This window comes from Bacillus cereus group sp. BfR-BA-01349, from assembly GCF_022663795.1.
Lineage (GTDB): Bacteria > Bacillota > Bacilli > Bacillales > Bacillaceae_G > Bacillus_A > Bacillus_A cereus.
In genome coordinates, this window is the sequence record NZ_JAKUGE010000037.1 from 1 (window position 1) to 50,124 (window position 50,124).

Genomic DNA, 50,124 nt, shown 5'->3' on the forward strand with positions numbered 1-50,124 from the left:
ATGGATAAGTTGGTTGATGATAGGCTTTTGTGAGACCTGAGCCTACAACTTTGCTAGAGTTGAATCTCTAAATGCCCGTATGGGCGCACATACATATCAAAATCAAAATAGTAAAGGGCAAAAAGTTACAGATCAGAATATAATGAATCGTTATACTTCTAACTTCCGTGGTACTTCTAGCGCTTCGCCTATAATTGCTGGGGCTGCTGTATCAATTCAAGGGATTGCTAAAGAACATTTAGGTAAGGCATATACACCAAAAGAATTGAGGGCAATTTTAAGTAATCCTAATACAGGCACAAAGTCTAATAATCCATCATCTGATAAAATAGGGGTTTTACCAGATTTAAAAGCGATTTTGTCTAACCTTGGATTTCATAGTGATTTGACTACCAATGATCCTATGGTATTTCCAGATAACGTAGAAAAAAATGAAGGGAAAGAAAATTCAACTTTCGTATTTCCAGGTGAAGAAACAAAAAGAACAGGTGATAAAAATTCAACTGTAACCTTCCCAGAAGAAGATTTAAAACAGGAGGAAAAAGAAGAGGGATTAATTGTTTTTCCTGATTAATAAAAAAATACTACCTTCCATTTGGAGGTAGTATTTTTTATTTCTTGTCATTAACAAGCAGGCATGAAATTTGTATTTGTTTATCTTTCATAAAGAACTTAACCACAAAGTCGAATGTTTGACTGTTAATTAACTTTTTCGTCTCAATCAATTACATGAATTAATCTAGAAATGCTTGCTGCAATGCTTTCAGTCCATCGCTGTATATACTATGAAACAGATTTATTGCCTCTTCATCACTAACCTCAACAGGAGTGAACGTACCAGACCACTCTACTAATGATGTGTTACTTTCAGTACCTTTTTTCACCCGGATTGTAGATAAATAATTAGTGACCGGGAACGGTGCATTCATGATTGAATACGTGTAGTAGCGTTCCTTATCATTGAATACTTCTAAGCGTTCTATAATTGTATCACCATCTGGATTAGCTAGATGACGTACACGACCGCCTTCAGTTAATTTACTACTAGGTATATAAGGTAACCAGTCTGGAAGGGAGTTGAAACCTCCTATTAATTGCCATACTTGTTCAGGTGATCCGAAAATTTCCATAGATATAGTAGTATATGCCATGTTCATTACGCTCCTTTTCATCCCGGTATTTACGGGTAAATAATCAGTAGAGAATAAATCGCCCCACTGATTAAAGTTTCACTTTATAGGTCCATAACTTATAGTGAGAATGAATTTTATCGTGGATTTTTTATTTAATATATAATTATAAATTTAAAACTATATACTTTTAATGATTAAATTATATAATAAATATAGAAACGAAAATTTATGAGCAAGGAAGTTGAAAAATATGACATTAACAATGGGCTTTATTGGATTTGGAAAGTCAGCTAACCGCTATCACTTACCTTATGTAAACACACGTAATAATATAAGAATAAAAACGATTTTTGTACGTCAAATAAATGAGAAATTAGCGGATCCATATAAGGAAAAAGGTGTTTACTTCACTACTGATTTGGACGAATTGTTGAATGACAAGGAAATTCAAGTGGTGACGATCTGTACGCCAGCACATACGCATTATGAATTAGCAAAAAAAGTTATACTAGCTGGAAAATCAGTTATCGTTGAAAAACCATTTTGCGATACAGTGGAACATGCGAAAGAATTATTAGCTTTAGGACGAGAAAAAGGTGTAGTAGTTATGCCTTATCAAAACCGCCGTTTTGATGGTGATTTTTTAGATGTGAAGCAAGTAATTGAACAAGGATTCCTTGGTGATATTATTGAGATTGAATCACATATTGATTATTTCCGTCCTGGTTCAATCACTCATGAAGCTCCAAAAGAAGAAGGTTCATTTTACAGTTTAGGTATTCATACGATGGACCGTATGATTTCATTATTCGGCCGTCCAGATACGGTGACATACGATATTCGTAATAATGAAATGGAAGGTGCGGTTGATAATTATTTCGATGTTGGTTTACATTACGGAAATCAGTTGAAGATTAAGCTGAAAACGAACCATGTCGTAGCAAAAGATTATCCACGCTTTATCGTTCATGGAACAAATGGATCATTTATTAAATATGGTGAAGATCAGCAGGAAAATGATTTGAAAGCGGGGATTATGCCTGAGAGTGCAGGGTTTGGTGAAGATTCACCGATGTACTATGGAGTTGCTAAATATCGTAATGCAAATGGTGACTGGATTGAAAAACAAATTAAAACGCCGCTTGGTGATTACGGTCGTTTCTATGATGCCGCGTATGAAACAATTATAAATGGTGCACCAAAACTTGTGAAAGACGAAGAAGCGGTAACGAATATTGAAATCTTAGAAAATGGATTTGCTGCCCCATCACCTTCAGTTTACAAACTTGAGGCTTTACATTTGAATGAATAGAAGAGAGTTTGCAGTATAAAGGAGGTATGAAAATGGCAAGCGGATCAACACAAGTAAAATACCTCGGCATTTATCAAAAGATTAAACAGCAAATTTTAGACGGTGAATATAAAATCAACGAAAAAATTCCGAGTAGCCCCGTCCTTGCTGAAGAATTTGGTGTTTCAGCCCTTACTATTAAGAAAGCGCTGGATCTATTAGTTAGAGATGGCTACATCATCCGCCGGCGCGGAAGCGGAACAGTGGTGCAAGATTGGCGTCAACAGGAAAAGGCACGAATGATTCAAACTTTAACGGGTACGAAAGCTGTATACGGCAGTGAGGTAGAAAGTAAAATTATCGAGTTTGCGATTGTTGGGGCTGATGAAGTAGTTGCTGAGAAATTGGGAGTTTCAATCGGTGATTTCGTCTATAAAATCATTCGCCTCCGCATCATTCACAGCATTCCGACGATTATGGAGCATACATGGATGCCAATTTCGGTTATCCCAGGTGTTGAGGCTTCTGTTTTAGAGGATTCGATATACTCACATATTCAAAATAAACTTGGTCTTGAAGTAGGGACATCTGTTGTCAGGGTTAAAGGAATTCGCCCAGATGATAGGGAAAAGCAGTTTATGAACTTAACAAATCAGGATTTCCTAATGCGAGTTGAACAAGTAGCTTATTTAACGGATGGACGAACTTTTGAATATTCTTATGCAGATCATCTACCCGAAACCTTTGAGTTTGAAACAGTCATTACTGCAAAAAATTATAAAGAGATATAAAAATCGGTTGAGGCAAGTATTGTCTCAACTGCTCCTATTATACGTTAATAGAATGAATCCAAGACTTAACATTTGATTTATAGAACTGTAAAGTTTAAAATTACAGTATAGTTTTTAGAAGTGAGTTGTTATCGTCTGTAAAATGTAGATAAATTAAATATTCTCGAATAAATAATATTGCTTGTATTTGATTCTAAACTGTAATTTTTTTTAATACATTTCAATAACCGATGTTTAAAATGTACGTTTCATAACATTAAAGGAGTGAGTTAAATATGGTAATTCTATATACAACAGCAAGCTGTGCCTCATGCCGAAAAGCGAAAGCATGGCTTGAAGAGCATCAAATTGATTATATTGAAAAAAACATCGTATCAAATTCTATGACAGTTGATGAGCTTAAATCGATTCTTCGTTTAACTGAAGAGGGGGCTACTGAAATTATTTCAACTAGATCGAAAACTTTTCAGGACTTAAATATAAATATTGAGGAGCTCTCGCTCAATGAATTTTATACATTAATAATTGAGCATCCACTAATGTTACGTCGCCCAATTATGCTGGACGAGAAAAGATTGCAGATTGGTTTTAATGAGGAAGAAATTCGTAAATTTTTACCACGTAGCGTTCGAACGTTTTTGAACATTGAATTGCAAAAATTGGCCAATTAATAAGTAGTATTTTTAGAAAAAGTTTTTTGAAAGGAGGAAGCAGAAGATGATTGAAGTATGTGTTACAGTTAATTATAATGATAGAAATTATCAAACAAATGTTATTGTGAGTAAAGATACGATTTGGACAAAAATTAAACAGTTGGCAGAAGAACAAGTGAAGAAACAGTGGAGTGTTTAATTTTATTTTCAACTTAAAAAGCTAAATGAAGTTATCAGATATAGGTGGGACCGGATAGAATATAAGAGAATTAATTTTTTATGGCAAGAAGTATTCTATATGTTTTAACGTTCTAACCTATCTGTAATATTTATGGCTACAGTTAATATATGAGAAACAATATTTTTGATCGTAGGAGGAAAATCATGAACAGCGACTTTACCTTGGCCATACACAGTTTAACTTATTTAGCTTTACAGCCAGATCGGATGTCAACAAGTAATGCTATTTCAGAAAGTGCAGGTGTACATCCAGTACGCATTCGCAAAGTACTAAGTTTGTTAAAAAAACATAAGTTTATACAATCGAAAGAGGGGACTGGTGGCGGTTTTATTTTCGCTCGCGATTTAGATGAAATTAATCTTTGGCATATTTATCAGATAACCTCTGAAGGTGCTTTGCAGCCGAAGTGTCCAGAATCAAACAATCAGTGTGTTGTAGGTTCGAACATGCGAAAAGTTCTTTTCGCTATTTTCTTAGGTGCTGAAGAGCATCTAGGTGAATACTTAAAGAATTATACAATGAAAGAAGTTGTTGACCTTATCAATCAAGAGCGTTAAGCGGCTTAATTATTATATAGCCGTGAGTTCTTAACACTTAAATGTAATGAAAAATATTACAGTATAATTGTTTTTATATCTTTTTTATCGTCACAAAAAATATTTATAGGAAGGTGAAACGGTATGATGTCAAATAATAATCAGGTTTTAAAAGTAGGAGATTGGGTTCGTGGAATATCAAATGAAGGTGAATTAATAGTTGGTTATATTGTATCACTTGATGATGTAGAGGATATAGTTACAGTTAGTATTGTGAAACGTGACGGCCAGTACACAATAAACGAAGCGATTTTACTCTTTAGTAAACACGTTAACAAACTCCCTGAATCAAAGGTAATAAATAAGGAACAAATCCTTTATCTTATAGATCTTGCATTATTAACAGGGGATGAAGAATGGTTTATCGAGCTTTCTTCAAAATTAAACTCGATAAAAGAGCTAGTTAATGAGGGATTTTAAAATTTAAACTTTTGAGGGTGCACACAATCCGCCTTATGGAGAGGACACAATTACTTTTCGCATAAAAGGAAATGATGTAAAAACGATTCATTACAAACATAGAGATATCCCTGAAGAAGAGCCGAACAAACTACAATTAAGATGATATTGAAGTGATTTGTTTGTGTATTCCTGATAACGATAATTATGTAAATGAGCTGTCCATATGGGGCAGCTTTTTTGCTTTTTGCTCAGTGTAGCTTTTTAAATTGTATATGAATTCAATATTAATAATATATATCCTAAAATTTGGTTTTTGTATTTTGGGGTTTTTTTCTTTTTACCTACATTAATTATTTATTAGAATATCTTTTATGTTTAAAATAAGATTTTTTGATAAAAGGGGATATAAGTATCTTTATAATAAGTCACCTAGAAAAACAATGTATTATTGTATTTTTTTAATAACTAATTCAGCTTTAAGCGATAAAAACAATGGCTACATGCTAACTGTAAAATATTATCCATATAAAATTATTCCTCTTTAATATTTCTGAAAATATAAAAATATTAATTTTATAAATATACACGTTATAATGAGGGCGTCGAGAGAAATTTTATTATCTCTGGAGAAAATATAAAAAATGCGATTATTAGTAAGAAAGGTGTGTGATTAGAGGCGAAATGTATGTAATGTGCTTCAGTGGCTTGTGTAAGCAATATCATCAGTGCTACCGAAGTTATGAAGGTAATGTATAGAATTGAGAAAGAAATGCCTCGCAAATGAAGAGAGGCCGGTTTAGCTAAAATTACTGTTAAAAGTAAAAAAGAGAAACCATTAAAGTAATACACTGTTATTAGAAATGTTGCAACGTATTTATGAAGTCTATTCTATATTGTTCTCTTAAGGGGTATTTATATAAAGAGCGGATATTACGAGTAAACTTTTTTGTGAACGCTAACAATTATATTAGGACGCTAATTAGTGAATGTTTCAATTTGGATTCATTATGATGAAGGACATACAATGTGGGGCAACTTGTAAGGAATTCATTTTCCAGAAAGGGAATATTTGTTAGATGCAAAGAGAGATGCAGGAATAGATACAAGGGGGAGTTATTATATGAACGGGAATACTGCAAAGAAAATAGAAGTTCAAGCTGAAAATACCGCACGAAAAAATGAGCAATATGCAGATCCGAAAAAGTGGCATAAGCAGGATACTACATGGGCACTGAGTCTATTTGGAACTGCAATTGGAGCAGGGGTGCTCTTTTTACCGATTAATGCAGGTTCAGGTGGTTTATTATCTTTACTACTAATTACATTACTTGCATATCCAGTTATGTACTACTCACATAGGGCGCTTGCTAAAATGATATACGCTTCTAATTCTGCTGATGAGGGGATCACAGGTACAATTAGAGAGTATTTCGGAAATAAAGCGAGTATCATTTTTAACATCGTATATTTCGGTTCAATTTATACAATCGTACTAATGTATTCGGTTGCGCTTACAAATACTGCAAGTAGTTTTATCGTGCATCAATTGCACATGCCAGAACCTCCAAGGGCTATTTTATCACTTGTATTAGTTCTTGGTCTTATCGCTATACTAAATTTTGGTCAAGATATTACTGTAAAGGTAATGAGTATGTTAGTGTATCCTTTCATAGTTTCTCTACTTTTTATTGCAATATCTTTAATTCCACAGTGGAATACGTCAATGCTTAGTTTTTCAGCTGTTTCAACTGCTTCAACAGGAACAGGCTATTTTGGGACGATATTGATGATTCTACCAATCATCGTATTCTCATTTAATCATTCACCTATGATTTCATCATTTGTTGTGAAACAGAGAGCTACGTATGGAATCGAAGCCACTGATGCTAAATGTGCGCAAATACAAAAGGTTTGTTATATTATGACATTCGCTGTTGTTATGTTCTTCGTTTGGAGTAGCGCATTGAGCTTGACTCCAGATGATATAAAAATGGCAAAAGAACAAAACTTATCAATTCTTTCATATCTTGCTAATGAGCTTAATTCGCCTGTAATCACTATTGCAGCTCCAATTATTGCTTTTGTGGCTATTACAAAGTCTTTCCTTGGCCATTATATAGGAGCATTTGAAGTAATGCGTGACATGATTATTAAGTTCGGTAAATCACGTGGAAAAGATATTGAAGAAAAAACAATTAAGACAGTAATCCTTACTTTTGTTGTATTATCATGCTGGTTTGTTGCTTATACAAATCCAAGTATTCTTGGACTTATTGATTCTCTAAGCGGTCCATTAGTTGCTGCTATCTTATGTCTATTACCGATGTATGCGATTCAAAAAGTTCCAGTACTAGCTAAATACAAAGGGAAAATGAGTAACGTATTTGTTATTATTGTAGGTGTACTTACTGTCTTAGCAAGTATTAAGTCATTATTCTAATTCACTATTATTCGTATTAGTGTAAAAATAGTTAATACGAATAACTTTTTGGACAAACTTCTCACCTTGGAGAGTTTGTCCTTTTTTAGTCATTTTATCAACTTGCCGACAAACAGCCACCTTCCAGGCAGAAGGTGGCTTGTTTCGGTATTAATTTATTTTAACTATTCACGTCTGAATGGCCTTTTTGGAGCAATTAGCTCTAAATTAGTACCAGCTGAATCGGAGAAGTAGGCAACTCCTGTACCAAATCCAGATTTTAAGTCGTCTTCTTGAAAGATAATTGGTTCGTCATCTGGGTGCTATCCTATGCCCATCAAGCTAACAAAATGGATTGCCTCTGAAACAAAAAATGATTTTTATTACTATAAAAAACGTAAAGTATCTGTTTTTAGAAAAAATTAATTTTTATAAATTGATGGAGGTATAACTCAATTCTTTTATATATGTAGTTAAATATGATTGTCAGAATGAACTTAAAGTAATTATGATTTCTAGAAATGCGAACTGATGTCTTGAATTGGTTTAAAGTTGCTGGAACAAAATAAAACCAATTGAGCAAAAAAACTTGCAAAAATAAAAAGAGAGATGTATATTAATTGATGTATCAATAATTGATATATCAATTAATGTTTTAACAAGAAAGAAAAGGAACATTTTATGAAGGAAATGTTCGTAAATATCAGTGGAGAAGAGCGCAAAATACTTATTCATGTTCTATTACAGATGCAAAAAAATGTAGAGAATATTAAAGAATAGAGAGTGTAGGGGGCAGAATAGTGTGGAAATAATCGCAGCTATTTTAGTCGGGATCGTAGCATTAGAACATTTGTTTATCATGATCCTTGAAATGTTTTTTATTGATTCAAAAGTAGCGAAACGTGCTTTCAAATTACCGAAGCATTTAGAAGGAGATCGAAACGTAGCCATTATGTTTGCAAACCAAGGTTTATATAATGGATTTTTAGCGGCTGGTCTCATTTGGGGACTTGTACTTGGGCTCAATCCAATTGGTTATATGGTCCAATTATTTTTCGTGATTTGTGTGGTGATAGCAGCTATTTTCGGAGGTTTCACATCTAATAAATCAATTATTGTGAAACAAGGACTTCCAGCTGTTTTAGCATTGGTTGCCCTTTTATGTATAATATAGAATCAAAGTTTTTCAATAAAAGAACTCATTTTTGAAAAGAATACGCTATTCTTTCTTTAGAATTATAGGAAAGGATGGCGTTTTTGTATGTCTATTTCTATATGTAGTGAATTATAACTATTCTCTCAAGGGACTCAACTGCTTTTCAGCTTTTGGATATATTTTCATCCATCTTTGTTTCCTCCTATTGTTGGATAGTGTAATAATTGATAAAAATTTTGATGAAATTGGATTATAACGATTGATCAAAAAAGTTAGTGATTAAAAATATTATTCTTTAGTACATACATTTTTAAGATGTTAAATATATTTCATAATAGTCTCTGTAAGATAGGGATAAGTAGAATAGTACTTTTTATAACTTTGAATGTCATTCATAATAGCACCAGTAAGAAGAAAACAGGCTTTACGGTACTACTAGTTACCAAAGATGTTACAATAGTTTATTTAGAATCAGATTGATTGAAAGGTTGTACTATATGGCCTAATAATTTCGAAAAAATGTCGGTGTGGCATAAAACAATTATGGAGGTTAAAGATATGAGTACTTCAAATTTGAATGAAATAAGTAAACAAATTTTAAAAGAGGAGGAAACACTTCAATTTTCCTCTTTTACAAATGAAGATGCCTTGCAACTAGGTTTATTTATCGTTGAAACAGCAAAGCGAGAGAGGAAATTGATTGCTGTTGATATAACGAAAAATGGTGTGCAATTATTTCATTTCAAGATGACAGGGACAAATGAGGAAAATACGAAATGGATTGAGCGTAAAAAACGAGTCGTTTCCCTGCATGATCGTAGCTCGTATTATATGCAGATACAAAGTGAAATAACTGGGGTCTCCTATAATGAAAAATATCTTTTAGATACTTCAGAATACGCTGCGTTTGGTGGATGTTTTCCTATCAGAATAAAAAACGTAGGGGTTATTGGAATGATAACAGTTTCAGGATTACCACCAGAAGAAGATCACAAATTGGTAATAAGGGCAGTTAAAAATCATTTGAAGCAATAGTAAAAGTAAATGTGATGGTTAAGTAAAAGCCAAGAATGAACATATTATTGTTCGTTTTTGGCTTTTTATTATTTTTTCTTATAGTCGGCTAAGAGGGTTCTTTTACAGGTAGTACTTAATTGTGCAATGTTCTTTAAATTGCATCGTTTTGTTCGAGTGAGCGAAATTGCTGTAATTGAAGATGCTCTAAATTAATGTGAAATTTGGTGATTAAAGTAGCTACATTTCATCTTTGTGTAAATATGAAACAAGCAGGATACATGAATAGAGAATGGGTAAAATAGTACCGAATGATGATTAGATTTTATGAATGATGTTATAAGGCTTTTTTTAGGAAAACTGAAGGAAGCAGTGTGTTTAGATTTAGAATGACTGGCAATGGGTGCTAGGAAGTTCAATGATTCAAAAATGAACTCATTTAAACGCATATTATCTTCGAGATGTATCATTTTGAAGAATATTAAAACATAGGAGGAACGGAATTATGACAAAAGATTTCTATACCGCACTGAAAGAAAGACGTACTTACTATGGGATTAATAAAGAGGTACAAGTATCGGATGAAAAAATTAAAGAAATCGTGGAGTTTGCTGTGAAATATACTCCATCCGCTTTCAATTCTCAAACTGCACGATTAGTTGTATTATTTGGTGAAGCTCATGATAAATTATGGGATATTACCACTGAAACATTAAGAAAAGTAGTTGGAGATGGAGATTTTTCAGGAACGCAACAAAAAATGGATTCTTTTAAAGCTGGTTATGGAACAGTATTATTCTTTGAAGATGAGGCTATCGTTAAATCGCTTCAAGAAAAATTTGCTGCATATGCTGAAAACTTCCCAATTTGGTCACACCAAGCATCAGGTATGCACCAATTAGTCGTGTGGACAGGTTTAGAAGCAGAGGGATTAGGGGCATCATTACAACATTATAATCCGTTAATTGACGATGAGGTAAAACAAGAATGGAATGTCCCTGCTAATTGGAAACTAATTGCACAAATGCCATTTGGTAATCCAACAGCTGCACCAGGTGAAAAAGAATTCCAACCACTTGAAGAGCGTGTGAAATTTCATAAGTAATATTCAAATGTAATAAAATGGAAATTTAATCAGTGGTGGTCTTACTGTCCGCAAATAGCAGGGGAAGCTAACTGTATTGTAAAAATAAAACTGTTTATTAATAAAAAAGCTTATTCGTTTTTTTTATTAATCGAGTATGTATGAATAAAAGATTTTAAAACACTATTTTAATCTGTAAGGGAACAAGGTGATCGTTTTGATCACCTTGCTTTATTTCTTACATTTTATTTATTAAAAAACGCTAGCTTTTCATAAATGCTTGAAAAATTAGCGTTTTAATAATAGGTATCTGTAATTTGATTACTTAAAACTATATACGAAAAAGCTTTTATGTTATTCCTCAAGTTCTATCCATTCCTGTGACCATTCTTCTATTCCGCGAATAATAGCTTCTAAAGCAAATCCTTTTTGAGTTAAAGAATATTCTATACGAACTGGTGTCTCAGGAAAGACTTTACGTTCGACAATTCCTTCTAGTTCTAATTCTTTCAATCTTTCTGAAAGTAATCTTCCGCTAACAGGAAGAGAAGATTCAAGTGTACAAAAGCGCTGAGATCCAGAAAAAAGTTGGTAAATAATTAGTGCTGTCCATCGTTGACTAAAAAATTTCATTCCTTTTTCAAAGCGAGGGCATAATGTAGAATCATTCATTTTCCTTCACCTCCTAAAATAAATTATATAACATCTTACTATTAGTAACAAATGTTTTTACAATTAATTACTTGGCGTAAATTGATTACGAATGCATACTCACTTACATAAAGTAACTAAGTTGTTTTATGTAACTAAAACTCTTTTCTTTAAATGGCCAAAGTTGTAATGATACATATTGCATATAAGCTGAGAGAAAAAAGAATAGCATCTGTAAAAACACTTACGTTGTGTAAGTTAAACAATAAAAAATATAACAATGGAAGAGAATTTTAGAGATTCTCTATACTAGGAGGTACCTAATGGTTACAACAGATACAATTCATATGTTAGAAGATAAAATTCAATTTATACATCAAGATGGAAAGGATATTTATTTAGTAGGCCCTATCAAATTGCCAATTAATTTATATGGGGAGACTAAAGTTTTTCAATGGTATTCTTGGTTACAATGTAGTGAGGTTACAAATAGTGTAGAAGGAATTATCGAAAAACTCTCATCTATTAATTTAGCTGATATGCAGCAATCTAGTGTACTTGTATATGGTGATTTTGAGAATTCTGAAGATGCCCTAATTCGTATGCATAGTATTTGTCACACCGGTGATATCTTTGGTAGTAAACGTTGTGACTGTGGATTCCAATTAAAGCAGTCTTTACAAATGATTACAGAACATGGTTCAGGTGCTTTATTTTACTTAGCGAATCATGAAGGAAGAGGAATTGGCTTGTTTAGTAAAGCTATGACGTACCTCTTGCAAGAAAATGGGTTAGATACAGTAGAAGCTAATCTGAACCTAGGTTTTGAAGATGATGTTCGAAACTATGATGATACAATTGAAGTATTAAAAGCGCTACGCTCAAAACCTGTAAAACTTATTACAAATAATCCGAAAAAATTAGAAGTGTTACAAAAAGCTGGATTAAATGTTACGAGTCGTGAACCGTTATGGGGTGATGTCTCAGAGTTTAATGAGAAATATTTGCAAACGAAGATTCAGCGTTCTGGACATTTTGAAGGGGGACACTTACATGCTTGAGCATGAATTGTATATGAAGCTAGCACTAGAAAATGCCAAGGCTATGAAGGGACAAACGACTCCAAATCCATTGGTTGGATCTGTAATTGTAAATGATAATCGAATTGTAGGGGTCGGAGCACATATGAAGGCCGGAGAACCACATGCCGAAATACATGCGATACGTATGGCTGGAGAACAGGCACGTGGTGGTACAATTTATGTAACTCTTGAACCTTGTTCTCATCATGGTAGAACAGGGCCTTGTGCTGAAGCAATTGTACAAGCAGGAATTAAGAAGGTAGTAGTTGCTACACTTGATCCAAACCCGCTTGTTTCTGGACGTGGAATTAAAACTCTACAAGATGCAGGTATTGAAGTACTTGTAGGAGTGTGTGAAGAAGAATCTAAAAAAATGAATGAAGTCTTTAATAAATATATTTTGACAAAGCGCCCATTTGTAACGATTAAATCAGGAGTTACATTAGATGGGAAAATCGCTACGTCTTTATCGGATAGTAAGTGGATTACATCTACAGAAGCAAGACAAGAAGTACACCAAATACGAAACGAAAATGCGGCTATTTTAGTAGGAGCGAATACTGTTCAAAAGGATAATCCATCATTGACAACGCGTATTCCAAATGGCCGAAATCCAATTCGAGTAATATTGGACTCGACGTTACGCATACCGATGGAAGCTAACGTTGTTACAGATAGAGAAGCTCCTACCTGGATATTTACAACAAGTAATCATGCAGAGGAAAAAAAGAAAGCATTAGAAAATGCAGGAGTTAAAGTATTTGTTACTAGCGGAGAAAAGCATATAAACTTACATGAAATGCTTGATGTTTTAGGACAAAAAGGAGTTTCCTCCCTGCTTATTGAAGGTGGTGGAGAAGTAAATGCTTCGTTTATTGAAAATAAACTAATGGATAAAATTATTTTATATTTCGCACCTAAAATTATTGGAGGTAGATTGGCGCCTAGTTTTGTAGAGGGGACTGGTATTACTAAAATGAAAGATGCAATTGAATTTAAGGATATATCATTTACCCAGATTGGAAAAGATTATAGATTTATTGGCTATCCAGCATATCGGAAAGATGAGAAATAAGGGGAATAAAAACTACTTATATGTTCCGGTAAATGGATTGCAGAAAGGAGTGATGAAGAGTGAAGTTTGGATTTGATATCGATGATACATTAATTGATTTAAGGCAGCATGCTTTTCATTTATATAATAAGAAATTAAACAAAAAAGTAGGGTTGGATGTATTCCATTCTTTAAAAACAATTGAAATTCATGAAGCATTTGGCATGACTTCGGAGGAAGGCGGTCATATGTGGAATAGTTTGCTGGATGAGATTTATTATACTTCTTGTTCACCGTTTCCGTATGCTGTAGAGACATTGCAAGAATTAGAAAGACAGGGACATGAAATTTACTATATAACGGCGCGACCTAAAGAGCATGGAGAGCAAACAAAAAAATGGTTAATAGAAAAAGGATTTCCGGTACATGAAGATCGCTTTTTCTATGGAATGAAGGATGAAGAAAAAATACACTTCATACAAGAAATAAAATTAAACTATTTCTTTGATGATAAGCCGGCTGTTTTAGAAACGTTAATAGGAAAACCGATAAATGTATATGCAAAAACTACTTCTTACAATCAATATCTCAATATCCCGCGTATTACAAATTGGATGGAGTTAGGAGATATTATAAAGAAAGATATGTGAGGATTTAAATGGAAAATCAAATAGAGCCAAGAGCATATTGAGTATTACAATTTTAGAGGAAAGACATACGTATTATGTCTTTCCTTATTTTTTAATACTATCGTTTTTATTAGTGTGATGTGCTAGGAGTACTTCTAATAGAGGGGAAATAGAAAAATGAGCAATAAGAAAAATATTTTTAAGCTAGTCTTGTATGGAAGCGTAATTTATATATCATATCAGTGATGGTTTTCCCTGGTGCCACAGTATATGCGGATATTTTGGATAAGAAGTTCAAGAATTAATGAGATGTGTTCATAATCATGAATTTTTGGAAAACGAAAATTACAATGTTAGGTTATTTTGAATCAGTAGTGGACGATATGCAAAATTACATATTACAAAATAAACATCGTAATTTTGGGATTCTTGGTATAAAATACATTACTTAAACTATATATTAGAATGGAGAAAGTGAATTGGAATTATTAAGAAACAGTAAGGTTGGTACAAAACTAAACATATTAATAACTATATCAAGTATTGCATGTATAGTATTATCCCTAATAGGGTTTTGGGGATTAGAAAGAGGGAAAAGTACTTCCTCTAATATGTATGAGGATAATTTACTACCAATTGAGTGGATTGGAATTGTAGAATCTAATTTTTATCACGTTAATATGAACTTTATGGAAATAATGTTATCAAAAGATGAAAAAAGAATGAACGAATTAATAAGAGAAATGGATGGGATTCGTAAGGAAAATGATCATCTTTTAAAGCAGTTTGAGGCTAAGCTTATTTCTACTAAAGAAAAAGAATTATATAACACGTTTCATGAAACATTTAATGAATTAAGGACTCAAATGAAGAAAGCACAAGAATTAGGGAAGTCTAATAATGAGGAAGCATATGCATATTATCTAAAAGAGATTGAACCTAATATGCAAAAATCAATAAAATCAATTCGTGAATTGATTTTATATAATAGTAATAATGCAGAGCTTTTACAGAAGGAAAATAATAATAGTGCTCAAAATACAATGATAATGTTTGTTAGTATTTCGATTTTAGCAATTTTAATAATTATATTAATTGGATATGTTATTAAATTAACTATCCGAAACCCACTTGCATTACTACAAAATGATATGGAAAAAGTAGCAGCTGGAGATTTAACAACACGTACTCCTTATAAAGCAAATAATGAATTAGGGCATATTGTTCAGTCTTTTAATAGTATGTTAGATAACCTTCAACAATTAATTGCGAATGTTAAGATGACAACACAAGAGGTTATTTCTACTACGGAGGGCGTATTACAAGATACAAATCGAGCGTCTAGTATTTCAAATGAGGTTGTACAGACTGTTTTAGAAGTAAAAACAAAAATAGAAGGACAGGTAACTAGTATTCAGGAGAGCTCATCCTCAATGGAAGAAATTACAACCGGGGTGCAAACTGTAGCTGAATCTTCAGCAGTAGTCGCTGAGGTAGCAGTAACGACTACAGAACGAATAAATATCGGTAGTGAAGTGATAAATCACTCTATTCTTCAAATGAATAGTGTGCATGATGTTGTCGAGGAAACATCAAAAGTAATAAATAAACTTGTTACACGTACACAACAGATTGATACAGCTCTCGCTGCAATTACTAATATTGCCGAACAAACGAATCTTCTTGCCTTAAATGCCGCTATTGAAGCGGCACGTGCTGGAGAGAATGGGAAAGGATTTGCAGTGGTTGCCGCAGAAGTTCGAGACTTGGCTGAGCAATCTAAAGAATCTGCAAAAGAAGTTAATCATTTAATAAAATCCATTCAAAAAGATACCCAAGATACAGTTAATGTCATGCAAAAAGGACAACAAAAGGCAGTAGAAGGAAAAGAAGCTGCTTACAAAGCGAATCAAACCTTCTTGTCTATTATGAGAGATATTGATAAGATTACAGGTCAAATTCAAGAAGTATCCGCAGCGACAGAAGAGATGTCTGCTGGTACAGAAGAAGTAAATGCTTCTCTTTCGCTAGTTTCTGAAACTGCAACGGATGTGAAAAAGGAGACTCTTCAAACTGTAAATTCAATTCAATCACAGGCCGAATCAATTGAACAAATATCAATCCAATCCAACAAAATGAAAGAAAAGGTGGAAGAATTAACGGAATTGGTTTCAAAATTTAATATTACAGAACAAAAAGAATGAGTAAATTGTAAAAGATTAGGTACGGCTATCAGCCTAAAAATAATTGATTTTTTACGATTAAAAAGATTTTAGTAATTAATTCAATCACAAGTGTAATAACATGTATAAAAAACATGAAGACTTAAGAGTCTTCGTGTTTTTTTATTGAATAATGTCTGAAAAAATATTGATAATTATACGATATTTTGGAATTTATCACAAAATATTCATATATGCAAAATTACATACATTTAATGATTGATAATCATGAGTTAATGTAACTATAATAATTACACTGATAAGTAACTTATTGACGACAATTATAAGTGAAGAAGGAGGGCTTTATTGTATTTTGTATATAAAAAAATAGAGAAGGAGATATGCAAATGAAAAGGTTACTTGTTATAGGCCTAATGTATACAATGTTTTTCCTCATAGGAAATATACACTTACATGCTGATGAACGAATAAATGCAAAAAAAATTACTAGTTTAGAAGAGCCTACTTGGATATTTCAGGCGGGCATAAGTAAGGGGAAATATCATGATCGACAAGATTTAGGATTTATTTTGAAGAGAAATACAGCATTAAAGGTAAGACAAACAAATCCTAATTTTAAAGACAAATTAACATTACGTTTATTGTCTAATGACTCAAAAAATGAAAAATCCATACAAGTAGGAAATGAATGGGTTACTATCCAAGGTGATACGTCTTTAGTTCCTTTCATAGATACTCCGTATGGTGAAGAGCACGCTGTACTTGAGTACCAAGTAGGGAATGAAAGTGCTACTAAACCCCTTCCCATTTATAAACAACAAGGAAGTGTATCTCAATTTTTTAGTACATGGGATCAATTTGATGGAGAGTATGCGTTACTTCAAGGGGAGAGTTTTCAATTATTTGTACCTAAAAAAGATAAAGAGTTAGTAAGATCTTTAAAAGATTTTCAATCATTGGATGAGTTAATTGCGTATTATGAAGATATTTTTGTGATGTATGATTCAATTATTGGTTTAGATGGCTCAACGTTTGAAAATAAAAAAAGTCAAAATCGTTATTTCTTAAAAGCAGATATATCTGGTGCTGGCGGTGCCTATTATGGCACAAATTGGACAGCGAATAGTACAGATAGTACAAAGATGTGGTTAGATAAACTAAGTTGGGGAACTTTACATGAAATCGCTCATGGATACCAAGCTGGTTTTGATAATCAAGGAATATTTACAGGAGAAGTTTCTAATAATCTATTTGGTGTTCAATATCAATATAGTAAATACGGCAAAAAAGCAGATCAAGTTGGTTGGTTGTTTAATTTCGGGAAAAAGGAACAGGTAGAACGGAATTTATATAATGCTTTAATGAAAGAAAATAAAAATTATGATGATTTAGATTTACGACAAAAACTTATTCTTTTAACGATGGCGAAACAAAAAGCTGGCAATGAAGCATTTGCAAAAATGTATCAAGGTTATCGAAAACTAGCTAGCAATGCTGCTTTCAAAAAAGGTGACCATTCTTTACCAGATTTAATGAATCAGTATTATAGTGAGAATGGACAAGTTGATTTTACACCTGTTTTTGAAAGGTGGGGCTTTAAGCTTAATCACAAACAAATAGAGATGAATAGGGCGAAAGGTTTTCCGGCTGTTACTTCTTTAGCTTATATAGTGCCTGAATCACAATTAGCGAAAGCAAGAGCTATAGTTGATCCTGATATTCCGATAAACTCCAACTTCGAAATAGTTACGAATCAGCAAATTGCTACACTTGGGCTAAAAGGGAATTTGCATATCCATTTAAATACAAATGAAATAGATACATTAAAAGGAGGAAAAATTAAATTAAAAGAAGGGAATACAGTTATTCAAGAGAAAACAATTGAAACAACAGATATCAATTTACAAGACGTACCAAATGGAGTGTATACGGTTGAAATTTCAGGTGGGAAAACGAATAGTATGTACCATTTCAGTTCGTATTATGCCTATGTAAAAGAAAAAGATAATAGTCTAAAGATTGATATTAACGAAATGAAAGTGAGTAAGTTGGTAAATGAAACGATTCAATTCCTAGGATTAGGAGATGACCAGTTTGCCGTATTAAATACAGACTTAGAGCAAAATCGAGCTATTTTTACGGTTACTACTAAAACGCCTCATAGCTATTATGCAGGTGAAAAATATGCATCGATAGAGGTCTTTAATGAAAAAGGTGAAAAAATTTATACGAAGGAAATGGAAGGAACAAATGTAACAATTGTAAAAGATATCATTCCACTAAAAGAGGGATATAGAATTAAAATCTATCATGATGAAATAAAAAAACGATTAACTAGTAAAGCTACTATTATTAATCCTATGAATAAAACGAATGAATTTATAATAACAAAATGGGGATTGAAAAATACTTCTTTGCAAAATAATCCAGAAGAAAATCTTATACAAAGAATTGATGAAGAAATGGAAGCGATTATAGGTAATCAGTTTTTAAAAGAGATACCAATGCAAAAATTAGAAATGAAAAAGAATATGTGGATGGCAATAAATATGTTATCAGAACCACAAAAAATAACGTATATGAATAAATATAAAGATAGCTTATATAATGAGTAATTTTTGAGAAATGAATTGAATCTAAAAAAGTAGCAAACCAATCTATTAACCTATGTATGTAGAGGTATGTAAAAACGATTGGCCATAGTTAAAATTTTTTATCTATGCTTAAAATTCTAAAATACATTTATTTAATTTAATAATACGATTATAAAAGAGTAAAAATATGAATAATTTCGTAAAGGTAGGTTTAACTACAGGAGTGGTGTTATCGGCGATTATGCCTTATGGAGGAGTACATGCGGAAACAGAAGATTTAAAAGTGGAAACAAAGGAAGATACGTTCCGAACAGGTAATTTAACAGCACCTTCTCAAAATTCGGCAGAAAATGTAGCAAAGGATGCACTAAAAGGAAAAACAGAACAAGCATTATCATCAAAGCAAGTTAATACGGAATCCAAAGTTAATTATAATGTTACGCAAAGTCGTAAATCTTATGATGGTACTACATTGGTACGTCTTCAACAAACGTATGAAGGACGTGATGTATACGGATATCAACTAACAGCACATATTAATGATGATGGTGTACTTACGAGCGTTTCGGGAGATAGTGCTCAAGATTTACAACAACAGGAAGATTTGAAACAACCTATTACTCTATCAGAAGAGGATGCAAAGAAACAGCTTTTCAACATCTATGGAAATGATCTCACATTTATTGAAGAACCAGAAATTAAACAAGTGGTATATGTAGATGAAAATACAAATAAAGCTACAAACGCATATCAAATTACTTTTAGTGCATCTACACCTGAATATGTATCCGGTACAGTATTAATTGATGCTTTTGGTGGTAATCTATTAAAAGAACTCGTTCAAAAATTGGGTATACAAGTAGAGAGTAGTATTGTCCAATCTGCGACATCAAATAAATCAACAGATCCTTCAAAATTAACAGGTACAGGAAAAGATGACTTAGGTATTAATCGTACGTTTGGAATTACACAAAGAAGTGATGGAACGTACATGCTTGCAGATTATTCTCGTGGTAAGGGAATTGAAACATATACTGCTAATTATAAAGATTATAATAATTATAGAAGAAATGTATGGGGTTATCTCGATGATTTAGTAACAAGTAATTCTACAAATTTTACAGATCCTAAAGCAGTTAGTGCCCATTATTTAGCAACGAAAGTATATGATTTTTATCAAGAAAAATATGGCCGTAACAGCTTTGATAATAACGGACAAAAAGTAATTTCTGTCGTTCATGGTTGGAACACAAATGGTACGAATAAAGGAAATCCTAAGCAGTGGTTTAATGCATTTAGTAATGGCGCTATGCTAGTATACGGAGATCCAATTGTTAGAGCATTTGATGTGGCAGGACATGAATTTACACACGCGGTTACAAGAAATGAGTCTGGACTTGAGTACGCAGGAGAAGCTGGTGCAATTAATGAAGCGTTATCTGATATTTTAGGAGTAGCAGTTGAAAAGTATGCCAATAACGGAAAGTTCAATTGGACAATGGGAGAACAATCAGGTCGTATTTTTAGAGATATGAAAAACCCATCATCTATCTCTTCTAGATATCCAGAGGATTATAGGCATTATAATAACTTACCTATTGATGCTGACCACGATCATGGTGGTGTACACACGAACTCTAGCATTATTAATAAAGTAGCTTACTTGATTGCTAGTGGTGGAAGCCATAATGGAGTAAACATACATGGCATTGGAGAAGATAAAATGTTTGATATTTTCTATTATGCAAATACGGATGAATTAAATATGACTTCTGATTTTAAAGAATTAAAAGAAGCTTGTATTCGTGTAGCAACGAACTTATATGGTAAAGACTCATTAGAAGTACAAGCTGTCCAACAAGCCTTTAAAGCAGCGTATATTTAATATTATTGTGATGAATTACAAACTCTTTCATTTTAATATAGTGATTAATTTGTATTTATGGACAAAAACCTTGTAGAATTTTTCTGCAAGGTTTTTTTGAATGTTATCCCGCTATTTGCTGGGCAGTAAGACCCCCACCTCAAAATTTAGCTGTTATTTTTTTACTTGTTGTAAAGGATGGAAAGCTTTTAAGGTTGTGGCACGCCTTTTAAGAAAAAGATAAGGCGAAGCGATCTCGCTGTTATTTTCCAACAACAAACATTTGTTATTTGTATTATTTAGTGAAAGTTACCAAACGTTTTTCAAAACTATTTTACCTATTGCTTTATTTGACTCCAAATATTCATGTGCTTGTGCAACTTCATCAAACGTAAAAGGTTTAGAATCTAGCAATGGACGAAGTTTTCCTTCTTCTACAATTTGCGTTATTTTCGTTAAGATTTCTCCGCAATCATTACGCTTATCTGTATGTAATATTTTTAATGCCATAAAAGTAACGTGCAGAGAGAGTCCTTTTGCGTGTAAAGGAGAGAGGTCATGGGTTGAACGAGCTGCAATAGTTACGACAGTTCCATTGACCGCAGCAGCTTCAAAAGAATGATCAAGATTCTTGCCGCCTACTGTATCAAATATAACTTCAAATCCGTTTCCGTTCGTATGTTTTTGTACATATTCTTGAACAGCTTCTTCTTTATAATTAATAGCTATATCGGCTCCTAAACGATGGGCTATTTCCATTTTGTTTTGCTGAGAAGCTGTTGTGAAAACTTTAGCGCCTGCCCATTTAGCTAGTTGAATGGCTACGTGTCCTACGCCACCAGTAGCTCCATGAATGAGAACATTTTGACCAGGTTTAATATTTGCACGATCAAATAAAGATTCCCAAGCTGTAATTGCAACTAATGGTAGAGCAGCAGCTTCTTCCATTGTTAAATTGTTAGGTTTGTGAGCAATTAATCGTGCATCAGCAAGCATAAATTCTGCAAGTGCACCTCCAGTTTCTTTAAAACCTCCGGCACATCCGTATACTTTATCCCCTGATTTGAATTTCGAAACACCTTCTCCTACTTCAATAACAATACCAGCTACATCGCCGTGTAATATAGCTGGAAACTCAGGAGCGACGGCTGAAACGGTTCCACTCCGCATTTTTGTATCGATTGGATTTACACTTGTTGCTTTTACATCGATTAGAACATGACCTGGTAAAAGTTTTGGTTTTGAAACTTCTTCTAATTGAAATACAGATGAATCCCCAAAAGAATGGATAATTTGTGCTTTCATAGTTTATACCTCCTGTTTGTGGTTATAGCATAGCAAAGTACGAAAAATAAGTATAATATTTTGAATTTTGTTAGTGAGAATTTTATATAGAGAAGGGGGAAGTACGTCAAATAATGTAACGTACTTGCGAAAGCAATTGTAAAGCTTTATGAAGAAAGGGTAGATGTTATTTTTGCAGCATGATTTATTCATTATGTTTATCCCGCTATTTGCCGGGCAGTAAGACCCCCGCCTCAAAATTCAGCGGAAGCAGAAGTTAGGTGGAGGATCAACTGCCCGTAAAGCCCGATTGGTGAAGGCTAATAATCAGTGGGGATGAACAAAACCTCCACTGATTAAAGTTTCACTTTATTCGGAGCGACAGGGGATTTAACGAAACGCAAAATTCACCCTGCTTTATACAAACTATTTAGTAATGAAAATATACCGCAGTATATTTCAATTATCGGTATTGGTAGAAAGGTAATGTCAGATGTGGAATTTCAAACAAAGGTAGAACAATCCATTGCTATATTTTCTAGAAGATCTACTGATGACGAATCAGGAGTAGAAGGATTCATTAGCACATTTCGTTATTGTCAATTAAATACAGCGAATGTAGAGGACTATCAAGATTTGTTTAGTCTTGTAAAGAGGCGTGAAACAGAATTAAACATTCCTGAAAACCGCATGTTTTACCTATCTGTTATACCAGAAGTATTTGATGTCATTGCTTTAAATATTAAGGAAAGTGGATTGTGAGCTATAAAAGGATTAAATCGTCTTATTATAGAGAAGCCTTTTGATTATAATGTAATGTCTGCTCGTGAGTTTAACGCAAAATTAATTGAAGATTTAGATGAAACTGATATTTATTATAACGATCATTATCTTTGAAAATGAATGGTAACTAGGAATACAATTAGAAAATTATTACGAAATAAATCGTATGTAATTCAAGACATTTTTATTGACGATAATAATTTATGTGATTAATATATTAGACATAAGATTATTTAATTACTAAAAGTAATCAGATATAAAATGTTTTGTTAAATTCTATAAATAAGTAAGTTGTGGTAGAAATGCTTTGAATTGCCACTATTAATATTGGGGACAATTAAAAAGCGAAAGGTATAAAAAGAATTGGAATTTGATAACTCTTTGTTTTTATAAAACATGAGCTTCTGTACAATTCATTTTTAAAATATTGACAAGGATTATACAACAAGAGGGGGACTGAAATTGGAATCAATGACCTTTGTTTTATTTGGAGCGACAGGGGACTTAGCGAAACGCAAAATTTACCCCGCACTATATAACTTATATAGAGATCAAAAGCTTCCAAAGCAAATATCCGTTATCGGGCTTGGGAGACGTCAAGTATCTCATGTAGATTTTCAAGAAAGAATAAAAGAATCAATAGAGACGTTTTCCCGTCATAGAGAAGAAGGTACTCCAGAACTGGAAGGTTTTTTAGATAATTTTCGCTATTGTCCATTAGATGTGAGTAAGCCAGAAGACTATGAGAGGTTATTACAAGTCGTTCGTGAAAGGGAAGAAGAATTACATATAAAAGGAAATAGAATGTTTTATCTTTCCGTTGATCCTGAATTTTTCGAGACCATTGCTTTAAATATTAAGGAAAGCGGACTTGATAAAACGGATGGATGGAAACGTCTGATGATTGAGAAACCATTCGGGCACGACCTTACATCTGCTCGTGAGCTTAACGATAAGCTTAGTCGCACGTTTGAAGAAGACGAGATATACCGTATTGATCATTATTTAGGTAAACCGATGATTCAAAATCTTGAGGCATTAGAATTTGCAAATCCTGTTCTCCAATCAATTTGGAATAAAGAACATATAGCGAATGTACAAATCACAGCGAGTGAAACAGTTGGGGTTGAAGAAAGGGCAGGATATTATGACCAGGCAGGGGCCATTCGAGATATGGTTCAAAATCATATGTTACAAATATTAATGATGACTGCTATGAATCTGCCGGAAAAGGTTAATGCATGTGAAATTCGAGAGGAAAAGCGAAAGGTAATGGAAACGCTTCGTAAAGTGAAAAAAGAAGACGTTCAAAGCCATATCATTCGCGGACAATACGCTGCAGGTGAGATAAAAGGCGGGCAAGTTGTAGCATACAAAGAGGAACCAGGAGTAAATCCTTCTTCTAACATAGACACATTTGTTGCTGCTCGCCTGTGGATCGATAATCCATTTTGGACTGGCGTTCCCTTCTATATACGAACAGGCAAACGAATGAAAGAAAAGTCTACTCGTATTGTAATCGAGTTTAAAAATACGTTAAAACAGCAATATCAAGATAATAATCCAAATGCAGCACCTAACTTATTAATAATTGAAATTAGCCCAGGTGAGAACGTTTCATTACAGTTAAACAGTAAAAATCCATTGAAAAATGGAGAAATTGAACCGATGCGTATTAACTTTACTTGTGAGCAAGCGGATGTGGGAGTACCTGAAGCGTATGAAAGACTCATTCATGATGCTGTGAGTGGAGACGCTACATTCTTTGCACATTGGAGAGAAGTTGAATTGTCATGGGAATGGGTACAACCAATTCTTGAAGCGTTCGAGGAAAACTTATTACCGCTTCATGAATATGAGTCTGGTTCATATGGTCCAGAAGCGTCTAATGAACTGTTACAAGAAAGTGGATTTAAATGGTGGTTAGATCAAGAGACGGAAAAATAAGTACTTTCTTTAATGAAAGCATTTAGGGGGACGATTACTATGACACAAAACATAAATCAATTAGCAGTGAATACACTTCGTACGTTATCGATTGATGCTATTAATGCGGCAAACTCAGGTCATCCAGGTCTTCCGATGGGAGCAGCACCAATGGCTTATGCATTATGGGCGAATCATTTAAATTACAATCCTAATCACCCAGAATGGTTTAACCGTGATCGTTTCGTTTTATCGGCGGGACATGGATCAAGTCTGTTATATAGCTTACTTCATTTAGCTGGATATGATGTTTTAATTGATGACTTGAAAAACTTCAGAAAGTTAAATAGTAAAACACCAGGACATCCTGAGTTTGGTCATACTCCTGGAGTTGAAGCGACTACAGGCCCGTTAGGACAAGGGATTGCTAATGCTGTCGGAATGGCAATGGCAGAAGCTCATTTAGCAGCGAAGTTCAATAAGGATGGTCACTCTATTATAGATCACAATACGTATGCTTTAGTCGGAGATGGTGACTTAATGGAGGGTGTCGCTTATGAAGCGATGTCAATGGCAGGACATATGAAACTTGGCAAGTTAATTGTACTGTATGATTCAAATGAAATTTCACTTGATGGTGAATTAGGCATTGCTTTCTCTGAAGATATTCAGAAAAGGGCAGAATTTGTACATTGGCAATATGTAAGAGTTGAAGATGGAACCGATGTTGATGCGATTACAAAAGCTATTCAATCAGCGAAAGAAAATACGGATCAACCTACTCTTATAGAAATTAGAACCATTATAGGTTATGGAAGTCCAAAAGTTGCTGGAACGAACAAAGCACATGGTAATCCGCTTGGAGTAGAAGAAGCGACAGCGACAAAACAAGTGTATGGTTGGAATTATGAGGAAGATTTCTTTGTACCTGAAGAAGTAAAAGCTCATTTTAATGAACTAAAACAAAAAGGTATTGAAAAAGACAATGACTGGAATGAGCAGTTCAACTTATACAGAGAAGCGAATCCTACACTGGCAGATGAATTAGAAAAAGCGATTACAGGTGAGGTTTTAATTGAAGCGAAAGACATTCTATCTTTTGATACTGAAAAAACGATTTCCACTCGTATTGCAAGTGGGGAAGCTATTAATCATTATGTGAAAACGATTCCTTCTATTTTCGGTGGAAGTGCGGATCTTTCTCATTCTACGATGACAGATATAAAAGGTGAAGCAGTATATGCAGTAGAATCATATGCTGGACGAAATATATATTTCGGTGTACGTGAACATGCAATGGGCGCTGCAGCGAATGGATTGGCGCTTCATGGAGGAGTAAAACCTTTCGTAAGTACATTCTTTGTATTTAATGATTATCTTCGTCCGTCCATTCGACTGGCTGCACTGCAAAAGTTACCTGTTACTTACGTATTTACACATGATTCGATTGCTGTAGGAGAAGATGGTCCAACGCATGAACCAATTGAACAATTGGCAGTTCTTCGAGCAATTCCTGGTTTAACAGTTATCCGCCCGTCAGATGCAAATGAAACAGCAAGTGCTTGGGCGTATGCTTTACAGCAAACGGATGGTCCAGTCGTTTTAGTACTGAGTCGTCAAAATTTACCGGTGTTTAATGAAACGAAAGCGAACATAGAGAATCTCTCTAAAGGAGCTTACGTATTAACACAAACGAATGAAAATCCGGATGTGATTTTAATTGCGACAGGTTCTGAAGTATCCTTAGCTGCTAGTGCGAAAGCAAAATTAGAAGAAGATCAAGTTTCTGTTCGCATCGTTGCAATGCCGAGCTGGGAGCTATTCAATCACCAATCGAACGAATATAAAGAATCCGTTCTTCCGTCTTCTATAACGAAACGAGTATCTCTTGAGATGGGTGTATCTCTCGGTTGGGAACGTTATGTAGGACAAGAAGGAAAAGTACTATCAATTGAAACATTTGGAGCTTCAGGTACTGGAGCTGAAGTCATGAATCTATTTGGATTTACGACAGAAAATGTTGTTCAAATTACAAAAAATGTGTTGAATTCTTAAGCTATGACTGTGAATACCTTTCTGTACATATTAAAATTTCAGTGCTGAAAGGTATTCCAGATTGTAGTGATATGGATTTTTAATAAAAGATGATTTGAGGAGGAATTATATTATGCAAGTAGGATTAATTGGGTTAGGTAAAATGGGATTAAATTTAGGGAAAAATTTAATGGATCATAAACATGAAGTAGTAGCATTTGATTTAAATACGAGCGCAGTAGAAGAAATGAAAGAGTACGGGGCAACAGGTACATCTAGTTTAGGTGAACTTGTTCAGTCATTACAATCACCAAGAATTCTTTGGGTAATGGTACCACACGCTGTTGTTGATTCTGTTATTGATGAGGTTACACCACTTTTATCAAAAGGAGATATTTTAATTGAAGCTGGTAATTCACATTATAAAGAGTCTATCCACCGATATGAGCAATTAAAGAAAGATGGCATTCACTTTATGGATGCAGGAACTTCTGGCGGAATGGAAGGCGCTCGTAATGGTGCTTGTTACATGATCGGAGGAGATCAAGAAGCTTGGGACATCGTTGAACCTATCTTCCGCGATACTGCTGTAGAAAATGGATTCTTATATGCTGGAAAAGCTGGTAGTGGTCACTTCTTAAAAATGGTTCATAACGGAATTGAATACGGTATGATGGCTGCTATTGGTGAAGGATTTGAGATTCTAGAGAAAAGTGAATTTGACTACGATTATGAAAAAGTATCAAGAGTATGGAACAACGGTTCAGTCATTCGTTCTTGGTTAATGGAATTAACAGAAAATGCATTTTCTAAAGATGCAAAACTGGATGAGATTAAGGGTGTTATGCATTCTTCTGGTGAAGGAAAATGGACAGTAGAAACAGCATTAGACCTTCAAACAGCAACTCCTGTTATCGCAATGTCTCTATTAATGCGCTACCGCTCATTAGACAATGATACATTTACAGGAAAAGTTGTAGCAGCTCTGCGCAATGAATTTGGTGGACATGCAGTAGAAAAGAAATAAAGTGAAACTTTAATAAGTAGGGGCTTCATTCCACACAAATCGGGCTTTTACGGGATAAGCATATTAAACATGTAACTCATCAACGTTTAAAAACTGGAGGGAATTAATCATGAAATTTTTTATTGATACTGCAAATCTTGAGGATATAAAAAAAGCATATAAACTTGGAGTTTTAGCTGGTGTTACAACGAATCCTTCTTTAGTAGCAAAAGAGGGCATTAAATTTGAAGACCGTATTGCAGAAATTTGTCAGGCGGTTCCTAAAGTTGAATCTGTTTCGGCAGAAGTAACGCCAGATGCTGTTACAGCTGAAGAAATGATTGCTCAAGCAGAAGAACTGATTAAAATTAACGGTGGCGATGAAAAAGTTACAATTAAACTTCCGATGACGTTAGCTGGATTAGAAGCTTGTCGCTACCTTACTGAAAAAGGTGTGAAAACGAACGTTACACTTATTTTCACTGTGAACCAAGCACTTTTAGCTGCTCGAGCAGGTGCAACGTACGTTTCTCCATTTTTAGGACGCTTAGATGATATTTCTGAAGATGGTGTACTATTAGTTGCTAAAATTGCTGAATTATTCGATGTTCATCAATTAGATACACAAATTATTGCGGCTTCTGTCAGACATCCAGATCATGTAACTCGTGTAGCGATGGCAGGTGCTCACATTGCAACAATCCCTTATAAAGTAATTGAACAACTTGCTATGCACCCATTAACAGACCAAGGTATTGAGAAATTTGCTGCTGATTGGGCGAAAGCGCCTAAATTATAATGTTATGAAAGTGAAGGTGCTTTCCGAAAATTGTTTTTCATGAGAAGACAAATCCTAAGTAACTTCATCGTTTAAAGTGGATACTGAGTTTGTAGTCTTACTACGTGAAAACAGCAAGAGAAGAAAGTGTCATTCACTTTTAAAAAAGGGAAAATTGATCGCGCGAAGCGTTTATCACAATAACATTATAATTATGGAAGAGAAATCCCCTTATCAGAGAGGTGAGTTAACATGTATCTCTGATAAGGGAGATTCTTTTTGTATAAATTATTATTTTGTGAAGATGATTTGTATATCGATATATAAATTCTTGCTCATGAAAGAACTATATAGGTTCTCTTAATTGTATAGCAATTTTGAAAGGGTTTACATAAAGGGGGGGAACTGCGTATGAATATGTACCTTTTAATGATTACATTATTATCAATCGTAATTGTTATTTTAGGGGTATCGTGGTGGAGATGGCATGCATTTATTAGTTTAACGATTGCAAGTTTGTTTTTAGCAATTATGTCTGGGATGCCAATGGATAAAATAGTGAGTGCTTATGAAACGGGAGTCGGCAGTGTTCTCGGGCATTTAGTAGGTATTTTAGTATTAGGTACAATTTTAGGGAAAATGATGGCAGAGTCAGGTGCTGGAATGCAAGTGGCAGAGTTCTTTATTAAATCCTTTGGGATAAAAAACTTACCATGGGCGATGTTAATTGCAGGTTTTATTATTGGAATCCCGGTGTTTTTTGAAGTAGGCATTTTAATATTACTGCCGTTAGTAATTTCAATTCATAAAACAACGAAACAAAATATTTTATTGATAGCATTACCAGCAATTGCTGGGCTATCTGTCGTACACGGCCTTGTTCCTCCGCATCCAGGGGCCATAGTTGCAATTGGTATTTATAAAGCGAATCTTGGGAAGGTACTAATGTATTCACTCATTATTACATTTTTTGCAGCGATTATTGCAGGTCCTATATTTGCGAAATGGATTCACAAACGTGTAATTCCTGAAAATGAGCCGGAATTGATTCGTGTAAATACAAAATCAACGAAATTACCAGGAATAGGAGTTTCATTTTTAGTTATATTGTTACCTGTTATGTTAATGGTTTTAGCTGCAGCAGCTCCTTATGTGCCTCTTTCTAATACTTTGATGAAGATTGTCACATTAATCGGTAGTCCTATAATTGCACTATTGATTGCATGTTTTGCGGCGTTCTATTTTCTTGGATTTCGTCAAGGTATCGATAAAAAAGCTATTAAGAAGATAACAGAAGATAGCTTATTACCAATCGGTTCAATTGTTGCGATTATTGGTGCTGGCGGGGGATTTAAGCAAATTCTCATCGATAGTGGGGTAGGGAATGCTATTGCTCAAATGTCTGAGCATTTAGCTCTATCTCCAATTGTATTAGCATTTATAGTAGCTGGGTTAATTCGAATTGCGACAGGGTCAGCGACAGTCGCTTTAACAACAGCAGCCGGTATCGTTTCGCCAATCGTTGAAAATACGACAGGTGTGAATTTAGAATTACTCGTCATTGCAACAGGTGCAGGAGCGTTAATGTTTTCTCACGTAAACGATGCTGGGTTCTGGATGGTAAAAGAATACCTAGGTTTAACAGTGAAAGAAACATTTAAAACATGGACAGTATTAGAAACATTACTTTCATTTATCGCTTTTGGAGGCGTTTTACTACTCGATATGTTTGTTTAAGATAAAGATGTTTCTATTTAGATAATTATGGCTTACAACGTTATCAATAGATAAAAGGAATGTATTTTTATGGTGGGATACTGTAGCAATTTTTTGTTAGGAGGAAGAAATGGTGAGCTCAAAATATATGATTGGTGTAGATATTGGGACAACTAGTACAAAATCAGTTCTATTTTCTACTGATGGATCTGTTATTGCTAGTCATGGAATTGAATATCCTTTATATTCTCCTACACCTGAAACAGCAGAACAAGACCCAGAAGAAATCTTTCATGCAGTAATAAATACGATTAAAGAAACTGTACGAATAAGTAGTGTACAGCCGAATGATATTCTTTGTGTCTCTTTTAGTTCAGCAATGCATAGTATCATTGCTGTAGATGAAAAGGGAAAGCCGTTAACGAGATGTATCACTTGGGCAGATAATAGAAGTGCAAGCTGGGCGGAGAAAATAAAGAATGATATGAATGGTCATGAAATTTACCTTCGTACTGGGACACCAATTCATCCGATGTCACCACTTTCGAAATTAGTTTGGCTACAGAATGAGCAAGCAGAGTTATTCGCAAAAAGTTATAAATTCATTTCTATTAAAGAATATGTTTTTTACAAGTTATATAAAGAATATGTAATTGATTATTCTATAGCATCAGCGACAGGAATGTTCAATTTAAAATCTTTAAAGTGGATGAAGAGGCTTTACATGTAGCAGGAATTACAGATGAAAAGCTTTCAAAGCTTGTTCCAACAACGCACAGTTTAACAGGATTAGATGAAGAGTTTGCCAAAGAGATGAATGTACTTGTTTCTACGCCTTTTGTAGTAGGAGCGAGTGATGGAGTACTATCTAATTTAGGTGTAAATGCAATAGATCCTGGCGTTGTGGCTGTTACAATTGGTACAAGCGGTGCGATACGTGCTGTAACAAATCGTCCTGTAACAGATCCAAAAGGTAGAATTTTTTGTTATGCGTTAACTGAAGACCATTGGGTAATCGGTGGTCCAGTTAATAACGGTGGTATGATTTTCAGATGGGCTCGTGACCAATTGGGCACTTCAGAGATTGAACTTGCAAAGCGCTTAGGAAAAGATCCATATGAGGTGCTTACTGAAATAGCAGCAAAAGTGAATCCTGGATCTGACGGTTTATTATTTCACCCGTATTTAGCAGGGGAAAGAGCTCCTTTATGGAATGCAAATGCACGAGGATCTTTCTTTGGACTCGGATTGCATCATAAGAAAGAACATCTTATCCGTGCTGTTTTAGAGGGGGTAATTTATAATTTATATACAGTTCTTCTCGCTTTAAAAGAACTAATTGGCGAACCGAAAAAAATTCAAGCGACAGGCGGTTTTGCAAGGTCGGAACTTTGGAGACAGATGATGGCGGATATTTTCCATCAAGACGTATATGTTCCTGAAAGTTTCGAAAGCTCTTGCTTAGGAGCTGCAATCCTCGGTTTATATAGTTTAGGTGAAATAGATACATTATCCGTAGTTTCTGAAATGGTAGGTGCAGATTTTCATCATGAGCCAAACATGGAAAGTGTGGAGAAATATAAAGATTTAACGCCAATCTATATTCGTCTGTCCCGTCAATTGGAAGAAGAATATGAAAGTATAGCAGCGTATCAAAAAAAGTGGGTTTAAAAGTTATTTACCAATAAAATATGGTAACGTATAAAGAGGTACTCCGATTTTTTTGGATACTCTTTCAACATAAAATATTTTAAGAAGTATGATGAACGAAAAATATAGGGAGAGAGGGTTATGAAAATGAAGGATAACAAAGAGTTTATCGGATATGTTGGGACTTACACGAAAGAAAATAGCGAAGGAATATATAAGTTTATTTTAGACACGGAAGCAAAAAAAATTGGTAATGTAACACTTGCCGCTAAGTTGGATAACCCTACATATGTAACCATTAACCGAAATAATGAATATCTCTATTCCGTTGTTAAGGAAGGCGAATCTGGCGGTGTAGCTGCTTATTCCATTGATAGTCATACTGGAGAACTAAAAGCGAAAAATAGACAAGTAGTAGAAGGGGCTTCTCCTTGTCATATTAGTGTTGATAGTGGAAATCATACAGTAGTTACAGCAAATTACCATAAAGGAACGATTGAGTCTTTTGAAGTAAATGAAGAAGATGGAACTGTAAATCCTGCTTCATCTATTATGGCGCATGAAGGTTCAGGTCCGAATAAAGAAAGACAAGAAAAACCACACGCACATTACGCGGGGTACACTCCTGATGAAAAATATGTGGTAGGTGTTGATTTAGGGATAGATAAATTAATTACGTATGAAATAAAAGATAGTACATTAATAGAAGTGAATAGCCTGTCTGTGAATCCGGGAAGTGGACCAAGACACATTGCTTTTCATCCAAATGGAAAATACGCTTATGTAATGACGGAGCTTAGTTCAGAGGTTATTGCGTTAACATATAACTCGGAAGAAGGATCCTTTACAGAATTACAGTATATTTCTACTCTTCCAGAACAATTTGATGAAAATAGTCAAGGCAGTGCTATCCATATTTCTTCTGACGGCCGCTTTGTATATGCAGGTAATCGTGGTCATAATAGTATTGCTGTTTTCAGTGTGGATCAAAACTCAGGTGAGCTTGCATTTGTGGAACATACATCTACAGAAGGAAATTGGCCGAGGGACTTTGTATTAGATCCTACTGAAAAGTTTCTTGTTGCTACAAATGAAAAGTCACATAATCTTGTGCTATTTTCAAGAGATGAATCTACAGGAAAGTTAACACTTTTACAATCTGATGTTGCTGTGCCAGAGCCTGTTTGTGTGAAGTTTTTAAATGTTTAAGTTGTGTTCGATATAATTTCATATACTCAGAAAACAATAAAAAGCAAAGCGATATCGCTTTGCTTTTTATTGTTTCTTTTTCGGCCTACGTACTAATTCGCCGCCGCAGTTTGGACAAACGTTTTGTCTTTCTTCTGTACATGGTGCGCAAAATGTACATTCATATACACAAATGTATGCTTCAGAATCTTGTTCGAGCGATTGATCGCAAATTTGACAGTTTGTTTTCATTTCTAGTGCCATAATAAGTCTCCTTTTAGTTAGTATCCATCGGATGCCAAAAACCAGAATGTTGATATGCGGCCAATTCATTTTTGTTTACTAACTGAACTAAAGTGTCTGTTTCAAAAACAGACTTATCTCCACTAATGTAATTGAAAACTTCAGGATTTAAAACAAAAAATCCACCGTTAACCCATCCGCCATCACCTAATGGTTTTTCTTGAAAAGATGTTACAGACTGTTTATCTAATATGAGAGAACCAAATCTACCAGGAGGTTGTACGGCAGTAACAGTAGCCATTTTTCCATGTTTTTTATGGAATGTAATAAGTTCTTTTATATTTACATTACTTAATCCATCACCATAAGTGAGGCAGAAAGGTTCATCTCCGACATAATTTTGAATCTTTTTCACTCGGCCACCCGTTTCGGTATTTACACCAGTATCGATTAGTGTAACTTTCCATGGTTCTACACGATGAGAATGGCTAGTAATTGTATTATCGTTTAACTGTATTGTGAAATCAGACATGTGTAAGTTGTAATTTAGAAAGAACTCTTTAATTGCATATCCTTTATAGCCTAAGCAAATAATAAACTCAGTAATCCCGTAATGACTATACAAACTCATAATGTGCCATAGAATAGGTTTTGTTCCAATTTCAATCATAGGTTTCGGTTTTAAATGTGTTTCTTCCCCAATTCTTGTACCGTACCCACCAGCAAGAATAACAGCTTTCATTTTTTCCTCCTAAAATAAAAATTTATTATTTATATAGTATTCATGTTTTATGCAAATGAAATTGTTTTTGATTAAGTGAATGAAAATGTTTGAGGTGATGACGATGCAGAAAATATTACGGTTTGAATTTTGGAAATAATTCTTGATATTCAGGGTTATGACGGAGGTCTTGTGTTAGGTTACTAAGCTCTAAAAAACGTATGTCCAGTACTTCGGGAGATTGACCGTAATGTGTTTGAAGTCCCATTTGAACACCCCTTTTTGAAAGGGTAGGTGTAATTTGTAATTTTCTTGCCTTTGATTGTTCATTCCAAGGGCTAAAATAAAATTTTAAAATAAATGAAGGATAGTCATAAATTATATATCCGTGCCGCGAATGATGTCTACCAGGTAAATATGCACCGTCTAGATGATTGTGAATAAATCTCCAAGCACATCCGAGATTTGGGTTATAAGGGAAGACACCGTGGTATCGCTGTTCTACTAAGGGGATAGAATATCTAGGCTTTGAATAATTATAATTATGATTATCTATCATTAAAATCATTCTAATCGCATACATGTTTTGGCCTAGTGTATGAAGAGATGAAAAAAATTCTTCAGTATTATTACAACAAAAGAATTCAGTAGTATTTAAAACGATTTTCCAACCTGAAACTTCTCTTTCAATTTCCATCACTTCAATATCAGTATTAGTTGGATCAAACTCAAGAAATCTTGAATTTCGTACTTCCCAATGGGGTGCTAATAGTTTACAAATCTCTACGGAACGATCTGTAGACCCTCTATTAATTAAAATGCCGTGATCGAATATTTTCGTGTGATGCATAAGCCACCATGGAAGTAGGTATTCTTCATTATAAAAATGAGAAATGATTGTCTTTTTCATATTAATTCCCTCCTATACAAGCAATCATTATTAGTAGGATATGCTTTTAAATAAGAAAGGTTAAAAGTGGCAGACAATGTAGTGATTAGGTAGTAGTTTAGTAATTTTATTGTATAAGTGTAGATTACTCGTATTGAATCATCATAGGAGGAGATTGGAATTTTGTATAAATTGTGAATAATAAACCGTCACGTTTGACTGTACAGTTTATGTGTTGTATGATGTAAGTAATATAAACAAGGGGGGGAAGATCGTTGGGAAGGTGTATCGAATCGGACAGTTGGCTCTCATGGCTCTCATGGCTCACGTGTCGAAACGAACGATTGATTATTATACGAATCTAGGTATCTTAAAAGCGGAGCGATCTCAATCTAATTATCGCTATTATGACGAAACAGCATTTGAGACATTACAATTTATTGAGAAGCGCAAAGAAATGCATATGCCGCTTTGTGAGATTAAAGAGAAAATCGAGGAGAAGAAGAAGCTGCTCGGTATCAATGAACACGTTTCGAAACAAGTGAATGAAGTGACAGACCATATTCATCAATTAGAAGTGGAGCTTACTGAGTTAAAGCCGCTTTTAGATGGATTGACTGATTCACAACGTGAAAAAATATCGAAATCTTTATCTGGTCAAACGACAGCTTTAATACAGACACTTGCTCTATTATTATAGAATAAGTGAAATCCGACCTCTTTAATTTTTGTATCGGGCTATGTTTTCTAACGAACAAATAAGAAAACATTATAGTATACAGGAGGTGGACACCTTAGTTTTTTAACTAAGGGGATTCATTGGAAATATTTAATTTAGTCATGGTTGCGATTTTAATCGCATTTACTGGATTTTTCGTAGCAGCAGAGTTTGCGATTGTAAAGATACGTTCAAGTCGTATCGATCAGCTTGTTGCGGAAGGAAAACGCGGTGCTTTAGCAGCGAAAAAGGTAACAACAAATTTAGATGAATATTTATCTGCTTGTCAATTAGGTATTACAGTTACAGCTATGGGATTAGGTTGGTTAGGTGAACCGACAATCGAAAAGTTATTACACCCGTTATTTGAGAAATGGAACTTAAATCCTTCTATTTCATCAGTATTAACATTTGGTCTTGCTTTTATGATTATGACGTATTTACACGTTGTAGTAGGGGAATTAGCTCCGAAAACGATGGCAATTCAAAAGGCTGAAAGGGTAACGTTATTATTGGCAGGTCCATTAATGATGTTCTATAAAGTAATGTATCCATTTATTTGGGTATTGAACGGTTCAGCACGTGTGATAACTGGTTTATTCGGTTTAAAGCCAGCTTCAGAACATGAAGTAGCTCATACAGAAGAAGAATTACGTCTTATCCTTTCAGATAGCTATGAAAGTGGCGAAATTAATCAAGCTGAATACAAGTATGTAAATAACATTTTTGAATTTGATAATCGTATTGCAAAAGAGCTTATGGTACCGCGAACAGAAATCGTTGGTTTCTACCTGGAAGATTCAGTAGAAGAACACATGAAAGTAATCCAAAATGAGCGATACACACGTTATCCGATTTTTGGAGAAGATAAAGATGATATTATCGGTATGGTCAACGTAAAAGATTTCTTTATTCGATATATGACCGAGGATCAAAAAGATTTATCATCTATTCGCTCGTATATGCGTCCGATTATTGAAGTGATGGAAACGACTCCAATTCACGATTTATTACTTCAAATGCAGAAGAAGCGAATTCCGATGGCTGTTTTATATGATGAGTACGGAGGAACAGCCGGAATTGTAACGCTTGAAGATATCTTGGAGGAAATCGTCGGCGAAATTCGTGACGAATATGATGAAGATGAAGCACCACCAATCCAACATGTAAACGAGCAACATATCATTGTTGATGGAAAAGTGCTTATCTCAGAAGTGAAAGATTTATTTGGATTACACATCGAAGAAGATGATGTGGATACAATCGGTGGATGGATTATGATGCAAAATCATGAAATCGAAGAAGGACAACACGTTGAGGCGGAAGGTTATGAATTTAAAGTGTTAGAAAAAGACGCTTACCAAATTAAACGTGTTGAAATTCGTAAGATGGAACAAGAACAAGAAGAAGAGAAAGCAGCAACTGTGTAAGTTGCTGCTTTTCTTCTAAAAGTACAAAAAATGAGAACTTAGGAGCGGATATTTTGATTCAAGAAGCCTTACGTGTATATCGATTACAATTGTATGTAATCTTTAGTGGTTTACTACTTATGTGGACGATTACTCCGTTTGGAAAACAAGTGACAGGGTTCGGTATTGGATTAGCAGTAAGCGCCTATTGTCTTTGGTTATTAGCTCGCAGAGTGGAAAAACTCGGAAAAAGTATCGTAATGAAGGAAAAGGCTCCTGGATTAGGAGTTTTAAACCGATTTGCAGCTGCTATTTTAGGAGCTATCATCATGTATGAAATTGAGCATGAAATGGAAATGTGGGCATTCGGTACAGGTATTTTAGGTGGTCACTTTTTAATGATTGCAAATTTAGCGTATGCAAATATGCAGTTAGTGAAAGAAGAAGAGAAGCAAAGGGAACATGCTTCGAAAAACATAGAGCTATGATGAAAGGGACCTAATCGGGTTCCTTTTTTAGTTTAGCGATAATATACAAGTAATCAAATTAACGACAAATATAATACGCTTCTTTTTTGTGTTTTTCAATAGTATGAAAAATAATAAAAAATTTTTAAAAAACCCATCGATTTCTAAAGGTTATGTATGTTATTATGACAAAAGACTTTTTGAAAGAGGTGGATACCAATGTTACAAGCGCTACTTATTTTTGTGCTTCAAATTATTTACGTTCCAATATTAACAATTCGTACGATTTTGCTTGTAAAGAATCAAACAAGATCCGCTGCTGGTGTTGGATTGTTAGAAGGAGCTATTTACATTGTCAGTTTAGGTATTGTGTTTCAAGATTTATCAAATTGGATGAACATCGTTGCCTATGTCATTGGCTTTAGTGCGGGACTGTTATTAGGCGGTTATATAGAGAATAAATTAGCAATTGGTTATATTACGTATCAAGTTAGTTTACTAGACCGTTGTAATGAATTAGTAGATGAGTTACGTCACTCTGGATTTGGCGTTACAGTATTTGAGGGCGAAGGTATTAATTCTATACGTTATCGCTTAGATATCGTCGCAAAGCGTTCTAGAGAGAAAGAACTTTTGGAAATCATTAATGAAATTGCACCAAAAGCGTTTATGTCTTCGTATGAAATTCGCTCGTTTAAGGGTGGATATTTAACGAAGGCGATGAAGAAAAGAGCGTTAATGAAGAAGAAAGATGAACATGCATCGTAAAAAAGAGGAGTAGTGCTGCATTAAAAGCGCAGTATAAGTCTAAATGTAAAAGAGAGAAATCTATTTTGATGTAGATTCCTCTCTTTTTTTATGAAAAATATTCATCTATTAATTCAAAAAGCTAAATCGTATAATTATTTTTTTTACTCATTCTCAAATTAATGATTAGCCATATAATTTGAAAAAATACCGGTATGATAAACGCAATTAATAAAACGATAAGTGATATTGATTTAATTTCGGGTGTTTGAGTAACACCGGCCCCATCAACATCTCGTAGCCAAATAATAGCTGCCCATATTCCAAAAACGATAATCCAAAATATGTTACCAAACCACCAAGAAATCCATCGTTTTTTCATGTTAGCACCCCTTACATGTATCTACTGTTAAAAGTATATTTTCGTTCGTTACATTTATAATGAAACAACTTTAAAATTAGTTTTTAACTGTATATCTAACTTGTTTAAACGTTACCATTTCTCCATCATCATTATCATCTTTCGTTTGGAAAAGTTGAACTTTTGGTTTGTAGTCTGTCCGATGAGCGTGTTCGATATCTTTAATGTTAAGTTTGTAGGATTCACCATTCTTTAGCTTTTGTTCCAATACTTTTTTATTAGCAACATAAATAAAAGTTACTTTATTTTCATCAATGCCTTCGGTCTTAATTTCTAACTCATTATCTTTTGTTGTGATCGTTGGTGTTAATAATTCCATACTGCCTTTCCCGGTTTCTAAAGAATTCTCTGCTATAGTTGAACATCCTGATAATATGATTCCGATGAATAGAAGAATTAATTTCTTTTTCATAACATCCCCCGATTTCAATTGATTTTGGTATTGTTAGACTGCTAGTGTCCAGCGTAAATGTTTAGTTAGTACTATAATTAATTATACCATAATATGTAAAGTTAAAAAGGCTGTATATCCAATTTAAGGGAGATTGAAAAGTTTACTTATTGTTGTAAATTTGTGTATGTAAGCTTCTGTTTTATTCGAAATATAGACAGGATAAAGAAATTTTTTATAGAAATTTCAATTTTTACATCTTAAAATAATGATAAAGCGTAGATGAATTTATTCACTTCGGAGGTAGTTATTTGAACATTAACGAGAAGGCAATTGAAATGTTTGAACAAAATAAATGTGAGGAAGCAATGGAACTGTTTCATCGAGCAGTACATGAATCTAGAGGGGTACAATCTCTCAATAATCTTGCTTGGATGTACTTTTATGAGGAAGAGAATGATGAGAAAGCTCTTGAATTAATAAAAGAAGTTGTTAAGTTGAATCCTTCTTCATACTTTCCCTATAACATGTTAGGGGAAATTTATATGAAACAAAAAAGTGGGAAGAAGCGAAAGAAGTATTACAAAAATCTATTTCAATTCAACCATCGGATGAAGCATATCATAATGTAGCTGTAGCTCATTATAACCTTGGAGAGCTGGAAAAAGCTTCGGAATTTTTTTTACGAGTTGCAGGGGATTCGGACTATATCATGTATAGCTATGTAAAATGTTTAATTGATTTAGAACGAACGACAGAAGCAAAAGAGAAGTTAGATACTTTTAACAGGGAATCTGATAATTTTTTAGGGGAAATTAATGTAGCAGATTTATATGTTGAGTTGAATTGCTATAAAGAAGCAATTGAATGGTTCGAAAAGGGATACAAAGAAGTTTGGAAAAGTCCTAACTGGATTAGTAGGTTTGTGTATGCTCTATATAAAGCTAATGATTTTTCCCGTATGAATGAAGTTATACGGGAATCTATTGAAGCGAAAACAGCAGAAATAGAAGATGTCCAGAATGAAGAAGTAGAAGAAAACTGGACGGAAAAAGATAAGAAAGAGTTAATTGAAGAATATACAGAAGAGAATCATTGTTATAAAAAAATGATAGAACGTATTAAATCTGGATATGTTCCAGGGTTAGAATTTGAAACTTATCATATAGGGGCTTGTTATTTGTTTGGTTGTAAAACACATAATCATCTTGAATTTTTTATTATAGACTTTTTGTCTAAAGGTACTAGCTCAATTGTAATGTGTTAAAGGTGTTTCGTATCATTATATAGGTATATATCCTCTTTAGAGTCCCCTTGTTTAATATTTAAAATATGTAGTGAAATAAAACCAATAAGTCCTATTCCGCCAAAAATAAGCCATGGTGTATACATGCCGCTTAAGTTGGATGTAAAAGATGTACCGGTATAATTACCGATGATAAAACCAAATGCGAGTGATAGTTGATAAAATCCGAAGTAAGTAGCTGTATAGGATTCATTACTGTAATTTGCAATAGCGATATCAGCGTTAGGTAATACGAGTGTTTCACCAATTGTAAATAAAATTACACAAATAAATAGCCAATACGGGTGTTGAGATAGAGGAATGAGTAAAAAGGAAATACTCATTAATAAAACACCGTATTTAATAATTGAAAGTGTGTTGTATTTATGAAATAGTTTTCGAAATAACACCATAAATATGACGCCTGTTATTGCATTTATTGTAATAACGAGTGTAGCAAGCTGATTGCTATTACTAATGTTTTTCATATGAAGTGGAAGTGCGACAGTAAGCTGAGTAAACATAATATAGAAGAAGATCATGATAAATGAAAACAAAAGGAAAGGTTTGTTTTGTAAAATAGCCTGTATTCCTAATGTAATAGATGTATTTTCAGTAGTGACTTGGAAGTGATTTTTAAGTAAGTAAAAGATGAAAGCGAATAACAGCATAAGGGATCCTGTTAGAGAGAAAGCATAGATTGGATCGAGTAAGAGTAAGAACCCTCCTGCAATTGGTCCGATTATTGCACCGCAATTGAAGCTAAGGTTTAAATATGTAAATAAATTTTTTCTCATATGAGCTGGCTGTGAGCCAAATATAGCGCGAGCGGCAGGTTCGTAAAATGCAGTTCCGAAGCCAATAAGTGCAGAAGAAATAGAAATTGTATAGAAATCAGAGGATATCCCTAAAGCGATAAGTCCGACTCCTCTTAAAAATAATCCGGCTATCATCATAATGATATAGCCTATTTTATCAGCAATTAATCCTGAGAATAAAGGGAGAACTCGTGATGTAATTGTCATAACCGTCAACACTGTTCCTACTTGAACAGCTGAAAAATGGAGAAAGTTTAATAGATAAATAGCTAAAAATGCGTATACCGCAAAATACCCAAAAGACATAAAAAATGAAGAAATAAGCATGAAACGTATCGGTATTGAGAAACTTTTCATAGAACTCCTCCTAATATTGTAACCAGTAAAATATTTTGATGGTTAACAGTTTTATATTATAATTATACATAAAGTCAGAAAAAAGTAAATTTTAAGAAGAAGGTGGATGGAATTGAATCAAAATGCACCAAATGAACTAGAATATATTCGAGAATTTTTAAATAAATGGAAAATACCAAATGATACGAGAGAAGCAGTTGATTTGTTGCAGACCGAAGATGATATAAAGCAATTTATGAATAAATATTTTCATGAAGAGCTTCCATTTTATACGATAGAGGAACTAAAAAGTTTTCGAGAAGATATTCGGGTGGCAATTGAAGGCGGAGAATCATTGCAAAAGTGGTTAGAGAAATACCCATTTCATGTACATATAAAGGATGATATGAAAGGTATTACATATGAACCAGTATATGAAGAGAATGTGTATACAAAAGTGTTAAGTATTGTGTTAATGTCAATTCAAGAAAATGTGTGGGGAAGGTTAAAAGCATGTCCAGATTGTCGCTGGGTATTTTATGATCATTCGCGAAATGGAAGTAAAAGATGGTGCGGTATGTATGCTGGAGAAGAAGGAGGAAGAGCGTGCGGTACGATTGCAAAAGTGAAAAACTACCGGGCGAAGAGAAAAGGGCGATCTGGTTATGGTATGTAAGTAATATTAGAGAAAGAAAAATGGATGGGGGGAATGATATGAAAGGTACACAAATGCTAGCTATAAATAAAAAGTGTTGGGATACAGTTGCACCTTATTATCTTTCAAGTTGATTGTTTACCTAAATATGCCCAATATACAGCGTCTGAAGATGAGATTCAATCAGAAATAAAAAAGTTCTTGATATTGGGGCTTGATCTTTCAAGTGCACAAATTGAAATAGCGAATGAAACGTTAAAGAGTTGGGATCCAAAGTTAGTATGGGGAGAAATGGAAGAGGAATTGAATATTCCGAAAGGGTATTTTGATATTGTATATTCTATTTATGCATTAAATTGGACTTCGGATTTAAGAAAAACGTTGGAACTGATTTATTCGTATGTAAAGCCAGGAGGAAGTTTTATTTTTAGTTGGGAGCACCCAGTATATTCAAATTTACAGTATGGTACAGAAGAAGTTGCTATAAAGTCTTCTTATCATGAGGAAACGTCCATTACGTTTGAAACATTTAAAGGAGAAAATGTACAAGCGAAATTATATAAGAGAAAAATAAGTACATATATAAATGAGTTAAATAGAGCAGGCTTTACAATTGAGAGAATAGAAGAACCTGAACCGTATAGCACGTTTGATGAAGAACTAGCGATGCCTTCTACGAAGTATTATTCTTTATATAAAGCTAGAATGGTGCCGACTACTTTTATTATTAAAGTTAGAAAGTAAAGTGTTTTTTATAAAAGAAGCCTATCATTTCAAATAGATGAAATGATAGGCTTCTTTATTTTTAAAAAAATAAGGTCAGAGATGTACTTTTCTTATAAAAATGCATTTCATATAAAAAGTGTAATTATTTTTGGGGAGGGGGATTGTTGTGCGTCATCATAGAAAGTGCAAAAAATTTGGAGTGGCACTGCCTCTTCCGCTTATAGGAGCAACGGGTCCGACGGGTAATAGTGGTCCAACTGGTCCAACTGGAGGGCATGAAGGTCCGGTTGGACCCCCGGGAATTACTGGGCCTACAGGAGCAACTGGTCCACAAGGCCCTCAAGGTATCAGGGGAATACAAGGTCCACGAGGGACAACAGGAGCTCAAGGGATACAAGGTCCCGTTGGTGATACTGGAGAGCAAGGAATTACAGGTCCGGTCGGCTTACAAGGTCCTCAAGGATTAATTGGAGAGCAAGGTCCTGTTGGCGATATTGGATTACAAGGTATGCAAGGAATACAAGGAATTACAGGCCCTGCTGGTAGTCAAGGTATACAGGGCGCCCAAGGAATACAAGGAGAAATAGGTGAGCGAGGGGAAACGGGTGCACAAGGAATGCAGGGAGAAATAGGTGTAACCGGAATATCAGGTGTAACGGGCCCTCAAGGTCCTCAAGGGGCGCAAGGAATACAAGGGGAGGACGGAACTACAGGTATACAAGGAGAAGAAGGTCCACAAGGAATACGAGGAATTACTGGAGAGCAAGGGCACCAAGGTGATCAAGGGATACAAGGTGTAACTGGCCCGCCTGGTTCTACTGGAATACAAGGACCTCAAGGTATAAGTGGAATAAGGGGGATAACAGGTGTAATAGGCCCTCAAGGAATTCAAGGTCCACAAGGAGTAACAGGCCCAACAGGAGCGACCGGCTCTACGGGAGTAACAGGTCCACAAGGAATCCAAGGAATTCAAGGTTCGCAAGGGATAACGGGTCCAACGGGAGCAACCGGAGTGACTGGAATAACAGGCCCACAAGGAATCCAAGGAATTCAAGGCCCACAAGGTGTGACGGGAGCAACCGGCGCAACAGGAGCGACAGGAGCGACTGGTGCAACAGGACCGACAGGAATCCAAGGAATAACAGGATCAACAGGGGGAACGGGAGTAACAGGCCCAACAGGTGCTACGGGCCCAACCGGCTTAACCGGTGCAACTGGATCGTCTGCCATTTCAACAGGTGGCCGCTATTTCTTCTCTACCTCAACAAGTACAATTGCAGCAAATGCCAACATCCCAATTAATTCTGGATCCACTGTATATGGAACTGGTGTATCTTTAACTAGTGCTACAACTGTCACAGTATCCACACCAGGAATATATTTAGTAAGCTACTATTTCCAAGGGGACGCGACTGGTGGGAATGAGACAATATCTGTTAGGTTGCTATTAAATGGAACGCAACTAACAGGGAGTTTTATACAAAACGTAACGACATCAACTGTAGTAATCGAACCAGCCATTTCAAATACACTTCTTGTGAATGTGACGAGTGCCAATTCAACATTAATATTACAAAATGGCCCGTTAGGTGTAGGGCATGTGACTACTATAGCAGGTGCCATTACAGCAAGCTTAAATGTAGTGAGAATTTTATAAAGAATATAAAAAACACAAGGAATGCCTTTGTAAGACACACCTTGTGTTTTTTAATATTAAATAAACATTTACTTTATCTTTTCGGTTGAAAAATATGCTGAAAGAAGTATTTGTGATGTAAGTTATCTACAACTTTATTTGCTTGATATGTGCGTTGTTTTTCAATTCGGAGTCTTTGCTCCATCATTTTTATTGCGTGATCAGATAAACGTAACATAATACATTCTCCTTTTCTATAAATATAGGTGACTATTTGATATCGATCCCATATTTATAATTAAGGAGGCAAAATGTGTAACATAGGCAAAAAGCACCTTCCTCTCCCATTACGCTTACGAGGTTAGCTGTCGGACTCGGGAAGTGAGAGTTTCCCTACTTAAAAAAGATTCGCCCCAAGTAGCATAGCTACAAAAATGGTTCCCCCGCTCCAAAATTTGGACTCAGCAAAAGGTTTTATAAAGTAAAAAATAACATAAAGGAGCAAACAAGTCAAATTATTTTGTGTATTCTGTCTTTTTTAATTGTGTAAGAATCATACCGTCAGGAAGTATTGTATCTGATACTGTAATGAATCCGTGTTTTTTATATAAAGTAATAGCAGGGGTATTCGCTTTACCTGTTTGTACAATGTATGTCATTGAAGAGGGAAACATGTTAAATATATAAATTAGGAGTTTCGTTGCGATTCCTTTTTGAAAAAAATCGGGGGATACAACTAACCTGTGGATATCGATTAGTTTTTCTTCTTGTACAAAAGAAATAAAACCGACAAGTTTATTTTCAGAAAAATATCCATAGAATGTTTCAACACAACTTTGAATATCGTTTACAGTATCATATAAACGAGGTATGGCAGTACTATTTAAGTAGTCTGCTTCAACTTTATAAGCTGGAATTTGAACCTGTAAAATGGATGTTGCTACTTCAAAAGAAGTGGAATTTAACTTAAGAATCATAGATAATGAAGCCTCCTTTAAATATGGTATATAAATATAATTGCTTTATGGGTGAGTTTGACAATATTTTTCTTTTTTGCATATAATATATGTATCTCCATATGTAAAATAGTAGTAAATATATTTCTATAGTGAAATATGATTAGCAATGATAAATACATATGTTTGTATTAAATCATACAAACTATAATAGAAATGGAGGACTAAAAGTGGGATGGATTATCACATTTTTAGTTGGTGCTATTATAGGTGCAATTGCTAGTTCTATAACGGGTAAAAATTTCCCAGGTGGTATGTTCGGAAATATTATCGCAGGTTTATTAGGTGCTTCGTTAGGTGGTAGATTATTTGGATCCTTTGGGCCATCATTTGGTGGGATTCATGTCGTGCCAGCATTATTAGGTGCAATCGTGTTAATTTTTATTGTATCATTTGTAGTGAAAGCTGCAAAGAAATAGATATATAGATTATGATGAAGAGCCCTGAATAAGGGCTTTTCATCATTCGAAGAGGTGGTTTCATTGGAGAAAATAAATATAAGAAAAAGAGATAAGTTAAGAAAGTTTTTTAGAGAACAAAATTATTTGGCGGTATTACTTGGATTTGCGTTATTGTTCATTAATATTTTATTGCTAACAAAAATATCATTTGTTTTTACACCGTTTATCGTATTTTTAAAAACAATTTTCTTCCCAGTACTATTAGCAGGCGTACTATTCTATATTTTACATCCATTCGTTTCGCTTTTAGAAAAGAAAGGTGTTTCAAGAATCGTATCGATAGCTTCTATATATTTAATCGTACTAGGATTATTTGTATTTTTAGTTGTAACGGTTATCCCTATTATTAAAGATCAAATTGATGCATTAATTGATAACTTACCGTATTTTGGCCATGAGATTGAACAAGCAGCACGTAGATTCGGGGAAAGTAATTTACTCGGTAAAATTCAGGAGAATTTAAATATTAATGTTGCGAATATGGTAAAAGACTATACAGTTGATTTTACAAAGTCATTATCATCAGTAACTGGGAATGTAACTGGATTTTTGAGTACTATTACAGAGGTTGTTTTAACATTTGTAATGGTTCCATTTATATTGTTCTATCTTTTAAAAGATGGCGAACAATTGCCGAATCACTTCTTAAAGTTCATTTCAGAGCAAAGACAACCAGCAGCAATGAGAATACTAGATGATATGCACTATGCGATTAGCTCGTATATTAGAGGGCAAATTATCGTGAGCTTGTTTATCGGTATTATGCTATTAATCGGTTACCTTATTATCGGTATAAAATATGCGGTACTACTTGCAATTTTAGCGATGATTGTAAATATCGTTCCGTACGTAGGCCCAATTATCGCGATTACACCAGCGTTAATTATCGCATTTATCGACTCGCCAGCAATGGTGTTAAAAGTAATTATTGTTATGATGGTTGTACAATTAGCAGAAGGTAAATTTATTTCTCCACAAGTTATGGGGAAAAAGTTAGACATTCATCCGATTACTATCATTTTTATCATTTTAACTGCCGGAAACTTATTCGGGATTATGGGCATTATTTTAGCCATTCCAGGATATGCGATATTAAAAGTGTTAGTGACGCACGGTTATAGATTTGTTAAGTTGAATACGTGAAAAAAGAGCTAAAACAGTAGTATCTGTTTTAGCTCTTTTTTATTAACAATTCATTTGCATATTGGCGCGCCCATTGATCCGCTTCTAATATAGCATCTAGTGAAGGATCTTTTACGTTATGATGAGCTTCAACTGTTTTGTAAATTGTTTTTTCAATATCGAAAAAGACAATTTCATTTTTTAAGAATAGTGCATTCGCAATTTCGTTTGCTGCATTTAATACAGCGGGAGTAGTACCACCGATTTTGCCACATTCATATGCGTATTGTAGGCAAGGGAACTTCTCTAAATCTGGTTTTTCAAAATGTAAACTACCGATTTCTAATAAATTTAATTTTTCATAGGAAGAAGGTAGCCGAGTAGGATAGTGAAACGCATATTGAATCGGCATTCTCATATCAGGAGCACCGAGCTGTGCCATAACTGATCCATCAATAAATTCTACTAAAGAATGAATGATACTTTCTTTATGAATCATTACATCAATTTTTTCATACGGAATATCAAATAGCCATCTCGCTTCCATTACTTCAAACCCTTTATTCATTAATGTGGCAGAATCAATCGTTAGTTTTGCGCCCATTAACCAGTTTGGGTGCTTTAAAGCATCTTTTGCTTGTAAAGTTTTCATTTCTTCACGTGTTTTATCACGGAATGCACCGCCAGAAGCTGTAACAATTAATTTGTCAATTTCTTTATTATTTTCTCCGTTTAAACATTGGAAAATAGCTGAATGTTCGCTATCTACTGGAATTAAGCGACATCCGTTTTGTTGCGCTAGTTCAGTTACGATATGTCCAGCTGCAACTAACGTTTCTTTATTAGCGATGGCAATATCTTTCTTCACCTTTAATGCTTCAATCGTTGGAAGTAGTCCGGAAACTCCGACAACAGAACTTAATACAAGATTTGAATCAGGGTGAGTAGCTACCGCAATTAAGCCATCAGTTCCGTATGTGATTTTTGTATTCGCTGAAATACGCGTACGAAGCGTGTCTGCTAAGTCTTTTGTCGCAACGCTTACAATGCGAGGTTGAAATGTTTTGATTTGTTGCTCAAGAAGATCGATATTATAATTTGCGGTTAAACCGACAATTTTAAAATGTTCAGGATGAGCTGAAACGACATCTAATGCAGATGTGCCGATAGATCCTGTGGAACCTAAAATGGATATATATTTTACCATGAAAAAACCTCCAAAGTTGTTTCGAATATTTCTGCAAACCTATATAACATTAGACAATAGAAGTGGAAATTCCTGCTATATAAAATAGAAAAATCGGGTTTGTTTGGAAGCGAAATGTGATAAACTGTAAAAAATAACGAAAAAGCAATGAAAGAGAAGAGTACATATTCGAAACTTTTCAGAGAGCTGATATGTGGTGAGAATCAGTAAGGGATGAATATGGAATGGGCTCTAGAGCTTCTAACTGAAATGAGTAGGTAAAGACGGTTACTTCACGTTATTGAAGTATGAAGTGAGCTAATGATAGCTAATTAAGGTGGTACCGCGGGAGTCTCTCGTCCTTTTTTTAGGATGAGGGGCTCTTTTTATTTTGAGAAAGGGGGAGTTAGTGTGAGTGAAAAAATAATGTTAACAGGAATTAAGCCGACAGGTTATCCGCATTTAGGAAATTATATTGGTGCGATTAAACCTGCATTACAAATGTCAAAGAATAATGAAGGAAAAGCATTGTACTTTATAGCTGATTATCATGCATTAAATGCTGTGCATGATTCAGAAAAGTTCAGCAGTTATACGAAAGAGGTAGCAGCTACTTGGTTATCACTTGGAATTGGAGAAGATGTTATTTTTTATCGACAAACAGAAGTGCCAGAGATTCTAGAATTAGCTTGGATTTTAGCTTGCCTAACTCCGAAAGGTCTTATGAACCGTGCTCATGCGTATAAAGCGAAGGTGGAACAAAATAAAGAAGCAGGGTTAGAGGTCGATGCGGGAGTGAATATGGGGTTATACACGTACCCGATTTTAATGGCAGCTGACATATTATTATTTCAAGCTACTCATGTACCAGTTGGAAAAGACCAAATTCAGCATATTGAAATTGCGCGTGATATTGCGACTTATTTTAATCATACATTTGGCACGGCATTTACACTTCCAGAGTATGTTATACAAGAAGAAGGAGCTATTTTACCTGGTCTTGACGGAAGGAAGATGAGTAAAAGTTACGGAAATGTGATCCCATTATTTGCAAAGCAAGAAAAACTACGAAAATTAATATTTAAAATCAAAACAGATTCTTCACTTCCAAATGAACCGAAAGAACTAGAAACCTTATTTACAATTTATAAAGAATTTGCGACAGAAGACGAAGTACAGTCATTACGTGAAAAATATGAGACTGGAATCGGATGGGGCGATGTGAAAAAAGAGTTGTTTCGCGTTGTAGATCGTGAGTTAGCTGGACCTCGTGAGAAATACACTATGTATATGAATGAAACGAATTTATTATATGAAGCGTTGGAAAACGGTGCTGAGAAGGCACGCGCTATTGCGAAGATAAATTTAGCAGAAATTAAAAAACGGATTGGATTTGAGAGGGAACGTTAAGCGTTCCCTTATTTTTTTAGATAATCTGTAATAATCCTCTCAATAACAGAAGGGAGATTACTAGGTAACTCATCAAGCGGAAAGAAGCGTAATTCTTTCGATTCACTTTGATCGCATACAAGTTCACCATGAAATTCTCGGCAAATATAAACAACGAGTACACCGTGTACTTGATGTGCGTGATAGGTAAAGCTTTGATATCATCTCCACCTTTTCCCCCACCTAACACCGTACGTGACAGTTTCCCGTCATACGGCGTCCCATC

The 50,124-nt window shown here is 34.5% G+C and carries 42 protein-coding genes, 10 pseudogenes, 1 riboswitch and 1 other annotated feature; of the genes and pseudogenes, 38 read left to right on the top strand and 14 right to left on the bottom strand.

From position 1 onward, the window contains the following. Nucleotides 1-91: 91 nt before the first annotated feature. A pseudogene (locus MR169_RS19200) lies at nucleotides 92-574 on the top strand (S8 family serine peptidase); the annotation flags it as partial. A gap of 160 nt (nucleotides 575-734) precedes the next feature. On the opposite strand, the gene MR169_RS19205 reads toward MR169_RS19200, so the two are convergent. Continuing rightward, nucleotides 735-1,151 carry an SRPBCC family protein gene (locus MR169_RS19205; RefSeq protein WP_086391388.1) on the bottom strand — a complete coding sequence of 139 codons (417 nt, stop codon included), beginning with the start codon at nucleotides 1,149-1,151 and terminating at the stop codon, nucleotides 735-737. A 232-nt stretch (nucleotides 1,152-1,383) separates the two neighbouring features. Between MR169_RS19205 and MR169_RS19210 the strand changes: the two genes are divergently transcribed. From MR169_RS19210 to MR169_RS19245, 8 genes and pseudogenes are all read left to right on the top strand, one after another. Continuing rightward, a complete protein-coding gene (locus MR169_RS19210; protein ID WP_242319853.1) occupies nucleotides 1,384-2,445 on the top strand; it encodes an oxidoreductase in 1,062 nt (353 codons plus the stop codon). 32 nt (nucleotides 2,446-2,477) lie between these two features. After that, on the top strand, nucleotides 2,478-3,215 hold the full coding sequence (locus MR169_RS19215; protein ID WP_086391390.1) for a GntR family transcriptional regulator: 738 nt from the start codon (nucleotides 2,478-2,480) through the stop codon (nucleotides 3,213-3,215). Between the two features lie 275 nt (nucleotides 3,216-3,490). After that, on the top strand, nucleotides 3,491-3,886 hold the full coding sequence (gene spxA / locus MR169_RS19220; protein WP_000236190.1) for a transcriptional regulator SpxA: 396 nt from the start codon (nucleotides 3,491-3,493) through the stop codon (nucleotides 3,884-3,886). Between the two features lie 46 nt (nucleotides 3,887-3,932). After that, a complete protein-coding gene (locus MR169_RS19225; protein WP_000573532.1) occupies nucleotides 3,933-4,067 on the top strand; it encodes a BA3454 family stress response protein in 135 nt (44 codons plus the stop codon). Between the two features lie 185 nt (nucleotides 4,068-4,252). Next, nucleotides 4,253-4,666, top strand: a complete 414-nt coding sequence (gene saiR / locus MR169_RS19230) for an Rrf2-family transcriptional regulator SaiR (RefSeq protein ID WP_001083465.1) — start codon at nucleotides 4,253-4,255, stop codon at nucleotides 4,664-4,666. 123 nt (nucleotides 4,667-4,789) lie between these two features. Further along, nucleotides 4,790-5,125 (top strand): IDEAL domain-containing protein, encoded by a 336-nt coding sequence (locus MR169_RS19235; protein ID WP_242319854.1) that lies wholly within the window; start codon nucleotides 4,790-4,792, stop codon nucleotides 5,123-5,125. A 7-nt stretch (nucleotides 5,126-5,132) separates the two neighbouring features. Next, nucleotides 5,133-5,270 (top strand): annotated as a pseudogene (locus MR169_RS19240) (DUF3888 domain-containing protein); the annotation flags it as partial. 957 nt (nucleotides 5,271-6,227) lie between these two features. Continuing rightward, a complete protein-coding gene (locus tag MR169_RS19245) occupies nucleotides 6,228-7,547 on the top strand; it encodes an aromatic amino acid transport family protein (protein WP_001014190.1) in 1,320 nt (439 codons plus the stop codon). Nucleotides 7,548-7,711: 164 nt separating this feature from the next. Here the strand turns inward: MR169_RS19245 and MR169_RS19250 are convergent. Next, nucleotides 7,712-7,846: pseudogene (locus tag MR169_RS19250) on the bottom strand (VOC family protein); the annotation flags it as partial. A gap of 482 nt (nucleotides 7,847-8,328) precedes the next feature. Between MR169_RS19250 and MR169_RS19255 the strand changes: the two are divergent. From MR169_RS19255 to MR169_RS19265, 3 genes are all read left to right on the top strand, one after another. Beyond that, the gene (locus MR169_RS19255) at nucleotides 8,329-8,700 is read left to right on the top strand and encodes a DUF1304 domain-containing protein (protein WP_000402471.1); all 372 of its coding nucleotides are present in this window, start codon (nucleotides 8,329-8,331) and stop codon (nucleotides 8,698-8,700) included. A gap of 501 nt (nucleotides 8,701-9,201) precedes the next feature. After that, entirely contained in the window at nucleotides 9,202-9,717 is a 516-nt protein-coding gene (locus MR169_RS19260; protein WP_140159051.1) for a heme-degrading domain-containing protein, read from the top strand. 484 nt (nucleotides 9,718-10,201) lie between these two features. Further along, nucleotides 10,202-10,801: a nitroreductase family protein gene (locus tag MR169_RS19265; RefSeq protein WP_000158938.1), complete on the top strand. Its 600-nt coding sequence runs from the start codon at nucleotides 10,202-10,204 to the stop codon at nucleotides 10,799-10,801. A 333-nt stretch (nucleotides 10,802-11,134) separates the two neighbouring features. Here the strand turns inward: MR169_RS19265 and MR169_RS19270 are convergent, their stop codons facing one another. After that, nucleotides 11,135-11,452, bottom strand: coding sequence for a winged helix-turn-helix transcriptional regulator (locus tag MR169_RS19270; RefSeq protein ID WP_001000104.1), 318 nt, complete (start codon nucleotides 11,450-11,452; stop codon nucleotides 11,135-11,137). Nucleotides 11,453-11,754: 302 nt separating this feature from the next. On the opposite strand from MR169_RS19270, the gene MR169_RS19275 reads away from it, so the two are divergent. The 6 genes from MR169_RS19275 (at nucleotide 11,755) to MR169_RS19300 (ending at nucleotide 20,858) form a co-directional block, all read left to right on the top strand. Further along, the gene (locus MR169_RS19275) at nucleotides 11,755-12,492 is read left to right on the top strand and encodes a GTP cyclohydrolase II (RefSeq protein ID WP_086391392.1); all 738 of its coding nucleotides are present in this window, start codon (nucleotides 11,755-11,757) and stop codon (nucleotides 12,490-12,492) included. Next, a complete protein-coding gene (gene ribD, locus MR169_RS19280) occupies nucleotides 12,485-13,588 on the top strand; it encodes a bifunctional diaminohydroxyphosphoribosylaminopyrimidine deaminase/5-amino-6-(5-phosphoribosylamino)uracil reductase RibD (RefSeq protein ID WP_103572786.1) in 1,104 nt (367 codons plus the stop codon). Before MR169_RS19275 ends, ribD begins: the two co-directional genes overlap by 8 nt. Nucleotides 13,589-13,647: 59 nt before the next feature. After that, a complete protein-coding gene (locus MR169_RS19285; RefSeq protein ID WP_000668223.1) occupies nucleotides 13,648-14,217 on the top strand; it encodes a 5' nucleotidase, NT5C type in 570 nt (189 codons plus the stop codon). Between the two features lie 458 nt (nucleotides 14,218-14,675). Next, nucleotides 14,676-16,400 carry a methyl-accepting chemotaxis protein gene (locus MR169_RS19290; RefSeq protein ID WP_242319855.1) on the top strand — a complete coding sequence of 575 codons (1,725 nt, stop codon included), beginning with the start codon at nucleotides 14,676-14,678 and terminating at the stop codon, nucleotides 16,398-16,400. A 365-nt stretch (nucleotides 16,401-16,765) separates the two neighbouring features. Further along, nucleotides 16,766-18,994 carry a putative mucin/carbohydrate-binding domain-containing protein gene (locus MR169_RS19295; RefSeq protein WP_242319856.1) on the top strand — a complete coding sequence of 743 codons (2,229 nt, stop codon included), beginning with the start codon at nucleotides 16,766-16,768 and terminating at the stop codon, nucleotides 18,992-18,994. Nucleotides 18,995-19,160: 166 nt separating this feature from the next. Beyond that, nucleotides 19,161-20,858: a M4 family metallopeptidase gene (locus tag MR169_RS19300; protein WP_001058947.1), complete on the top strand. Its 1,698-nt coding sequence runs from the start codon at nucleotides 19,161-19,163 to the stop codon at nucleotides 20,856-20,858. Nucleotides 20,859-21,146: 288 nt separating this feature from the next. On the opposite strand, the gene MR169_RS19305 is transcribed toward MR169_RS19300, so the two are convergent. Continuing rightward, nucleotides 21,147-22,142, bottom strand: a complete 996-nt coding sequence (locus tag MR169_RS19305; RefSeq protein ID WP_061664255.1) for a zinc-dependent alcohol dehydrogenase family protein — start codon at nucleotides 22,140-22,142, stop codon at nucleotides 21,147-21,149. A gap of 339 nt (nucleotides 22,143-22,481) precedes the next feature. On the opposite strand from MR169_RS19305, the pseudogene MR169_RS19310 reads away from it, so the two are divergent. The 8 genes and pseudogenes from MR169_RS19310 to MR169_RS19345 all read left to right on the top strand — a co-directional run. Beyond that, nucleotides 22,482-23,018, top strand: a pseudogene (locus MR169_RS19310) (glucose-6-phosphate dehydrogenase); the annotation flags it as partial. Nucleotides 23,019-23,366: 348 nt separating this feature from the next. Beyond that, on the top strand, nucleotides 23,367-24,851 hold the full coding sequence (gene zwf, locus MR169_RS19315) for a glucose-6-phosphate dehydrogenase (protein WP_242319857.1): 1,485 nt from the start codon (nucleotides 23,367-23,369) through the stop codon (nucleotides 24,849-24,851). 39 nt (nucleotides 24,852-24,890) lie between these two features. Then, nucleotides 24,891-26,885, top strand: coding sequence for a transketolase (gene tkt / locus MR169_RS19320; RefSeq protein WP_242319858.1), 1,995 nt, complete (start codon nucleotides 24,891-24,893; stop codon nucleotides 26,883-26,885). Nucleotides 26,886-26,997: 112 nt separating this feature from the next. Then, nucleotides 26,998-27,891, top strand: a complete 894-nt coding sequence (gene gnd, locus MR169_RS19325; RefSeq protein WP_242319859.1) for a phosphogluconate dehydrogenase (NAD(+)-dependent, decarboxylating) — start codon at nucleotides 26,998-27,000, stop codon at nucleotides 27,889-27,891. A 109-nt stretch (nucleotides 27,892-28,000) separates the two neighbouring features. Continuing rightward, a complete protein-coding gene (gene fsa / locus MR169_RS19330) occupies nucleotides 28,001-28,669 on the top strand; it encodes a fructose-6-phosphate aldolase (protein ID WP_000667676.1) in 669 nt (222 codons plus the stop codon). Nucleotides 28,670-29,059: 390 nt separating this feature from the next. Beyond that, nucleotides 29,060-30,385 carry a gluconate permease GntP gene (gene gntP / locus MR169_RS19335; RefSeq protein WP_001057623.1) on the top strand — a complete coding sequence of 442 codons (1,326 nt, stop codon included), beginning with the start codon at nucleotides 29,060-29,062 and terminating at the stop codon, nucleotides 30,383-30,385. A 109-nt stretch (nucleotides 30,386-30,494) separates the two neighbouring features. Beyond that, nucleotides 30,495-32,035, top strand: a pseudogene (gene gntK / locus MR169_RS19340) (gluconokinase). Nucleotides 32,036-32,155: 120 nt separating this feature from the next. Beyond that, nucleotides 32,156-33,223, top strand: coding sequence for a lactonase family protein (locus MR169_RS19345; RefSeq protein ID WP_109140317.1), 1,068 nt, complete (start codon nucleotides 32,156-32,158; stop codon nucleotides 33,221-33,223). A gap of 66 nt (nucleotides 33,224-33,289) precedes the next feature. Here MR169_RS19345 and MR169_RS19350 read toward each other — a convergent pair whose 3' ends face one another. The 3 genes and pseudogenes from MR169_RS19350 to MR169_RS19360 all read right to left on the bottom strand — a co-directional run bounded on the left by MR169_RS19350 (nucleotide 33,290) and on the right by MR169_RS19360 (nucleotide 35,076). Further along, a complete protein-coding gene (locus MR169_RS19350; RefSeq protein ID WP_001162791.1) occupies nucleotides 33,290-33,466 on the bottom strand; it encodes a DUF1272 domain-containing protein in 177 nt (58 codons plus the stop codon). A gap of 19 nt (nucleotides 33,467-33,485) precedes the next feature. Next, nucleotides 33,486-34,187: pseudogene (gene rfbF / locus MR169_RS19355) on the bottom strand (glucose-1-phosphate cytidylyltransferase); the annotation flags it as partial. 115 nt (nucleotides 34,188-34,302) lie between these two features. Beyond that, the gene (locus MR169_RS19360; RefSeq protein WP_000750973.1) at nucleotides 34,303-35,076 is read right to left on the bottom strand and encodes a glycosyltransferase family 2 protein; all 774 of its coding nucleotides are present in this window, start codon (nucleotides 35,074-35,076) and stop codon (nucleotides 34,303-34,305) included. A gap of 262 nt (nucleotides 35,077-35,338) precedes the next feature. Between MR169_RS19360 and MR169_RS19365 the strand changes: the two genes are divergently transcribed. The 4 genes from MR169_RS19365 to MR169_RS19380 all read left to right on the top strand — a co-directional run bounded on the left by MR169_RS19365 (nucleotide 35,339) and on the right by MR169_RS19380 (nucleotide 38,417). Next, the gene (locus MR169_RS19365; protein WP_242319860.1) at nucleotides 35,339-35,755 is read left to right on the top strand and encodes a MerR family transcriptional regulator; all 417 of its coding nucleotides are present in this window, start codon (nucleotides 35,339-35,341) and stop codon (nucleotides 35,753-35,755) included. A gap of 119 nt (nucleotides 35,756-35,874) precedes the next feature. Next, nucleotides 35,875-37,203: a hemolysin family protein gene (locus MR169_RS19370; protein ID WP_242319861.1), complete on the top strand. Its 1,329-nt coding sequence runs from the start codon at nucleotides 35,875-35,877 to the stop codon at nucleotides 37,201-37,203. Between the two features lie 53 nt (nucleotides 37,204-37,256). Further along, complete coding sequence (locus MR169_RS19375; RefSeq protein WP_000613876.1) at nucleotides 37,257-37,670, top strand: ATP synthase subunit I; 414 nt, start codon at nucleotides 37,257-37,259, stop codon at nucleotides 37,668-37,670. A 198-nt stretch (nucleotides 37,671-37,868) separates the two neighbouring features. Then, entirely contained in the window at nucleotides 37,869-38,417 is a 549-nt protein-coding gene (locus tag MR169_RS19380; RefSeq protein WP_000938438.1) for a DUF2179 domain-containing protein, read from the top strand. A gap of 121 nt (nucleotides 38,418-38,538) precedes the next feature. Here the strand turns inward: MR169_RS19380 and MR169_RS19385 are convergent, their stop codons facing one another. Together MR169_RS19385 and MR169_RS19390 are read right to left on the bottom strand one after the other, a co-directional pair. Next, the gene (locus MR169_RS19385; RefSeq protein ID WP_000747669.1) at nucleotides 38,539-38,778 is read right to left on the bottom strand and encodes a DUF3923 family protein; all 240 of its coding nucleotides are present in this window, start codon (nucleotides 38,776-38,778) and stop codon (nucleotides 38,539-38,541) included. A gap of 76 nt (nucleotides 38,779-38,854) precedes the next feature. Next, a complete protein-coding gene (locus MR169_RS19390) occupies nucleotides 38,855-39,229 on the bottom strand; it encodes a hypothetical protein (protein WP_000727843.1) in 375 nt (124 codons plus the stop codon). 290 nt (nucleotides 39,230-39,519) lie between these two features. On the opposite strand from MR169_RS19390, the pseudogene MR169_RS19395 reads away from it, so the two are divergent. After that, nucleotides 39,520-40,475, top strand: a pseudogene (locus tag MR169_RS19395) (tetratricopeptide repeat protein). On the opposite strand, the gene MR169_RS19400 reads toward MR169_RS19395, so the two are convergent. Continuing rightward, nucleotides 40,472-41,668: an MDR family MFS transporter gene (locus tag MR169_RS19400; RefSeq protein ID WP_242319862.1), complete on the bottom strand. Its 1,197-nt coding sequence runs from the start codon at nucleotides 41,666-41,668 to the stop codon at nucleotides 40,472-40,474. The pseudogene MR169_RS19395 and the gene MR169_RS19400 sit on opposite strands and share 4 nt — an antisense overlap. A gap of 112 nt (nucleotides 41,669-41,780) precedes the next feature. Here MR169_RS19400 and MR169_RS19405 point away from each other — a divergent pair, with 112 nt between their 5' ends. The 4 genes and pseudogenes from MR169_RS19405 to MR169_RS19415 all read left to right on the top strand — a co-directional run bounded on the left by MR169_RS19405 (nucleotide 41,781) and on the right by MR169_RS19415 (nucleotide 44,685). After that, nucleotides 41,781-42,323: a CGNR zinc finger domain-containing protein gene (locus tag MR169_RS19405; RefSeq protein WP_001072924.1), complete on the top strand. Its 543-nt coding sequence runs from the start codon at nucleotides 41,781-41,783 to the stop codon at nucleotides 42,321-42,323. A gap of 38 nt (nucleotides 42,324-42,361) precedes the next feature. Beyond that, nucleotides 42,362-42,479: pseudogene (locus MR169_RS28505) on the top strand (class I SAM-dependent methyltransferase); the annotation flags it as partial. A gap of 30 nt (nucleotides 42,480-42,509) precedes the next feature. Continuing rightward, nucleotides 42,510-43,046, top strand: a pseudogene (locus MR169_RS19410) (class I SAM-dependent methyltransferase); the annotation flags it as partial. Nucleotides 43,047-43,194: 148 nt separating this feature from the next. Continuing rightward, entirely contained in the window at nucleotides 43,195-44,685 is a 1,491-nt protein-coding gene (locus MR169_RS19415; protein ID WP_242319863.1) for a collagen-like protein, read from the top strand. A 73-nt stretch (nucleotides 44,686-44,758) separates the two neighbouring features. Here MR169_RS19415 and MR169_RS19420 read toward each other — a convergent pair whose 3' ends face one another. Both MR169_RS19420 and MR169_RS19425 read right to left on the bottom strand, forming a co-directional pair. Further along, nucleotides 44,759-44,902 carry a hypothetical protein gene (locus MR169_RS19420; RefSeq protein WP_000945243.1) on the bottom strand — a complete coding sequence of 48 codons (144 nt, stop codon included), beginning with the start codon at nucleotides 44,900-44,902 and terminating at the stop codon, nucleotides 44,759-44,761. Nucleotides 44,903-44,998: 96 nt separating this feature from the next. Beyond that, a riboswitch (cyclic di-AMP (ydaO/yuaA leader) is annotated at nucleotides 44,999-45,141 on the bottom strand. A 38-nt stretch (nucleotides 45,142-45,179) separates the two neighbouring features. Continuing rightward, a complete protein-coding gene (locus MR169_RS19425; RefSeq protein WP_000601232.1) occupies nucleotides 45,180-45,641 on the bottom strand; it encodes a GNAT family N-acetyltransferase in 462 nt (153 codons plus the stop codon). Between the two features lie 209 nt (nucleotides 45,642-45,850). On the opposite strand from MR169_RS19425, the gene MR169_RS19430 reads away from it, so the two are divergent. Together MR169_RS19430 and MR169_RS19435 are read left to right on the top strand one after the other, a co-directional pair. Continuing rightward, the gene (locus tag MR169_RS19430) at nucleotides 45,851-46,099 is read left to right on the top strand and encodes a GlsB/YeaQ/YmgE family stress response membrane protein (protein WP_000539714.1); all 249 of its coding nucleotides are present in this window, start codon (nucleotides 45,851-45,853) and stop codon (nucleotides 46,097-46,099) included. A gap of 63 nt (nucleotides 46,100-46,162) precedes the next feature. Further along, a complete protein-coding gene (locus tag MR169_RS19435; RefSeq protein ID WP_000411480.1) occupies nucleotides 46,163-47,284 on the top strand; it encodes an AI-2E family transporter in 1,122 nt (373 codons plus the stop codon). Between the two features lie 28 nt (nucleotides 47,285-47,312). Here the strand turns inward: MR169_RS19435 and MR169_RS19440 are convergent, their stop codons facing one another. Continuing rightward, nucleotides 47,313-48,470, bottom strand: a complete 1,158-nt coding sequence (locus MR169_RS19440; protein ID WP_000241797.1) for a 1-deoxy-D-xylulose-5-phosphate reductoisomerase — start codon at nucleotides 48,468-48,470, stop codon at nucleotides 47,313-47,315. Between the two features lie 138 nt (nucleotides 48,471-48,608). Beyond that, nucleotides 48,609-48,816, top strand: a binding site (T-box leader). 44 nt (nucleotides 48,817-48,860) lie between these two features. On the opposite strand from MR169_RS19440, the gene MR169_RS19445 reads away from it, so the two are divergent. Beyond that, on the top strand, nucleotides 48,861-49,859 hold the full coding sequence (locus MR169_RS19445) for a tryptophan--tRNA ligase (RefSeq protein ID WP_001290884.1): 999 nt from the start codon (nucleotides 48,861-48,863) through the stop codon (nucleotides 49,857-49,859). A gap of 8 nt (nucleotides 49,860-49,867) precedes the next feature. On the opposite strand, the pseudogene MR169_RS19450 reads toward MR169_RS19445, so the two are convergent. Next, a pseudogene (locus MR169_RS19450) lies at nucleotides 49,868-50,032 on the bottom strand (NUDIX hydrolase); the annotation flags it as partial. Between the last annotated feature and the right edge of the window lie 92 nt (nucleotides 50,033-50,124).

What these genes read in the sequence shown, in the direction of transcription:
- MR169_RS19205 (WP_086391388.1), bottom strand. Translation starts at nt 1,151, where the DNA reads ATGGCATATACTACTATATCTATGGAAATTTTCGGATCACCTGAACAA.
- MR169_RS19210 (WP_242319853.1), top strand. Translation starts at nt 1,384, where the DNA reads ATGACATTAACAATGGGCTTTATTGGATTTGGAAAGTCAGCTAACCGC.
- MR169_RS19215 (WP_086391390.1), top strand. Translation starts at nt 2,478, where the DNA reads ATGGCAAGCGGATCAACACAAGTAAAATACCTCGGCATTTATCAAAAG.
- spxA (WP_000236190.1), top strand. Translation starts at nt 3,491, where the DNA reads ATGGTAATTCTATATACAACAGCAAGCTGTGCCTCATGCCGAAAAGCG.
- MR169_RS19225 (WP_000573532.1), top strand. Translation starts at nt 3,933, where the DNA reads ATGATTGAAGTATGTGTTACAGTTAATTATAATGATAGAAATTATCAA.
- saiR (WP_001083465.1), top strand. Translation starts at nt 4,253, where the DNA reads ATGAACAGCGACTTTACCTTGGCCATACACAGTTTAACTTATTTAGCT.
- MR169_RS19235 (WP_242319854.1), top strand. Translation starts at nt 4,790, where the DNA reads ATGATGTCAAATAATAATCAGGTTTTAAAAGTAGGAGATTGGGTTCGT.
- MR169_RS19245 (WP_001014190.1), top strand. Translation starts at nt 6,228, where the DNA reads ATGAACGGGAATACTGCAAAGAAAATAGAAGTTCAAGCTGAAAATACC.
- MR169_RS19260 (WP_140159051.1), top strand. Translation starts at nt 9,202, where the DNA reads ATGTCGGTGTGGCATAAAACAATTATGGAGGTTAAAGATATGAGTACT.
- MR169_RS19265 (WP_000158938.1), top strand. Translation starts at nt 10,202, where the DNA reads ATGACAAAAGATTTCTATACCGCACTGAAAGAAAGACGTACTTACTAT.
- MR169_RS19270 (WP_001000104.1), bottom strand. Translation starts at nt 11,452, where the DNA reads ATGAATGATTCTACATTATGCCCTCGCTTTGAAAAAGGAATGAAATTT.
- MR169_RS19275 (WP_086391392.1), top strand. Translation starts at nt 11,755, where the DNA reads ATGGTTACAACAGATACAATTCATATGTTAGAAGATAAAATTCAATTT.
- ribD (WP_103572786.1), top strand. Translation starts at nt 12,485, where the DNA reads ATGCTTGAGCATGAATTGTATATGAAGCTAGCACTAGAAAATGCCAAG.
- MR169_RS19295 (WP_242319856.1), top strand. Translation starts at nt 16,766, where the DNA reads ATGAAAAGGTTACTTGTTATAGGCCTAATGTATACAATGTTTTTCCTC.
- MR169_RS19300 (WP_001058947.1), top strand. Translation starts at nt 19,161, where the DNA reads ATGAATAATTTCGTAAAGGTAGGTTTAACTACAGGAGTGGTGTTATCG.
- MR169_RS19305 (WP_061664255.1), bottom strand. Translation starts at nt 22,142, where the DNA reads ATGAAAGCACAAATTATCCATTCTTTTGGGGATTCATCTGTATTTCAA.
- tkt (WP_242319858.1), top strand. Translation starts at nt 24,891, where the DNA reads ATGACACAAAACATAAATCAATTAGCAGTGAATACACTTCGTACGTTA.
- gnd (WP_242319859.1), top strand. Translation starts at nt 26,998, where the DNA reads ATGCAAGTAGGATTAATTGGGTTAGGTAAAATGGGATTAAATTTAGGG.
- fsa (WP_000667676.1), top strand. Translation starts at nt 28,001, where the DNA reads ATGAAATTTTTTATTGATACTGCAAATCTTGAGGATATAAAAAAAGCA.
- gntP (WP_001057623.1), top strand. Translation starts at nt 29,060, where the DNA reads ATGAATATGTACCTTTTAATGATTACATTATTATCAATCGTAATTGTT.
- MR169_RS19345 (WP_109140317.1), top strand. Translation starts at nt 32,156, where the DNA reads ATGAAAATGAAGGATAACAAAGAGTTTATCGGATATGTTGGGACTTAC.
- MR169_RS19350 (WP_001162791.1), bottom strand. Translation starts at nt 33,466, where the DNA reads ATGGCACTAGAAATGAAAACAAACTGTCAAATTTGCGATCAATCGCTC.
- MR169_RS19360 (WP_000750973.1), bottom strand. Translation starts at nt 35,076, where the DNA reads ATGAAAAAGACAATCATTTCTCATTTTTATAATGAAGAATACCTACTT.
- MR169_RS19380 (WP_000938438.1), top strand. Translation starts at nt 37,869, where the DNA reads ATGTTACAAGCGCTACTTATTTTTGTGCTTCAAATTATTTACGTTCCA.
- MR169_RS19385 (WP_000747669.1), bottom strand. Translation starts at nt 38,778, where the DNA reads ATGAAAAAACGATGGATTTCTTGGTGGTTTGGTAACATATTTTGGATT.
- MR169_RS19390 (WP_000727843.1), bottom strand. Translation starts at nt 39,229, where the DNA reads ATGAAAAAGAAATTAATTCTTCTATTCATCGGAATCATATTATCAGGA.
- MR169_RS19400 (WP_242319862.1), bottom strand. Translation starts at nt 41,668, where the DNA reads ATGAAAAGTTTCTCAATACCGATACGTTTCATGCTTATTTCTTCATTT.
- MR169_RS19420 (WP_000945243.1), bottom strand. Translation starts at nt 44,902, where the DNA reads ATGTTACGTTTATCTGATCACGCAATAAAAATGATGGAGCAAAGACTC.
- MR169_RS19425 (WP_000601232.1), bottom strand. Translation starts at nt 45,641, where the DNA reads ATGATTCTTAAGTTAAATTCCACTTCTTTTGAAGTAGCAACATCCATT.
- MR169_RS19440 (WP_000241797.1), bottom strand. Translation starts at nt 48,470, where the DNA reads ATGGTAAAATATATATCCATTTTAGGTTCCACAGGATCTATCGGCACA.